The sequence below is a fragment of the Autumnicola lenta genome (genome assembly GCF_031846515.1).
GTDB classification, from domain to species: Bacteria; Bacteroidota; Bacteroidia; order Flavobacteriales; family Flavobacteriaceae; genus Autumnicola; species Autumnicola lenta.
The window spans coordinates 1-48451 of record NZ_JAVRHO010000025.1 but is presented as its reverse complement, the minus strand read 5'-3'; the positions used below and the strand labels follow the sequence as shown (position 1 = coordinate 48451).

Here is a 48451-nt window from a genome sequence, read left to right as displayed (position 1 = left end):
TACCAGGTGCTGCCACCTGGTATTTTTATTAATTTCAAAAGATTTAAATCTTTAGATTATTCCAGTTCTCCCGTGAAATCTTCACTTACATCGCGACCGGCAAGACCGTCTGCAACTCCTTTGTAAGCATGTTTTCTCTCGTAATTGGCATTCCATACGTTAGGTGACTCCTCCGGCAACCAAAACTCATGCTCATTTTCATTATCTGAGATATTCCAAAGCGTTACACCGTAGCGTTGAGCAGCAGGAACGTGCTCCCTAAAGGAGTCAAAAATAAACTGATACATAGCTGCCTGATCTGCTAATTGAGCAGCGGTTGGAGAAGCTGTTCCAAGTCTCACATCAAGCTCAGAGATTTTGACCAGTTTTCCGGTAGCTGCCATTTTTTGAAACATTTCTACAATATTTTCTCTGCTTGTAGATAAAGAAACATGCATTTGAGTGCCAATACCGTCTACAGTAGCCCCTTCATTTTCTATATATTCAACATAATCAATTAGTCCATCCAATTTTGCCATACTGGCTTCCAGATTGTAATCATTGATAAAAAGTACATCTGATGGTTCAGCATGTTCCCGAGCCAGATTAAAGGCGGTCACAGCGTAATCCTTACCAAGGTATTTTTGCCAGTAGAAATCATCGCTTGCCAAATCTGTTACATTCCCGTCACGAAGGGTACCACCTTCCCTCATAGGTTCGTTTACAACATCCCAGGCTGTTACTTCATCTGTATAGTGAGTAACCATACCCACGATCCAGTCTTCCATAGCAGCACCTATAACTTCAGCTTTCTCTTCATCTGACATTTCAATAATAACCGGTCCGGTACCTGTGGCTACTTCACCAGAGGTCAGCACTACATCATCAATGTAAAAAGTAGTTGCAGATTCTCCAAAATCGAAGATAAATTTACCCCGATCAGCAGCTGTAGCGGTCATGGTTCTTGTAACCTGAGACCAGGTTGTCCCAACCTCAATGGCACCTGAATAATCGGCTGAGTAGTCTGGGCTTTGCAATTCTACTTGTATGGTAGAAGGTGCATCAGCTTTAATGAAAAAAGACATAGTATATTCTGTTCCCTCCTCCAGAGGCTCGTCAAAAGTGTAGACCTGTTGTGCTTCGTACGATTGCGCTTCAGTAGGATTAGTTAAGACCATTGCATAACCTGTATCACCATAGCCCTCTCCTTCTGCAGAAACCGCTCTTGTTGATTCATTTCCATAACCTGTCCATGGATCAAGGTTACCTTCTTCAAAATCACTATTGGTAATGAGGTTGACGGTTTCAGCCTCTCCGTCAAGATCTACAACGCTAATGTTATTTACATCAATATAATAGGTAACGCCGGGTACATATCCCAGGTCAAAAGATAAATTAAAACTTGTACCGGTAAAGTCACTAACTGTAAATTTCACCTGCTGCCATTGTGAAGTAGTTTCAAAAGCTTCTGTGAAATCTCCTCCAGTACCATACCAATCCTGATAAGGATAATTATTCTCCAAGCCACCAAAAGAAATACGCCCCTGTCCAGGTTGATCTGACCTTATATAAAAGGAAACCTCATACTCATGACCTTCTACAACAGGAATTTGGGGTGTTGTCAGTTGCAAATCATAGGGTTGTGCTGAACCAGAACCTGCCACCAACTCAATAGCTTGTGAATCTTCCGTTAAGCCTTCATCCTCAACAACCGTAATACCGTCACCGGGATTGTTCTTTGCCCAGCCAGCGAATGATCCATCCTCTAATCCAGAGATATCCAATGCACTGGCTCCACTAGATCCAGGGATAACAGTAGGTGCTATTAAACTATTTAAATAACTTGCGTTTTGATTTGCATGCCATACCAGCGTATGACCATACACATCCACTTCTGCCTGGTTGGTTTGCGCAATAAAATCATCTATAGGACCGAAATTTATTTCTCCTTCTGAATTTACCATGGCACCATGCTTCATGGCATAGCCTACCGTAACTTCATCAAAATTTTCGTCTACAATAGATCGATAAGTTTCATTGTTCATATAAAGATCCAGGACAATACCGGCTCCAAGAACATAATCTGCATAGGCTTTAAGGGGTTCATACCTACTGATCTTTTCTTCCAGTTCCAGAGGAAGCTCTGCCGTGGTTACCCTCTCATCTTCAGGTCTCTCTTCCCATTCCATAATTTCTTCTTCACAAGATGCGAAAAGCATAGAAGAAAGAAAGAGGATAGTTAAAATTTTTATCTGTTTCATCTTTTTTTATTTTTAATTAGTTATTCAGGAAAATCAGTAACAACAGGAGTTTCTAAAGAAACAATCCTCCAATTATCTGTATAGACCTGAACGGAGGTTTCCGAAGACGGAAATTCAACATCATCATTATATTCAGGAAGATCACTTAGATTAAAATCAGAATTTTCAAAGAACATCCCAAAGTTTTTGAACGTGGCAGATTCGCGGTACTGCAGAAGATCTTCAAAGGTATAATCTCCACCATCGTTGAATAAATAAAAGTCTGTAAAAGGAACAGTAACCGTAGTCCATCCTTCTGTCTCGAAAGGAACTGCTTCTCCATCAACGATCCATGGAATATAATTATAAACTCCACCGCTCCATTCTCCACCATTGAAGTTGTTGATCAACAGAATTTTTAAATATCCACTGCCTTCCCATGGTTCAGGAACATAAATATCAAATTGAAAAGCCACTTCCTCTAATGGTGTGTTAGCCGGGATGAAGGGGGTAAATTGCGAACGCCAGCTTTCGTTACCTGAAGTAAAGACTTCAGCCACACGATTTCTTCCGGCAGCAAAGGATGCAATGGTATCGTTACGAAGAGGTACATAATTTCCCTGAGAAACGACCCCGGTGCCAATAGGCTCTGATGTTAATTGCCCCTGACGAATAGTGTTACCGAATTCGCCAAGTTCCCCCATTCCGTCAAAATTCAGAACGACACCTCTTTCCACATTGAAAAAAGCCGGTGAATAAGCCGCTCCGTTTGCAGATTCTATATACAAGGAGCCCCCGTCTTCAGAAACACCTTCAGGTACGGTAACCGTGAAAAATTCACCATCTTCTTCATCAAAGGTAATTCCTTCCGTCACCTCTACACCTCCCGGAAATATCACTTTGCTCACTTCAATTAAACCTGAACCGTAAACCGTAATTTCTTCTCCCGGATTTGGTAAGGTATGGGAAACCCTATTAATGGTTGGCGCTGAGGACCGAATTTCAAATTCTATAGTCGTTTCAGAATTATCTTTTACTAGACGAATAGTGTTTCGCACATCTTCTTCAGCCTCTATTGTGGGAGTATCTCCCGAAACGCGAACCAACATCGAGGAATCAGAAACAAAAACGGGATTAAAGGAAGACTGAAAACCATTGATATAGATTCTTCTAACTCCTGTAAAGCCGGATCCTTCCAGGCGCAAAAGCTGTCCCAGACGGGCAAAAGTAACTTCTCTATCTGGTACATCAGAATCGACATCTTGCAGATACACTGTGTCAACAGTTACGGCACCTCCTCCGCCGGCATCATCATCATTTGAGCAAGCCGTAAACAGGAAGCCGAAAATAAATATCCCTAACAGAGAGATATAGCCCCGGTATTTTTTACTTATAATATTTTCCTTCATCTTATATAATTTTTATTCATTATCAATTTAATCATTGGAACAATTCATCAGTTATTCGTTCTTCAGTGAATTCGTAAGGTACAGGCTCCTCCCTTAATAGTGGATTTTGAACTACTTCAGACTCAGGATATGGTAAAAGGAATATACCCGCATCTACATCTCCAACAGCTCGGGTGCTTATATCACGAGTTTCATCGATAGAAGCCGTATTGGTTTCAGCATCATAGGTAAAAGGAGTTATAGTAGCCCTTTCCTGATTATCAACGTAGTTTATAACTTCCTGCTGCTCGTAATACGACCATCTTACCAAATCATACCAAAACTGGCCTTCCATAGCCAACTCCACCCTTCTTTCATGTAAAATATCTTCAAAAGTAAGGCTTGTTTTAGATGACAAACCGGCTCTTTCACGAAGTTCATTTACATACATTAGCGCTGTTGGATCACTGGTTGAAGCATTATTGCCCAAAACTGCTTCGGCATAATTTAAATAAACCTCACCCAACCTTAACATATATGTATTTAAACCGGAATTTTGTCTCGTAATATCCGGATTATCCCTATTAGAACCTACTACCCCTTTTTTTACATTTACATAAGTATTTTCGTGGTCTACCAGGTAGCCACCGTTAGCCTGGTTTATTTCAGGATAAAAATCGCCATCGGCCATCCACGTGGCTTCACGGCGCACATCGTTTGTTTCATACTCCTGCAATACATCATAAGAAGCCCGGGTGAAGTAACCATATGCAGCATCGTCACCTGTGATTTCCGATCCCAGGGCAAAATATGACTGATGTGTATTGTTAACTCCATATTCCCCATTGGGCACCCATTGTAAAGCAAACATAGACTCAGCGTTATTTTTATTTTCTATCATAAATAATTCGGCATAGTCATTTAACAACGAATATGGACCTTCATTTATAGCAGTGGCTGCAGCCATTTTAGCTAAATCAAGAAGTTCCTGATTTCTTGTACCACTATTCGGATTATCACTTAGTCCGGAATAAGACAAATAAAGGCGGGACAACATTCCATAGGCGGTATATTTAGTTACGCGACCAGCCTGTCCGGCTTGTTCTGGTAAATATCTTGCTGCATATTCTAGATCACGTATGGCAAACTCAAAAACATCAGTGCGAGGACTTTTATTTATAATTGGGTTATTTATTATTTCTGACTGACTGGTGGTAATAATCGCATCTCCCCACAATGAGGCAATGTACCAATACGCCACACCTCTCATAAAACGTGCTTCAGCTATATAACGCATTTTTGTTTCTTCTTCGACACTACTCTCCCTAATTGCAGCAATAGTGTTGTTGGATTGCTGAACTACAATATAGAATGACCTCCATGCCTCTACTAAAGGACCAGTTAACCCCGTTTCGGTTAAATCGCTAAAGGGATAAATATAATCGGAAAATGGTGCGTAAAGGTTATAAGAACGCCCATCCCCTAATCCAAAATAGAATTTGTCATTAAAAGAAAACCATACCCTGTTATAAAGCGGTGCTGTGGCGGCTTGAAAGTCTGCTTCAGATTGGAAAAAGTTTTCCCTTGCAATCTGATCGTTTGGCTCTATATCTAAGTCATCGCTACAGCCGTAAGCACTGAAGAACAACGTTGCTATAAGAAGCTTGTAAAAAATTTTATTTGTACTCATAGTATATTTTTTTTTAAAAATTCACATTAAGCCCTACTGTATATACACGTGGGGAAGGATAACGACCATTGTCTATACCCGTTAAAAGGGCATCCTGATTAATTGATCCTACTTCCGGGTCAAACCCGGAATAATTTGTAAAAGTATACACGTTCTGTAGGTTCGTGTATATTTTAAAGTTGCTAAGTCCAAAACGCTCAACAAAATCACGTGGCAGATTATATCCAAAGGAAATATTCTGAATACGCAAATAAGAGCCATCCTCCAGGAACCTGTCACTATACCTAAAATTTGAGGTGGAGGCTGCTGAAGAAGCTGCAATCCTTGGCATATACTGGTCCCCGTCTACTATTTGAACATTGCGATAATCATTTGGTCCATCGGGATCGATAAGTCCTAACTCGGCATAACCAAGAGCTGACTGTAATAAATTAGTGTTTTCACGAGGATTTTCTAAAAACCGCCTTTGGTAATTCACCACTTCATTTCCATAAACACCTGATAATTGTATGTTTAGATCAAATCCTTTATATGTAAAAGAGTTTCCAATACCGTAACTAAAGTCAGGATGTGGATTACCAATATAATCACGATCCTGTTCATTAATAACGCCATCTTCATTTACATCTTTAAAGATATAATCTCCAATCCAAACCCCATTTTCGCCAATTTCCATGTCTTCAGGTAAAGCCGTAGGCACCACTTCACCATCCTCATCTCTGTAATAAAAATCTGTGGCATCTTCAAAACGACCAATTACTTTGTAGCCATAAAACTGACCAATAGGCTGACCGACTGCAGTTCTTGTGACGATAGTTACATCTGATCCCTGCTGCAGGGTTCTGTTTAAGATACCAGTCTCGGTGGCCAGTGCCTGAACTTCATTTCTGTTTAAGGTAAATACAAGGTTGGTCCTCCAGGAAAAATCACCTGCATCTACGTTAACTGTGTTCAGGGTTAATTCTATTCCTTTGTTCTCAAGGGATCCTATGTTTACATAAGGAGCAGATGTAGCGCCTATACCGGAAGTTCCGGAATAATCTGGATAAGGAGCCAAAAGTAATAAATCATCTGTCCTCTTGTGGTAAACATCTGCAATAAATTCAATACGGTTGTTGAACATATTAAGATCCAGACCAATGTTGCCTGAATAAGTGGTCTCCCATTGCAGATCTGGGTTAGCAGTGTTTGAAGCTAACAGCCCTGCTCCAAAAGGAGTTGCTGATGCTCCATAAATAGATGTAAAAGCATAGTTAGGAACACTTTGGTTACCCACGGCTCCATAACCCAGGCGCAATTTTAAATTGTTTATGTATTCATTGTCCTCAAGAAATTCTTCATTGGAAATTCTCCACGCCAATGCAGCAGAAGGGAACCATCCCCATCGATTTTCTGTGGCAAATTGAGAAGAACCATCATAACGCAAGGTGGCAGTCAACAAATAGCGTTCATCAAATGAATAGAAAGCCCGGGCAAAATAAGAACTTATAGCACTCGTATAACTAGCATTGGAATTTCTCGCAGTTGTGGCATCGCCTGCATTTAAATCTGTTGCTCCATTTGTTAAATATCCGGACCGATAACCGTACAGGTTTTCCCAAAATGTTTCCTGATATTCCTGACCAAGTATTGCATTTACACTATGATTGCCAAATGCACGATCATAGGTCAATACATTCCGAAAGTTAAAATACTTGTTGTAGCTTTTTGTTCTCGTACCTTCTCTCACCTCATTTACAATTGCTCCAAAAGTGTAAGACGGGTTAAATGTATATCCATTGGACACTCCATAATCAATAGAATATTCCGATCTAAGTTTTAAACCTTCTATTATATCAAGTTCAGCAAAAGTATTTGCTCTAATTCCTGCACTTTCGCTACGGTTTTCTCTAATACTTGCCAAACCTACGGGATTGTTCTGCACAAATTCGTCTGTAACGGGACCATCAAAAGTACCTTCAGCATTACGTACTGCAACATTTGGTGTTTGCTTAAGTGCTGTGAGAATTAATGACTGATCTGAAAATGTTGTATTTTGGTTTATAGTATTAAAGGCAAAATTTATTCCAACTTTTAAAAAATCCTTTACCTGCGAATCAAAAACACCTCTTAAGTTAAGTCGATCAAAAGAAGAACCCAGTGCTATTCCTTCCTGGTCCAGGTAACCTATAGTCATTGCATAAGTGGTTTTTTCATTACCACCAGTTACAGAAAGGTTATGGCTCTGCATCATTGCCCTGGTAAACATTTCATCCTGCCAGTCAGTTCCTTCACCTAACAAATCTGGGCGTATAAAAGTATCGTCCTGCTGCACAATCCCTAAATCTGCTCTTGTGTTTCTATGTATGGCATATTCCTGAAGATTTAGTAAATCTAATTGTCTTGGTAGCTCCTGAAAACCAATATAACTGTTAAGGTTAATAGTCGCTTCACCATCCTTACCTCGTTTAGTCGTAATGAGAATAACACCATTTGCCGCCCTGGAACCATAAATAGCAGTTGCAGAAGCATCTTTTAAGATGTCTATGGATACGATATCAGAAGGGTTAATGGATGCAAAGGCATTCTGTCCGGTTTGTCCCGTGTTACTGTCAACAATAACACCGTCAATTACAAAAATTGGTTCATTTGAACCTGTAATCGAACTTATACCACGAATACGGATGGAGGAACTGGCTCCAGGTGCTCCACTATTTTGCTGTATCTGTACCCCCGCAGCACGACCCTGTAGGACCTGATCTATTGTTGTAGGAATAGATTCTTCAATTGCATCTTCCGAAACAGAAACAACTGCTCCAGTAACATCACTTCGTTTCATGGTGCCATAACCAACAACAACAACTTCATCTAAGGAAGATACATCTGTTTCTAAAGTTGTATTAATCTGGCGTTGGCCATTGACCGGCACCTCTTTAGTTTGAAAACCTACAAAACTAAAAACAAGCACCCCATCTGAGGGAACATTATTGATGGCATAATTACCATCAAAATCTGTAACAACTCCATTGCTGGTCCCCTTTACCATAACGGTTACTCCCGGTACCGGTCCGTTTTCATCGGTAACAGTTCCTGTCACTGTATTTTGCGCAAACGCTGTAAAACTAATCAGGCTCATTACAACGAAGAGATGAAAACTTCGAATTCCTGAGCTTAATACACTAATTAAATGATTTGTCATTGTCGAATTTATTTTATTAAGGAATTTAGATGATTGTGAGAAAAATTAAATTATACTGATGATTTTTTGCTGTAGGTGATCCTATTTTAAGCAAAAGTTATTCTGACTTACGAAATCGATTGATTGATGAATTATATTTAAAACTCTTAAAATTTTAATAACAAATATATCTGACCTCGTCCAATTGCAGTAACAATTTTGTTGCAACTCTCCATAAATTTTGAAGCATTGCCTGTAATTACTACGATGTCAAGCATCTTTTTAGTGACAATCTTTACCATCTTGTTCAAATTCTGCAGATTTCTAATCTCCCGGAATTTCTTATTCCAATTAAGGGAATACACAAAAGCTCTTATCAGGAAGTCATTACTATCAGACAAAAGTATTTTATAAACTTGCTTCCCATATATAAATAGCACGCCAGAAAATTTTAATTTCAATGAAATTTTTACATAGCCTTTAGAGAATGTGATGGTAAACTTGAGAATTAAAATTTTTTTGGATTTTCGGGGCTGTGGTGTTTACCCCATTCATTAAATAGATAAAGAGGGCGACTGTTCTTTAGTTAATTTCAAGAACCATAGTAGACATTTCCTTATGCAAGCTACACCTTAGATAAATTCGCGGGAAAAATTCAACAACAGTAGGCAACTCAAACATGGAAGCTCACTGGAGGCCTAGTTAAAATCTTCTAGGAATTAAGTTGCTTATGTACCAAACAAACATTTTAATCAATTCATATCCAAAAAATTATCATGTACATCAATTGTCAGTAAGGTTATTCCATTCATGCCTATACTATTATGTTAAAGTTGTAAAAAAACATTATTTATTAACACAACCGATTGCGCCACAAAAATAATTCTGTATATTTATCCACTTTTAAAATTAATTACGAGCTTTTTTTGCACTTATACAATTTCCATCACTAAAAAATATTAAATACTAAATTATGAACGAAAAATTACTGATTATTGACAATCACCTCTGGAAGAAATTTCTCTTCTTCTTATTTTTGATCATTGGTTTTGGTGCTTATGCACAGACTACCACAGTAACAGGAACAGTATCTGATGACGTAGGCCCTATACCTGGGGTAACTGTACTGGTGCAGGGCACGAATAACGGAACAACCACAGATTTTGATGGAAATTACAGTCTTACTAATGTGCCTGCAGATGCCACTCTTCAGTTTAGCTTTATAGGTTTTGCTCCACAGGAAGTACCGGTAAACGGCCGCACCGAAATCGATATAACTCTGGAGGAAGATACTGAATCTCTTGAAGAGATTGTTGTTGTAGGATATGGTACGCAAACTAGAGAATCGGTAACAGGTTCAGTCGTTTCCGTTAAAGGAGAGGAATTAAATGAAGTGAAGACCGCAAACTTTCAGGAAGCCCTAATAGGTCGTGCAGCTGGTGTGAATATCTCAACAACCAGTACCAGGCCTGGTGCCGCTCCTCAGGTTCGTATTCGTGGTGTACGTTCGCTTTCGGGAAACAATGATCCTTTAGTTGTGCTTAATGGTATTCCTTTTGCCGGTGGTTTAAGTGATATTAATTCTAATGATATCGAAAGTCTCGATATACTGAAGGATGCTTCTGCAACAGCAATCTATGGTTCCAGAGGTGCAAATGGCGTCATTCTGATTACAACAAAATCAGGAAGAGAAGGACAGGAAGCAACGTTTTCTTATAATACCTACTATGCAATAAAAGAGGTCTTTGCTAAATATCCTATGATGAATGCAGCTCAACTAATCCAATTGCGTGCTGACGTTGCGGCCAATAATGATGGGGTTCCAATTTTCGGACTAGCAGGTGACGAAGATCTTGGAAATAATACTGACTGGCAAGACCTTTTATACGGGACAGGACTTCAAACTACGCACGATATGAGTGTCCAGGGTGGTTCTGAAAAAGGTTCATATAATATAGGGCTGGGATATTTCAAAGAAACGTCGGTTGTGCCCGAAGACAGTTTTCAGAGATATTCATTAAGAGCTCAGGTTGATCAGGAAGTTGGTTCCTTATTCAGTTTTGGCTTAAACTCGGTAATGAACTTCAATAATACAAGTAGTATTGTTGGTGTATATGATGTATTGGCTGCATCCCCGTTATTAAGTCCATATGACGAAAATGGCAATTTTCTGTCATCAGTCCGACGTCAGACTCAAGCTGACGATATTTGGATCCCTACAAGGAATGAGATAAACCGTATTGGGGAAGGCCGAAAAAATCAACAACTGGATTATGGTTCCTATAACAACATATATGCTCAGGTTAAAATACCCTGGGTTGAGGGGTTAAAATTCCGCATTAATACCGGTCTCAATTTCCGCACTAGCAGGGATGGGAATTTTACAGGTCGCGGGGTTTTCAGCTTTAATGAAACTAACCCTTCATCAGCAAGCTATAACACTTCTAATACAAGAGATTATGTTATTGAAAACCAATTACTCTTTGACAGGACTTTTGCTGATAAACACCAGGTAAACTTTGTAGGATTATTTTCAGCTCAACATACTGAATATGATGACTCAAATTTATCTGTTCGAAATATCCCGAATGAACAATCCTTGTGGTACAATTTAGACACAGCTCTTTCTGAAGATATTTTAGGTTATGGAACGAATTACTCAGCTAGCGGGCTATTATCTTACATGGGTAGGGTTATGTATCAATATGATGACCGTTATCTCTTTACTGCTACAGTGCGTTCTGATGGTTCCTCTCGTTTAGCACCCGGTTATGAATGGGTTACCTATCCTGCAGTTTCCGTTGGATGGAATATAGCCAATGAAAGCTTTATGGAAAACGTTGATCCTATTGGACTCCTGAAATTACGTGCTGGTTACGGGGAAACTTCTAACCAGGCGATAGCCCCTTATTCAACTCAAGGAAGGTTATCTACACGAAATTATAACTTTGGTAGTACTTTTGCTCAGGGTTATTTTGTGTCCCAGTTACCTAACCCCTCCTTAGGTTGGGAGTTTTCAGAGACTTATAACTTTGGTCTGGACTTCAGGTTATTCAACAACCGTATATCCGGTGCTGTAGAATATTACATCACAAATACCAGTGATATACTATATGGTCTGGGACTTCCGGCTACATCTGGTGTAGGCAACGTAACGAGTAATATTGGTGAAACCCAAAATAAGGGTATGGAATTTACCCTTGATGGTACTATTATAAATAATCCCGATGGTTTTACATGGGACGCAGGTATAAACCTTTATTATAACAGGAATGAAATTGTTTCTTTAGCTACCGGAGAGGATAGAAACGAAGGACAGCTTTGGTTTGTTGGTTCCCCTATTAACGTAATCTATGATCAGGAATATGTTGGACTCTGGAATGAATCTGATCCACTTTTTCAATATCTGGACATCCTCGAACCGGGGGGCAATGTTGGAATGGTAAAGGTAAGATATACGGGAGAATTCAATGAAGATGGATCACCAGTTAGGGCGATTAATGCTGATGATAGAATTATACAGGATCCCACACCAGATTTTCAGGGTGGTTTTAATACCCGTTTAGCTTATAAAAATTTCGATTTAAACATCATTGGAACATTCCAACGTGGAGGTCTTGTTTATAGCACATTGTATGGAAGTGCAGGGTACTTGAATTTACTAACCGGACGACGCGGCAATGTTGATGTGGATTATTGGACACCTACAAACACAGATGCCAGGTTCCCGGCGCCAGGGGGAATTCAAAGTGGGGATAATCCCAAATACGGAAGTACTTTAGGTTTATTTGACGCCTCCTACGTGAAAATTCGTGCCATGACTTTAGGTTATAATTTCGACCGGGATTTAACCAGCAACATTGGAATGCAAAATATTAGACTTTACGCCTCTGCGCAGAATCCATTTGTATTCTTTTCACCTTTTCATGATGAATCTGGTTTAGATCCAGAAATTACAAATTCAGCAGTTGATGGGAATGGAAACCGCCAGAACGTTGCAGTAAATACAGGGAATATTTCTTCAGGTATACAAACAATAGGAGCAAATGTTCCCTCAACACGGAATTTTCTGTTAGGATTAAACATTTCATTTTAAAAAATAAAAAAATATGAGAACGATTAAATCTAAATTTGGACTATTTGGACTACTGTCAATGGTATTGCTAGTAGGATTTCAATCTTGTTCAGAAGACATACTAGAGGAGAAACCAAGGAGTGTTTTTACTCCGGGATTCTTTCAGACTGAACTTGGGGTTCAGGGCGGTATAACCTTTTTATACGAAAATATGAGGTACTTATACGGCCATGAATATTATTTTAGTCTTTTAGAAACAGGAACCGACGAATATACCTACGCTCAAAGTGCTGATAACAACTTTATAGTTCCAGATTTATCAGGTGCTGGTGCTGCTATACAATCAGATACCTATGTAACCGGTATTTCCTGGAACACTGTTTTTCCTGCTATTAATACAGCCAGTGGAATTATAGAAAATGCCGAGGCTGTCGACCTTGATGAATCTCTAATTGCAGAAGCCAGATTTTTCCGTGCGTTTAATTATTTTACGTTAGTTCAGCAATACGGTGGTGTGCCATTAGATCTAGGTTCAGGAGAATTAGAATTTAATAACAATGCAGTTAGAACTTCAGTACGTAATACTGTACCTGAAGTATACACCAGAGCTATATTTCCAGATTTAATTACAGCCGTTAACAATCTACCTGTAAATCCTCGATTAACCGGAACCGTTACCAAAAACGTTGCCCGGCTAGAATTAGCGAAAGCCTACTTAACGTACGGGTGGTGGTTAGAGAATCCAAACAACATCCCGACTTATCCAGAAACTTCCAGAACAGATCCTGACGGACATGATGCGCAATGGTATTTCCAGGAGGCTTATGACCTGGCGGTTGAAGGAATTGAAAATCCAGGCCCTTATGCTTTACAGGAATATTATTATGATATACACCTCGGTTCTAATGATCGTAATAGTGAGTGGATGTTATATGCAGATCGTACTGAAGAAAGCCAGATATACAATGGAGCAGACTTAGGATGGTCTGGTGGGGGTGGTAGTGCCAATATCGCAGTCTGGATGGCAACACCTAATTATACAACTATTAGTGTTGACGGGGTGGCAGCAGTGCAACGTGAAGCAGCTCAAAGCTATGGTAGACCCTGGACGCGAATGGCACCTACAGTTGAAGTATTAACGGAAACCTTTGATAATAAGGATATGGATTCCCGTTATGACGGTACTTTTGTAAGCACTTATAGAGGAAATTGGGATAAAGGCGGCTCACCCGAAGCTACTTTAACGGCTGCTAATGATTTGGAAATAGCTCCCGGTGATGCTGTTGTTTCATTTTTAGATGAACATAACCCAAACGTAGACTACGTGAACGGAGCTAATATTGGTGGCGGAGTAATCCCTGGCAGAGCTGATTATGTTATAAACCCAGATGAAATCAACAGAAGGTTTTATCCTGGCCTATGGAAACATGGAACCTATCGTACCGATAATCAAGGTGGTTTGGGACAACCGAACGGTGCACTCACGCGACCTTTCCCTATAGCTAAATATTCGGAATTTTACTTTGTAGCTGCCGAAGCCGCAGTTAAAGGTGCATCCGGAAGTTATTCTGCTTACGATTTAATCAATGTTATTCGTGCTCGTGCCGGAAATTGGCGCTTTGATAATGGCGAACAGGAAGTAAGAAATGCAGACTTTAGTGATGAATTGGTAGCTGCAACTCCAATGGATATTGATATTGACTACATTCTAATGGAACGGTCACGAGAGTACTACGGAGAGCTAAAAAGATGGTTGGACCTGGTGCGTACTCAAAAATGGGCTGAATTTGCAGGAACTTACACTATTGCCGGCAATGCTGCTACAGATCACGATCCTGAGACGTTTACCAGAACTATTGAAGATTATCATTACTTAAGACCAATACCTCAAGGTCAGTTAGACGATCTTGACATGTCTGAAGCTGAAAAGGATGCTTATCAAAATCCGGGATATTAATAATTGACATTTAATTTGCAATTTGACTTTCTGAACAGGTCAAAGAAATTGATTATACGTAAAAAGGTTGTCTTGAAATATTAGACGACCTTTTTACGTAAATAAAAATTGTAACTATAATAATACTACCATTTAAAGGAATTTGAAATATACCTTAGCCTAATAAATTCTAATGAAAATACTTGGCATCTCTGCATATTACCATGATTCGGCTGCTGCCATTATCTCGAATGGTAAAGTTCTGTATGCCGCGCAGGAAGAACGTTTTACCAGGATAAAGAATGACGCCTCTTTTCCTGAAGAAGCTATTAAATTTTGTCTTAATGAATCTGGTTTTGATTTAGGTGATATCGATGCAATAGCATTTTATGATAAGCCTTTCTTAAAATTTGAAAGATTACTGGAAACCTATTACGCCTTTGCGCCCAAAGGTTTTAAATCATTTGTAAAAGCTATGCCTGTTTGGTTAAAGGAAAAACTGTTTATCAAGCAGATCATAAGAAAAAGATTAAGACAGATAAATAAAGATAGTAAAGTTTCTAAAATTGATATAGTTTTTCCAGAACATCATTTATCCCATATTGCCAGTGCATTTTATACATCACCATTTAAAAAAAGTGCATTTATAACAGTTGATGGTGTTGGTGAATGGACTACAACCTCTTATGGAATCGCTTGTGGTGAAAAAGGAATAGAAGTACTGGGAGAATTGCAATTTCCAGATTCCATAGGTTTATTTTATTCATCATTCACTTATTTCCTGGGATTTGAAGTGAATAAAGGTGAATACAAAATGATGGGACTCGCGCCTTATAGTAATGCAAAGTCTGAAAGGGTGATTCAGTTTATTGATACTATTAAAGAAAAATTAATTGATATTAAAGACGATGGTTCTATTAAATTAAATAAAGATTATTTTGAATACCCCGTTGGATTACGGATGGTAAATCCAAAAAAATGGGAGAAATTGTTTGAATTTAGAAAAAGAAAGCCCCAGGAACCTTTAACCCAAGTTCATGCAGACCTGGCTTTTGCTGTTCAAAAAGTTTTAGAACAAGTGCTGGTTAAAATGATCATACACGTCAAACAACAAACAAATGCCGATTATTTATGTTTGGCCGGTGGTGTTGCTCTTAATTGTGTAGCCAATTCTGTTTTATATCATCAGAAAATCTTTAAAGATATTTATATTCAACCAGCTGCAGGTGATGCCGGAGGCGCAATAGGAGCTGCATTATCAACTAATTACCTTAAGGCAGATTTGACATTTACTGGTTTTAACGAACCCTTTAATAATTATTTAGGCCCAAATTTTTCAAATCTCGAAATTGAAAGAGTTTTGAGGAAAAATAAATGCAACTTTCAATATTTTGAATCCTCAGAACACTTATATAAAGAAATTGCAAATTATATTGCTGAAAAAAAAGTAGTTGGATGGTTTCAGGGAAGAACAGAATTTGGTCCAAGAGCATTGGGTAACAGAAGTATTTTAGCAGATGCAACAGATAGTAACATGCAGTCTAAACTGAATTTAAAAATTAAATTTAGAGAAAGCTTTAGACCCTTTGCCCCAGCAGTATGCGAGGAAGATTATGACACATATTTTGAACAAGGAAAACAGTCTTACTATATGTTATTTACTAATGAGCTTAAAAGATCATTAGTGAAAAAATTACCGAATAATTTTGATGAACTTAGCCTTGAAGAAAAACGTAACTTAGTTAAGTCCAAATTACCTGCAATTACCCATACAGATTTTTCTGCCAGGGTCCAGGTTGTGAAAAAAAGCATGAATCCAAGGTTTTGGAACTTATTACAGGCCTATAAAAAGATTACTGGAAACGGTGTCCTAATTAATACAAGCTTCAATGTCAAGGATGAACCAATAGTTAACACTCCTGAAAATGCTTATTTTTGCTTTATGCACACTGGGATGGATATGTTAGTGCTAGAGAATTATTTAATTGTAAAATAGATGGAGTTTATAAAAGAATTTTTCCTTTTTTTAAAGGAACGAAAAAAGTGGTGGTTGGTGCCTATGATATTAATTTTTGCGATTTTAGGAGGCCTTATATTTATTACAAACGGATCCGCTTTAGCACCGTTTATTTATAGCCTATTTTAATGAAGAAAGAAAAAGCCTATGAAACCATAATTGTTCTGGCATTAGTTGGACTAATTTGTTTTTTAGTCTATGGGAATATCTGGTTAATTTACTTATCTGTGGCATTTTTGGCAATTCCTTTAATTTCAATTAAGGCCGCTTTAATAATCGCACAAATCTGGTTTGGATTTTCTGATTATCTAGGTTTTGTAATGAATTATTTTATCATGTTCATTTGCTTTTATATTTTCTTGGTTCCTTTATCGTCTCTGCAAAGAATATTCGGAAAAAATCAAATTCTGCAAAAAGAGAAGGAAGATTCCTATTTTCATAAAAGGAATCACTTATTTACCAGTAAAGACATTGATAAACCCTGGTAGATAATTTTTTATTTTAATTGCTCTGCCTTTTTAGAATAAAATTCAGCATAATCCATCATATCCATTTTCATACAAATCTCAGCGGCCATTTCGTAAACTTTTGGTTGTTCTGGATATTCAGAAATTAAAGATTGTGCCACACGCAGCGCATTTTTAAAATCGCCCTCATTATTATAGGTATGATAGGCCTGCCTCATTACATCCTCCCATTTCTCCATACCAGAGTAAAGATTGATGGCTTTTCGCTCTTCATAAGTAGGATTCTGAATTGAATGATAACCTCTTACCGGATTTTTTCCAGACATTTCTAAAACATAGGGCCATGATCGCTTTAGGTCTTCTACAATAAACTTTCCTCTAATAGAATCTATTTGAGTTATAGGTATGTCCTGAAATGCATCATCATAAGGAATAAAATTGTCCCACCGGCCTATGAATTGTAGTTCTTCCATTTTGTTATAAATCGCATCAGCTATTAAAAAGTTCCCTTTTATATTAGGATGAACATGCTCTGTCATCAATTCATTATCAATAAATCCGCTCTGCGATTTATCCCGAAACAGTTTCTTTGCATCAACCAGAAACACACCTTCTTTTTCTGACAATTCAGTAATTATATTATTAATTTTTTCGGGTGCCCGGAATCTTAGCAAGTCTAATTCTTTAGCAATTTGCAGATATTTCTTTGCGGAATCCTTTTGCTTATCAATATAATATTGCCCCAATTTGTAGGCAGCTTCAGCATTCTGTTCCCCGATTCTATAAATATTCCCTTTATCGTTTCCTAAAGCCCGCTCAAATTTTTCTTCCTCCATATCATCACTTATGAATGGTGGAATATCTTTTTCATTAGAAACTAGTGTTGATAATAAAACAGGAATATTATTATCCTGATATTTTGATATGATTATATTTAAATTACTTCGGAATTGATCTACACCTGCATGATAAATTTCTGAATCAAACGGGATTTGCTGTTCCCTGGCCATCACTTCCATTAATGTTGTTTCTCCAACCTTATAACCAGCATCAATTTTTGAGGCGAAAATTTTGGAATATGTATTTTCCAATAACTGAAAAAAACGTAAGTTTTTCAACTTTAAATAACTTCTTACTAGAGAAGGATGATTTCCGGTAAAAACAGACGACCCTGCACCTAAAGCACCATAGTATTCATTATGTCCCGCATAAATTATAACAAGATCTGGATTCTGTGCAATTATTTTATCGGTCAAATCCCATAACGTATATGAATTAACAGCGGTAATTCCGGTGTTGATCACTTCGATATTTTTTTCAGGGAACGTCCGGGAAAGCCTGTGTTTAAGTATTCGCGGAAATGAACCATTCTTATAAAATGGAAAACCCACTACGGTGGAGGCACCCTGAACAAATATTCTATACGTATCTTCTGTTTTACTCTTTAAAAAAAGGTCTGATTGATTATCGGAATTAAATCCTGTATTCTTAAAATACTTTTTAGAAATATCAGAATTCATCACATAATATTCGGTGTTATTTTCGGAGGTAACTTTATGGAAAAGCTGGTAGTTTTCACCATATCCAAAAAGTCTGAGCATTACCTCCACCACCAGAATTAGAAGAAACGGGAAGCTAATAGCAATAAGTTTAAATACTGTTTTTTTATCCAAAAGCAATATGTTATTTTAGAAGATCGCTTGCGTCCTATTTTCAAACTAAATTCTTATACTTAAGATTTATATTTTGGCTGCAGAATACAATGGTGGCGTCTTGAGCGAATAAAATTAGGTTTACAATATATTCCAGGTCTTACAATGAAGCATAAATTCAGTTTTTATTTATTTCTACTATTCCTGACATTTTTAGTTTCCTGTAAAGATAAAGGTGAAGTTACAAAGAAACCAACTGTAGGTGACAATCTTTTCACATTGCTATCTAATGATCAAACCAATATTCATTTTGAAAACTCCGTAGAGGAAACTTCTGATTTTAATGTTCTCAACTATTACTACGCCTATAACGGTGGTGGTGTTGCCATAGGAGACGTAAATAATGACGGATTACAGGACATCTATTTTACCTCTAACCAGAAATCCAATAAGCTATATATTAATAAGGGAGATTTTAAATTTCAAGATAATACAGAGGCTGCCCATGTAGAAGATTCTGAAGGATGGACCACAGGTGTAAATATGATAGATATCAATAATGACGGATGGATGGATCTTTATGTTTGTAAATCGGCATCATTAACCAACAATTCACTCCGTACCAATAAACTTTTCATTAATCAGAGGGATGGAACTTTTAAAGAAGAAGCACAAAAATGGGGGCTGGATAACGACGGTTTTTCAATACAATCTTACTTTTTTGATTATGATAAGGATGGCGATTTAGACATGTATCTAATTAATCACCGAGTCGATTTTCTTAATTCTGTTAATCTCGCAGCAATTCTGGAAGACGAAGATTTTTTTTCACAAACCTCAGATCATCTCTTTAGAAATGACGGCAATAAATTTACCGATGTTACCATCGATAGCGGAATAATGAATAAAGAATTTAGTTTGAGTGCCGCAATAGGTGACTATAACAACGATGGTTGGCCAGATGTATATGTTGCCAACGATTTTATTACTCCAGATAAATTATACATTAATAACAAAAACGGCACTTTTATTAATCAAATAGATACACGTGTAAAACACACTTCATACAGTAGTATGGGCTCTGATATTGCCGATATTAATAATGATTTATTACCAGATTTATTGGTTCTAGATATGTCTGCAGAAGACCATAGCAGAGGGAAGCAGAATATGCCGAGCATGAACACCAGTGGTTTTTGGTGGATAGTTAATTCAGGATACCATTATCAATATATGTCCAACATTCTTAATCTAAATAACGGGAATGGATATTTTAGTGACATAGCTCAATTTGCAGGACTTTCAAAAACCGATTGGAGTTGGGGACCACTGATTGCAGATTTTGATGGTGATGGTTTTAAAGATGTATTTGTTACGAACGGAATTAAACGAGAAATAGCAAATCAGGATTTTGGAAATTTTTTGGACACACAACAAGATTCTATTAAAGATATGTCCATTGAACAAATCTTGAACAGAATGCCTTCGGAAAAGCTTCAAAATTATGCTTTTAAAAATAATGGTAATCTGTCGTTTAGTAAGGAAATTAAAAATTGGGGATTCACTAAAGCCGTAAATTCAAACGGCGCAGCATATGCAGACCTGGACAATGACGGTGATTTGGATATTATCATCAATAATCTTGAAGATAAGGCTGGTATTTATCGAAACAATTCCACGAGCAATTTTCTAAATATAAATCTAATTGGCGGTAAAAATAATGTCACCGCAATTGGAAGTAAGGTCAAGTTGTTTACTGATAGTTCCATGCAATACCAGGAATTGTTTCTTTCGAGAGGATATCAATCTTCTGTTTCTCCCATTTTAAACTTTGGTATTGGTGAAGAAACCAATATTAAACGGGTAGAAATTATATGGAATAACGGAAGCATCTCAATAAAGGAGAATGTAGAGGCAAATCAAACACTTACGTTTCATCAAAAAGAATCTAAGTCCGACGTAAATCACTCAAAATACAAATTTTCTAATAATTTCACCAGGGTAAGTCCAGAGCATTTGGGCTTAAACTATAGACACCATGAGAATGAATATAATGATTTTTCCCGCCAGGTGCTTTTGCCTCAAAAACAATCTCAAAAAGGTCCAGCCTTTGCAGAAGCTGATGTAAATAAAGATGGCTTAGCCGATCTATACCTCGGAGGTGCATTAGATCAGCCTGCGGAACTATATATCCAGAATCCGGATGGCAGATTTCAGAAAAAAAAGATAGCCATTTTTGAAAAAGATAAAAAATATGAAGATAATGGAGCACATTTTTTTGACGCCAACAATGATGGCAATCTGGACCTTTACGTCACCAGCGGCGGCTACGAATTAAAAGAAAATGATCCTTTACTACAGGACAGGCTTTATTTAAATGATGGTTGTGGCAACTTTTCTAAATCTTACAATTTGCCTACCATGTTAACCAGTACTAAAGCCGTTACTTCTTTAGACTATGATCACGATGGGGATTTAGATTTGTTTGTGGCCGGACACCTAATTCCAGGTAAGTATCCCTTACCACCCAAGTCCTATGTGTTGCAAAACACCAATGGCGTATTTACTGTTGTCACTAAAGAGGTTGCGCCAAATTTTTCAGAAATAGGAATAGTAAACGACTTAATTTTTAGTGATTACGATAACGATAGTGATTTAGATTTAATGGTTGCCGGAGAGTGGATGCCAATTATCGTTTTTGAGAATGTAGATAAACAATTTTTATTAGCAAATGTACGATCCCTGGAAAATACTGGGGGCTGGTGGAATACAATTGCCGAAATTGATTTTGATAACGACGGTGATATGGACTATTTCGCAGGTAATATTGGAGGAAACAACAAATATCATCCTACAGAAGAAAAGCCACTATATATCTACGGAAAAGACTTAGAGGATGATGAGAAGTACGATATGTTTTTGAGCAAACTTTACAAAGGGAATTTAGTACCTGTTCGTGGTAAAGAATGTTCTTCAAGCCAAAATCCTTTTGTGAGTCAGAAAATTCAAACCTATCAGCAATTTGCTAATTCAACATTGGAAGATGTTTATGGAAAAAGAATGCTGGAAAGTTCCTATAAAAAACAGTCTACCGAATTCAAATCTATTTATCTTGAAAATAAAGGAGGTGGGAATTTTGAATTAAGACATCTGCCGAATTACGCACAATTGGGACCAACCATGTCTTTTGCATTTACAGATGTTAATCATGATGGAATAATGGATGTTATTGGCATAGGTGCGATACATGAAGCTGAAGTAGAAACAGTGCGCTACGATTCAAATATTGGATATGTATTGTTAGGTGATTCTAAAGGGGGTTTCAGACCCTATAGAGATATCAATTTCTATAATGACTTAAACGCTAAAAATATGAAGTTGGTTCTAATTAATGAACAGCCTCACATAGTTATTGCAAATAATGACAGACCCCTAACCATCTTTAAAATAAAGTAGGTTTATAATGATATAGTCTCTTTAAAAGGTCATAGGAGGACCATCTTGAATCCTTCTAGTGCCTTTTAATAATTTATCCTATTAGATAAAGTAAGCATAACAAAAAATACGCAATCGATTGTGTCGTAACATTTATTGCGTATATTTATCATATGTTAAGTTCTGAGCAGTAATTGGTTTCAATTTTCTTTTATTTTTTCAGAACTACACCAATATATATGTTTATTTGTGAACAATTAGAGGCACCTAATCCCTTTACAGTTATTGTAAAATAATAATGGCAACTACTATTTTTGAAGATTTCTATGCTTTTATTAAATATGATGACCCATTGATATTAAAATCTAAAGAGATGATAATAGCCCAAAATATGTTTCTGTAAATGAAGAATTTTTTATAGATGAAGAAATAAATCACAACAGTCTATTTTCCACTTAGATAAAAAGATCTGTTTAATTTTCTTATTTGAATAATACTAATTAATGAACTAAAACCATGTTAAAACCTTCAAAATTTGTAAGTTTATTTCTGACAATTATTATAATTGTTTTTGCAACAGGTTGCGAACAAGACGACTCTGTTACTCCCGAAGTAGTTATTAATAGTATGGAACCAGATGAGATTTTTCCTGGTGACCAGGTAAATGTACAAGGGAGTAACTTTAATGAAGTTCTATTTGTTTTTCTTGAAAAGGATCAGATTCCCTTTCAATTAGAGGGGGATGTAATAACTTTCACGATCCCTTCATCTACAAATATTGGGCAAAAAACTATGACTCTGGTTATGCCTGATGGTTACATAGTAACCTCAGATTTAAACGTCATTGCAAGACCATTCCCAATTATTAAATCGTTATCAACTAACGCTGCACAGGAAGGAGAAGAAGTAACAATAACCGGAACATCTCTGGATAATCTTCAGTCCGTAACCATTGGAGAGGTTGAAGCACCTGTTGTTTCGTCAACACCAAGTGAATTAGTCATAACTGTCCCCTCGGGTCTTCAGCAAAATATACCGGCTTCAATTATGGTCGTTACAAATGGTGGAGAGGTAGCATCACCAGGAACATTTTATGTCGGTGAAAATCTACTTCCGAACGGAAATTTAGAATCAGGTGACGGAGATGAGTTTACAAATTGGTCAAAATTTAATGGTGGTGATGAAATGACTGCTACCACAAATGATAGTGAAGCCTATTTTGGCAGATCTTTACGTGCAGTAGGAGCTGGTGGTGATGCCTGGAGAACTCAGTTCGCAAGCGATCTTGTAAATACTGAAATTGGTGTCGAATATACTCTGTCTATGTGGATAAAGGCACAACCGGGAACTCCCGGAGTTGGTGGAAACATAAGATTTTCCACAAATCCTAATGCGCTCTACAGTGGTAATTATGACATAACTTCTGAATGGCAGCAAATTGAGTGGGTGTTTACAGCAAATGCTGGACAAACAAGGGCTGTATTGGACTTAGGTGTTGTTGCAGATGCTGTCTATTATGTTGATAATATCACATTAATTGCTACTGGATTAGGCGGACCCCAACCTACTGAGCTTTTGCTTAACGGCGGATTTGAAGAAGGAGATGGAGATGAATTTGCAAACTGGTCAAAATTGAATGGAGCTGACTTACTAACCGCCACAACCAATGCTGATGAAGTCCATAGTGGTAGTAGAGCATTAAGAGCAGTTGGTGCTGGAAGTGATCCCTGGAGAACGCAATTAGCAAGTGATCTTGTTCCCACAGAAGATGGTGTGGAATATACGATAACTTTATGGGTGAAAGCTGCACCGGGTGCAGGTAATGGTGGTACTATAAGAATGTCCACAACTGGTAATGGAGATGCACAATATCAAGAAGATGTTACCGTGACAACCGAATGGCAAAAAGTTGAATGGCAACTAACGGCAAATAGCACAGAAACTGGTGTTGTTCTAGACTTAGGAGCTACTGAAGACGCTGTTTATTTTGTAGATGATGTAAGTTTTTTAACTCCCCCGGAATAAAACGTTATATTGAATGTGTTTAGGAAGAGGCTGTCATTTATGATGGCCCTTTTGTCTTCGAAAATATTTTTAGCCTATGAAATTAACAAAAATAGACAATCCGATATTTTTGAAAGCAAAAGCTTCTCAATATAGCCCATTGAACCCATGATGCTGCTGAGTTAACACGGATAAATGAAATGGATATTTGAAATTTTGACCTTTCGAAATATTTACAATGCCGAATTGGAAAATATACCCGATCCTTTCTTTCTGGGAATTTTAAAGAATTCTCCCTTCTACCCAAAGAAATATAAAGGACATGAATAAGATAACGACCAGTGGCAAAAATTATTATTTTGTGCCAAAACAAGGATAAAAGTTAAGATTCTTAAAAAGAAGCAGGAGCTAATGTTGGTGTTTAGGTATTTTTTTTAATGAAACCTCATGAAGATTGAGCTTCTGAATTTTTCCTCCTTCGACTATTTTAATATTCTGATTGACCGCAATGTTTTCAAAAACAGAAATAGGCATAGTAGAATGAGGCCAATGAATTTCAATTTTCTTTATAACAGCGGCTTTTCCCAATCCAATTTCGGCCATTAAACTATTGCCCCCAAAACTCGCTCCGGAGTCAACCGTGTTGTAAATCTTTCTTTCCTGGTTATCTTCTTCAACTGTGATGACAATCTTGGCCCCAATAGCAGAGCGATTACTCTTTTTACCTTCTAAAACAATATTGATCCAGTTGTTCTTATTCCCAATAGGATTTTCAAATAGTAAATTTCTAAAGACGTCACCTTCAACCGCTCCCCCCATAACAGCATAAATATCCTGGTCTCCATCCATGTCTAAATCTCCAAAACCGATGGCATGTCCTTTTTGAATGTGTCCAAAACCACCGCTATAGGTAATATCTTCGAAGCTTTCCCCATTCAAATTATGATACATTTTATTGGGTACAATAGAGAAAAAATCAGGATCTCCCGTTGCTAAATAAAAATCTAAAAAACCATCATTATCAAGATCACCAAAATTACAGCCCATTGTAGCGATTGGCTCTGTTAAATTCATTTCTAAAGACACCTCTTCAAAAGTATTATCTCCTTTATTTTGATACAATAGAGGCCTGTATTCTGTAGATCCAGATTTAATGTTTCTAAGTATCATTTCAGAAGGCAAAATTTCCGAAGAAGAATAACCCGAAACAAAAATATCTTCAAAACCATCATTATTGTAATCAAAAAACCAGGTAGGGAAACTTAATTTCGGATTAGAAACCCCCGCATTACCAGCTATTTTAAAAGAAGGTCTTCCGGTTTCTTCAGTAGTATTAATGTACAAAGTATTTGGCCCATCATAATTAGACAAATATAAATCGGGATATAAGTCATTATTAATATCCCCGCTTGCCACTCCTTTGAAGTATCCGGGAACAGTTATTCCCGCGTCTTTGGCTATATTTTTAAAAGTACCATCCCCATTATTTAAAAATAATTCGCAATAACTTTGCTTAGCCTCTGTCCATTCATTGGCTACAAATAAATCGAGCCAGCCGTCCAGATTAATATCCACCCAAACAGCAGTTTGCGTAGGATTCAGTGAATAAATACCGGCGGCTTTAGTAACATCGGTAAATGTCCCATCTCCATTATTTCGCATCAAGGAATTAGGAATTTCACCAAATACAGACAACCAGGCACCTCTTAAAATTATAAAATCCAAATGCCCGTCATTATTAAAATCTGCATGTCTCAAATTCAGTCCTCCTGTAACACCTTCTAGTCCTGAATCGCTCGTTCGGTCAGTAAAACCACCCATTCCATCATTTTCGAAATACCTGATCTGGTCGTTAAAACCCCAAGAGGATGCAATAATGTCTAAGTATCCGTCTCCGCTGAAGTCATCTACACAAGTCCCGCCAGATTTCATATTTACGTCAACTCCTAAAGACATGGCAACATCTGTAAAACGTGGAAATTCTGCGGTATCGGAAAAATAGGATTCAGGAATTCTGAACTCTTCTGGTACATTTTCCGGGTACTGACCTAAGGTCATGCTTGCAATATTCAGTAAGTACTGGGATTCTAAATCATTAGGATTTAAAGCAAGTAGTTCCTTAAGTAAAACTATTGACTGCTGAGCACCATCCTTTACTACATGCTGCGCTTTTCTAGTTAAGGGAATAATACATGATTCTTCGTTATGATTTGCTATACAATTATCCTGTTCTGCTTTTCGCATATAAGCAATGGCAAGTTGCTTTTTAATAAAGTATAATAGTTCAGCTTTTGAGCGTACATTTGTATCTTCTATGATCTCCAATACATGATCTAACACAGCAATTGATTCTTCGGTTTTTCCAGCATTTAGTAATTCTAAACCATAAGTCAACAGCAAATTTAATTTTTCATTCCCCCTGGCTAATTGTACTTTTCTTTCTAAAATAGTTACTTTCTTATTATTTAATATATAAGGAACAGTTTCTATATTAATAGCTGCTACTCTTTGCTTAATATCCTGAATCATATACTCAGTTGAATTTTCTTCTGAGGTATTTCGAATTTGGCCGTCAATAATATTCGAATCCTCGTTTCTTTCAGAGTCCACGCAACTAGAAAGCATTAGGGAAACCAAAATTGAAAATTGAAAAATTCTGATATTATAACAACTCAGCATTTTGAAATATTATTGGAAATTTAAATCATTTTATAAAGGAGTCAAGGACGTACTCCAGAATTCCTGGCTAGCCATTTAAATTATAAAAATATGCTACAAAAGTAGTAAAAATCACACCTTCATAAAAGCTGAATTTGCCTAATACACATATTACCATACAATTAGCTTGATAAATAGTGCTAAGTCAAGACAGGCTTTACAATTCCGAGCTCTTCCGGCACCGAAAACCACACATTCATTTAAATCCGAAAAAAAAGAACTCAATATCGAGGGGTTTTAGTTGATCACCATTTACAAGATAATATTGAAAACATAGAATTTTAATGAAAAACGGCTTTCTAAGATTGCATTCTTATGTAAAGAACACGGGTGAAGGAACTAAGCAAAAACTAAAATAGTTATTAATAAAAAAAAGGTTTGGATTAAGCTTGTGAAAACCGGGCTATCTTATTTTAACTAAAAAACTTCAAATAGCTTCAACAGTACCCACTTTTTTCGTCTCCCTAAGATATACTCAACTGCGAAAACGCGTGGAAATGCGAACAGTACTCCTTAGCAACATCTGGTTTTGTTATGATCAGAGTTTTTGGCTCATACATTTTGGCTTCTACGAACTGTTGAAGATATTAAGAAATTGATAGACGAAAAATCCGCTATGGCGGGTTGATTGTTCTTACCAGAGGAGCAGCGGTACTAAGGAACTATGGAGCTTCACCTCTTAGGCCAGTCACAAGTCCTCTATGAGCAACTTTAGTATTGAAATCCTCGTCATATAGCAGAGCCCAATCTGAACCTCCCTCATATAACCAGCTATCCTGATCTCGAAAGCCCCAAATTGTAATTCCGTATTGCTGATCTGCAGGTACCAATTGGGTATAATTATAGGCAGCACGTTGGTACTGCTCTTCCTGCGCTTGTGCACGTTCTTCGGTAAGTTGAGAGATCTGATCATCATAATTTACTTTTACGTCCAATTCTGAAACATGGACCAATAGACCTGTAGCGGCAACATCCTGAATAGCTGTCGAAAGGTCATCAACCGGCCAGTTGTGATTTAAATGCATTTGCATTCCTATACCGTCAATTGGTACATTGTTACTTTTAAAATTGTTTACCATGTTTAGGATCGCATTTCTTTTTGAAGGTTCTCCTGCAATATTATAATCGTTGTAAAATAATCTGACATCGGGATCGGCGTCGCGCGCCCAGGTAAAAAGTTTGGCAGTGTAATCATCACCCATTCTTTGACGGAAAAGAGAATTTCTCAGAGATGATCCATCCCAGACTTCATTCACCACATCCCAACTTGCCACCACAGGAACTTCCTCTCCGTTGAAGCTCATCTTTTCCTGGGCAAAATGAGAAACCGTTGCTTTAACATAATCCTCAATAAGATTTTCAAATTCCTCATCTGTACCCTCAAAATTTTGCAGCCAGGAGGGAATGGACTGGTGCCACACCAGCGTATGACCATGTACCCTAAAACCATTTTCCTTTGCATAGGCTACGATAGCATCTCCATCACTAAAATCATAATCACCGGGACCTCTGAAAATGTTTGCCATCTTCATATCATTTTCTGCTGTGATACTATTGAATTCCTGACTTAGAACCTCTTTAAATTTCTGATTTGTTGCAGACGTAGAGGCTAATCTGTTTGCAGAGACTATGTTCCCTATCGGAAAATCTGCTATATCTTTAAGATTCTCAGTAGCACTATATAAAAAAGGATCATTTGTATTTCCACCATCCACAGGATCTTTCGGATCTGTAGGTCCCCCTACTTTAGGACCGTTTGTCACATCATCATCTGTACTACACGAAACTACAAGAAAGCAAAAGAGTAGTTTGATTAAATTATTTTTCATAGCATATGTTTTTTAAAAATAAGATCGGTTCATCCCGAAAAAAATCGGGATGAACCGCTTAAATTTTTTAAAATGAATTAGCAATAATCTGTTCAAACAATTCCTGTTTTCCGCTTCGTTGTTGAGGCTCTCCTACTTCTCTTGCAATTTTACTCAAATCCTCAAGAGATAGTTCACCTTTTTCAAATTTTGCTCCGTTACCGCTGTCGAACGAAGAATAGCGATCTTCTCGAAGCTTCTTATACTGTGAATTTTGCAAAATATTGTCAGCACAAATAAGACCTCTGGCAAAAATATCCATTCCCGCAACGTGAGCTATAAATTTATCTTCAAGATCGGTTGAATTACGCCTTACTTTAGCATCAAAATTAATTCCTCCGCCCTGGATCCCTCCACCTTCAAGGATGATAAGCATAGCCTGAGTGATTTCATAAAGATCTATAGGAAACTGATCTGTATCCCAACCATTCTGGTAATCCCCCCGGTTGGCATCTATACTTCCCAACATACCGGCATCAACTGCAACCTGAAGTTCATGTTCAAATGTGTGCCCAGCAAGAGTTCCGTGATTTACTTCAAGATTTAATTTAAAGTCATTTTCCAAACCATGCTGATTGATAAAATGAAGAGAAGTAGCTGCATCAAAATCATATTGATGCTTTGTTGGCTCCATTGGTTTCGGCTCAATAAAGAAAGAACCCTTGAATCCCTGGCTTCTGGCATAATCTTTACAGGTGTTGAGAAAACGTCCCAGATGTTCCTGCTCTCTTTTCATATCTGTATTTAAAAGGCTCATATAGCCTTCACGACCACCCCAGAAAACATAATTTTCTCCTCCAAGAGCTATAGTTGCGTCCAGGGCAATTTTCGCTTGTGCACCGGCATAGGCAAGCACGTCGAAATTAGGATTAGTGGCTGCACCATTCATGTAACGAGGATTGCTAAACAGGTTTGAAGTTCCCCATAAAAGCTTTATCCCGGATTCCTGCTGCTTCTGTTTTGCATACTCCACCATAGTCTGCAGTCTTTTCTCAAACTCGGCAAGAGTAGGAGCTTCATCCACCACATCTACATCATGAAAGCAGTAATAAGGCGTTCCCAGCTTTGTCATAAATTCAAAAGCCGCATCCATTTTATCTTTTGCACGGGTTATAGGATCGTCACTCTTATCCCACTCAAATGTTTCTGTACCAGGACCAAAAGGATCACTCCCTGTATTATTAAATGTGTGCCAGTACGCTGTAGCAAACCTCATATGCTCTTTAAGCGTTTTTCCTGCCACAACTTTATTCTCATCATACCATTTAAAAGCTAAAGGATTATCACTGTCCCTGCCCTCATACTTGATTTGATCAATGTCCTTAAAAAATTCACTTTTTGATTTCATAATTTATTCCTTTTCTATTTTAATATTTTCCTTCCATTGTGCATAAATTTCCTGGTACCGGGATGAAAGTTCGTTATTAGGTTCCATTCGCTCCACGATCTCCAGATCTCCAAAAGTTTCCTCCAGGTTGCTAAAATATCCATAACCATAAGCCGCACCCCGTGCTGCCCCTTCTGCCCCCGAGGTATTATAAAGCTCCAGCTTTGCCTGCGTGGTATTACAGAATATCTCCCTAAATACAGGACTAAGAAAAAGGTTTCCTTTTCCTGCCCTAACTACTTCCCCAGAAGTTCCCAGGGACTTCATTACATCAAAACCATAGTTCATGGCAAACACAATACCTTCGCACGCAGAACGTATAAGATGTGAAGGCTGATGTATATTAAAGTTGAGGTTCTCAATTCCGGAGTTTACCTTTTTATTATTGAATATTCTTTCCGCCCCATTTCCAAATGGATAAAATCTCAGGTTTTCACTCCCCGGCGGAACTTTTCCAGCTGCTTCGTTAAGCAGGTCATAATCAACAAGTTCTTCTTTTCCTAAAGATATCGTCTTCCGAAGCCATTGATAAAGAATTCCTGATCCATTGATGATTCCTAAAATCCCATTCCGCTTTTGATCTTCAGTACTATTTACGTGTAAAAAGGTATTTACCCTATTCTGTTCATCATAAATATCCTTATCTGTTACAGCATAAATTACTGCAGAAGTACCTGCTGTGGTAGCTATTTCACCCGGATTTAAAACATTCAGGGATAGGGCATTATTAGGTTGATCACCTGCCCGATAAGTGATCATGGCCTCCGGGTTAAGACCCAGTTCTTCAGCTACTTTTGAATTCACCTTTGCCTGGCGACCGAAATTTGGGACAATCTCCGGAATGTACTCCTCAGATAATCCCATTTTCTCTAATACCTCCGTAGCCAATTTGCCTTTAGGAAAATCCCACAAAGCTGCCTCAGACAAGCCTGAAGTAGTCGTTTGGGGGATGCCAGAGAGTTTTGCAGCTATAAAGTCCCCCGGCAGCATCATATACTTTGCCTTTGCATAAACTTCAGGCTCATTTTGCTTGACCCATTTCAGTTTTGAAGCAGTAAAGTTACCCGGGCTACCTAAGATTTGCCTTTGGCAATTTTCTTTACCTATGGCCGCAAATGCTTCGTTACCTACCTCTACAGCCCTACTATCACACCAAATAATTGAAGGTCTTACCGGCTCCAAATTCTCATCTGTTAGAACCAGACCGTGCATCTGATAGGCTATACCAATTCCATTAACCTTTTTCAGGTTGATATGGTATTTATTCTTTAGTTCGTGAAGACCATCCTTAACATAACCCCACCAAACTTCCGGGTTTTGTTCAGCCCAATCAAACTTGGGTGCCATAATTTCCATCTCAAACTCCGGTACCGTAGCCGCCGCAATTATCTTACCCTTTTCTGCATCCAGAATCGATACTTTAATCGAAGAGCTACCTAGATCTATTCCTAAAAAATACATATTATATTGTCTTAATTTCTCTTTTTTCGAATCCACAGATTTTCCATGTCTTCCAATGTTCTTCCTTTTGTTTCAGGCACGTACTTCCAGATAAACAATAAGGAAAGAAAAGCCATTACACCATATATCCAGTAGGAGAAACCATGATTAAAAGCTTCAACAAGTGAGGCGTTGTTGTTCATCATTGGGAACGTCCAGGACACCAACAGATTGGCTAACCACTGTACAGCAACAGCTACAGCCATCACACCCCTTATCTTGTTCGGGAAAATTTCTGATAGCAAGACCCAGGTAACAGGACCCCAGGACATCGCAAAAGCCGCGATATATAATAGCATAAGAAGTAATGCCGGCAAACCTTCAACCTGTAAGTAAAGAGCAAAACCAAGTCCTATCATACTAACAGCCATCACCGCACTACCTATCATCATCAATTTTTTCCTTCCGAAGTTATCCACTGTCATTATAGCAAGTACTGTAAAGAGCATATTTATAGCCCCTACTATTATTGTTTGCAGCATGGAAGCATCGGTTTCCATTCCCATTCCTTCAAAGATCTGAGGAGCGTAATAAAGCACTACGTTAATACCCACAAATTGCTGAAAAACCGAAAGCACGATTCCAATAATAACCACAGTCCAGCCATAAGAAAGCCAGTGAGATTTGGTACGACTAAAAGAAGCTTTAATCTCTGCCAGAATTTGTGAGGCTTTGTCGGGGCCGTTCAGTTTTGTAAGAACTTTCATCGCATCTTCTTCATTACCTTTCATCGTTTGGAAACGAGGTGTTTTGGGAACCATAAACAGGAACAATAAGAATAAAAGTGCCGGTATTGCTTCAGATAAGAACATATATCTCCATCCCGTTTCGTTGATCCACGCCTCTGTTTGACCACTCACTATAAAGTAATTTACGAAATATACTACAAGCATACCAGTCACAATAGCGAACTGGTTAAATGAAACTAACTTCCCCCTGATGTTTGCAGGAGCCATTTCAGCTATATAAATAGGCGCAAGCATACTGGCAAGTCCCACACCTATTCCTCCAATAATACGGTAGATAATAAAAGAAGTCAGAAAGTTTCCGGGGAAAATGTTCATGGCTTCAGGATAAGAAGATCCACAGGCAGAAAGAAGGAAAAGAAGTGCTGCTAAAATAAGACCATTTCGACGGCCTACAGAATTTGCCGCATTATCACCCAGGGAGGCACCAATAATACAACCCACGAGAGCACTACTTACCATAAAACCTAAAATGGAATTCCGTAAATTTTCTGTTAGAACACCTGGCAAGGTTAAAAACTGAAAATAATAAATAGCACCACCTAAAAGAAGAATTCCACCAATAATGATATACGCAGTACTACGCTTAAAAAATTTTAAAATAAATGAAGCGAACAGAAAGCCAATCGCGAGTATACATATACTAATGATGACCTTAAACTGGAAAATACTATTTTCTGCAATGGTAAGGTCATTTTCCAGGGAGGTAATAAAAGAATTTTCCAACGCCCCTACTGCACCTGAAATTACTGCAGTATCATAACCAAAAAGTAATCCGCCAAGGCTGGCTACGATAGTTATGAGGTAAACACTTTTCTGACTAATTTTTTCTGTCGCCATTCCTTTGTATGATTATTTAAAATTAAACTTATAGTTTATATGACCACAAGTATAAATATTAATTTCTACTTTAGCAATTAATTAGGGGTTTTTATTAAAATTTCTTAATATGCAAACTTGTTTTTCCAATTATTCTGAAAATACATATTCGAAAAATACGATATAGTTACATAACAACTAGTAACCTTATGAAAAAAATCTTAATAAATGAAGAATCTGGTGAGTTAACTGAGACACCAGTAATGAGTTCTATAACAATAGATTGTGTTGTATTTGGTTTTGAAAGTGGAAGTTTAGAAATCCTGCTGGTCAAGCACGGGAGAGGAATAAGAAAAGGCGAATGGGGACTTCCCGGAGGATGGATTAAAGAAGATGAAGGAATAGATGCCGCGGCCCACCGGCTCCTGCTCGAGCTTACGGGGCTTGATAAAATCTATCTTGAACAACTAAAAGCTTTTGGTGATCCTGAACGTTTCCCTGTAGGTCGCGTCATCACCATTGGTTACAACGCCCTCATAAAACGGGAGGATTACGATGTAAAAGCGGGTTCCACAGCTTCAGAAGCAAAATGGTTTAAGATTCAGGAAATACCAGATTTAATATATGATCATAATGAAATCCTGGATTATAGCCTAACACGATTAAGACGACGGGTACGCCAGGCTCCTATAGGGTTTAATTTGTTGCCAGAAAAGTTCACGCTATTGCAACTTATGCAGTTATACGAGGAAATTCTGAATATAGAAATGGATAAACCAAACTTCCGTAGAAAAATCCTGAGAATGAAGCTTTTGGTGGATCTTAATGAAAAACAAAAAGATGTTTCCCACAGGGCCGCAAAACTTTACCAATTCGATAACACGATTTATAGAAAATTGACAGAAAAAGGCTTCAGCTTTGAGTTTTAAATCCTCGAAAATATACCTTTTAACCTTCTTCTTATATCCTAATTACCTTCAGTTTACCCCAAAAAGGAACATAAATTTTCCATGCAACTTTTGCGCAACATATTAAATTCTTCTCCTTTTTAAGAAAAATAAGCGTTATTTTTACTATTATTTAAGACAGTGGAGACGTAGTACGCCAGACTTTTGCTATATTTGAAATTCCTGCGCAATACAAAATCTTTGTTGTTTGCCTTTAAGAGTACAGTAATGAAGAAAAAGAAAGAAGTTACGATTTACGATTTGGCAAAAGAACTGAAGGTTTCGCCATCAACTATTTCCAGAGCTCTTAATAACCACAAGAGTATTAGTCAAAAGACCACCAGAGAAATACAGAAGACAGCAAAAGATTTGGGTTACAGACCAAATAGTCTGGCGGCTAGTTTAAGAAACAACAAAAGTAAGACTATTGGCATTATGATCTCAAGGATCAACCGCCCATTTGTCTCTTCTCTCATTAGCGGAGTGGAAAATACAGCTAGAAAAGCAGGATACAATGTCATTATAAGTCAATCTAATGACAAATATGAGAACGAAGTCTCAAATGCCAAAGCACTATACGATAGCAGGGTAAGTGGACTTATTGTATCACTAGGGATGGAGACGAAAAATGTGCATCATCTAAAGCAATTTACAGATCAAAACGTACCTATAGTTTTTGTAGACCGTGTTCCGGACGAGTTTAATTCCTATAGGGTGATAATTGACAATTATACGGCCGGATATAAAGCAACACAGCATCTTATAGACCAGGGATGTAAAAGAATTGCGCATTTTGCTGGAGCCCAGCATCTAAACGTTTATAATCTCCGGAAGAAAGGATATCTGGATGCCCTTAGGAAAAATAATCTTGAGGTAACCGAAGAATTAATATTGGATCTGAAAACCATGAGTTTTGAAGAAGGCAGTGACGCAACAAAAACACTTCTCAACTTACCTCAACCTCCGGACGGGCTTTTTTCTTCTAATGATACCGCTGCAGTCAGCGCAATCTTAACTGCCAAAGAGAAAGGAATTAAAATACCCGAAGAACTTGCTATAATAGGATTTAACGATGATCCCATGGCATCTGTAGTAGAACCTGCTCTGTCTACAGTTTCCCATCCTGCAGTAAAAATGGGGGAAATTTCTGCCCAAAGAATTCTGGAACATTCTTCAAAAAAAATGGATTCAGATGTTTCTGAAATTACGATGTTGGACACCGAGATTATCATGAGGAGTTCGAGTATTAAAGTTAATACTCCCCATCTTCTGGAAGCCACATAAGTTCCGCTTTTACATAAAAAGAGGCTCAATTTTGGCAAATATCAGGTTTCACTTAGAGATATATCTTGTCTTGCAGTTCTGCCTGTTAAAGTAGGTTAATTACGTTTACCTTCGGAAATCTTGTATCTTTTTTCAAAGATAGCGTGTTTCCTAATTCAACCTAAAATTAGCCTCCTTAACTTTTGCCAATCCAAGTTCCACATTTCTTTCGTGCGGAGTAGATCCTCCAATGTAAGCTTTAAATTCTCCTTTTTCTAAAACTCGTTCTCCTTCTTTGTTTACAAGCTCCATCATTTCGGGAGTAATTTCAAACTTGATTTCTTCGGAAGCACCGGGCTCGAGAGAAACCCTTTTTACTCCATAAAGCTGATATTTGGGTGCATCTACTGAAGTTTCCAGGTCTGATACGTAAAGCTGTACTACTTCTTCAGCATTTTTTTCTCCTGCATTGGTCACAGTTGCAGTTGCGGTAAGGGAACTCCCCCTTTTCACTTTATCCTTTGAAAGCTGAACATCTGAATATTCGAACTGTGTATAGCTTAATCCATAGCCAAAAGGGTACATTGGAGCTTCATCCATGTATTTGTAAGTCCTTCCATTCATGCTGTAATCTTCATAAGGAGGAAGATCATTAAGTGATTTTGGAAAAGTAATTGGCAACCTTCCTGAAGGTGAAACATCGCCAAAAATTATATCGGCAACCGCAGTTCCTCCTTCTTCCCCTGGATACCAAACTAGAAGCACGGCATCTGCAAGTTCGTGCACCTCTTCAAGGTTCATGGGACTTCCTCCGGTAATAACTGCAATTACAGGATTATCCCCGGCAGCTTCATTTAACTTTCTTAAGTAATCGATCTGGTTCTGCGGAAGATTATAATCCAACCTGTCCCCAAAGGTTTCTGAAGCAATAGACTCACCTTCTTCTCCCTCAAGTATTCCGGAAATTCCTAAAACAGCTATGGTAGCATCACTATTCCCTGCGTTTGGAGATGCCCAGTCCTGGGGATTTGCATTTGGTCGGTCCAGCAAAGTTCCCTGCCTGTACTGCATTTGGCTCTGGGGTTCAATAGCTCCTGCAAGGCCCTCCAGAATGGTTACCAAACTCGGATTTATTCCGTGATAATTTCCCAGCAGTACTTCTATACTTGTAGCGTTGGGACCGGTTACGAAATATTTCGAAAGATCATTTTTAAGTGGCAAGGCACCATTGTTCTTCAGCATTACAATAGACTTCTGTGCGGTTTTCCGGGCTAGTTGCCGGTGCTCTTCGGTATTCAGATTCTCTACAGATAGCGCAGAATAAGGATTATCTTCTACAGGATCAAAAAGACCGAGTTTAAATTTAGTCTTCAGCAAGACTTTTAACTGCTCATCAATTTCTGCTTCGGTTATTAAACCTTGTTTTACCGCTTCGGGCAACGCAGGATAAGTACTTCCGCAGTTTAGATTAACGCCACTCTTAATTCCTAAAGCTGCAGCTTCTTCGGCAGTTTCTACCACGTTATGGCCTTCATAAAAATCTACCAATGCCCAGCAGTCACTAACTATATGACCATCAAAATTCCATTTGTCACGCAGCACATCCTGCAGCAAATATTTATTGGCACAACATGGTTCTCCATTTGTACTATTGTAAGCACACATTATAGTTTCAACATCTGCATCTACCAGCGCTTTAAAAGCAGGTAAATAGGTTTCCCACATATCTTTTTGCGTAGCTTCGGCATTAAATTCATGTCGTAGTTTTTCCGGTCCGCTATGTACTGCGTAGTGTTTTGCGGCAGCAGCGGTCTTAAGATATTTTGGATGATCACCCTGCAACCCTTTTACAAAAGCAGTCCCCAAAATTGAAGTTAGGTATGGATCTTCGCCATAGGTTTCCTGCCCCCTTCCCCAACGGGGATCACGAAAAATGTTGATGTTCGGCGTCCAGAAGGTTAGTCCGCTATACTGGCGTCGATAGCCGTTTTTAACCGCAGTATTGTGGGTTGCCCTTGCTTCATCTGAAATTGCTGAAGCTACTTCAAGAATAAGATCTTCATCAAATGTCGCCCCCATCCCGATTGCCTGCGGAAAAACTGTTGCAATTCCCGACCTTCCAATACCATGAAGTGCTTCGTTCCACCAGTTATACTTGGGAATTCCAAGCCTCTCTATTTCAGGACTGTCGTGCATCATCTGCATAGCCTTTTCTTCCAATGTCAACCGATTGATTAAATCATCCACTCTTTCATCAATATCTAATGCAGTATTTCTGAAAGCATAGGATTCAGAGTTGCTGTTTTCCTGAGCTTGTATAGAACAAAAGCTTATTAGAACAAGCAGAATAAATACGGGGCTTATATTAATGGTTTTCATGAATATTTTCAGGTATTTGGAATTATGACTTACAAATAAATATCAGGGAGATATAAAGATTACTTTAACAAATAAAGCATAAAATATAATTAAACGCAACCGATTGCGTCAAAAATTTTGTTTACATCCTTTTTTTACCTAATTTTCCATCGCAATCCAATTATTTTAAGGTTAATAAATTTTTGAACCCACCTCCATGAAGCAAATAAAATTTTTTTTACTGCTCTTCATTTGTTATTTCCCACTGGCTATAAATGCCCAAACTGGCTACGATTTATGGCTCCAGTATGAAGAAATTTCGGATGCCAGTCTAAGTCAATCTTATCTAAATTCGCTTACAGGAATAAAGGTTATGGGAAATTCCCCAACCCTGGAAGCCTCCCGTAATGAAATTTCTAATGCGTATGATTCTTTTTTTAATCAGGAACTGAAAAATGCCAATTCTGGTGATGGACTGCTTATTTTGGCAAATATCGATCAACTCCCTGCAAACATGCGCAGTGATGTAAAGTCAGATATCGAAAATATCAATTCTGAAGGTTATATTATAAGGAGTTTAGAGCAAAATGGAAATAAAGTCACCTTAATCACAGCAAAAACAGATATTGGAGTGCTCTACGGAAGTTTTCGTCTTATTAAGGAGATGCAATTACATAATGACATCTCAAATTTGGCAATTATCGACTCCCCAAAAATTCAGAAGCGGGTTTTAAATCACTGGGACAACCTGGATCGTACTGTAGAGCGAGGATATGCCGGTTTTTCCATCTGGGACTGGCACTTATTACCAGAATTGATCAAGCCGGAATATGTAGATTATGCCCGTGCAAATGCTTCCATTGGAATTAATGGAACTGTTTTAACCAATGTAAATGCCAATTCGCTGATTCTTACAGAACAATACATTGAAAAAGTTAAAGCTCTTGCCGAAGTTTTTCGCCCTTATGGAATTCAGGTGTATTTAACTGCCCGTTTTTCTGCCCCACTGGAAAGCGGAGATTTGGATACTGCAGATCCTTTAAATACTGAAGTAAAACAATGGTGGAAAGATAAAGCTGATGAAATTTATGCTGAAATTCCTGATTTTGGAGGTTTTCTCGTAAAAGCAAATTCTGAAGGTCAGCCGGGACCTAATAATTATGACCGGACGCACGTTGACGGAGCAAATATGCTGGCAGAAGCGGTTGCCCCGCACAACGGAATTGTGATGTGGCGTGCCTTTGTTTATTCTGAAGACGATCCTGAAGACAGGGCAAAACAGGCGTATTCTGAATTTGTTCCTTTTGACGGACAGTTTAAGGATAATGTTTTGGTTCAGGTTAAAAATGGACCAATAGACTTCCAGCCAAGAGAACCTTTTCACCCTATGTTTGGTACAATGCCCAATACTCCATTGATGATGGAATTTCAGATTACGCAGGAATATCTTGGATTCGCTTCACACCTGGTATATCTTCCGAAGTTATTTGAAGAAACCCTGGAGGAAGATACTTATGTGAATGGTGAAAATTCAACAGTAGCTAAAGTTATTGATGGCAGCCTTTCCAATAACAAACTTACCGGCATCGCAGGAGTGGCAAATATAGGTAGCGCAAAGAACTGGACAGGACATCCTTTCGGACAATCCAGTTGGTACGGCTTTGGACGACTTGCATGGGACCCTTACATGAGTTCTGAAGAAATAGCTGAAGAATGGTTGAAAAGAACCTTTTCCAATGAAGAAGCATTTGTAGATCCGGTTACAGACTTAATGATAAAATCCCGTGAAGCTGTAGTAAAATATATGACTCCGCTTGGCTTGCACCATATTATGGACACAGGCCATCACTATGGGCCGGGACCATGGGTTAGCAGTCTTTCCAGACCCGAATGGAATCCTGTGTACTACCATAAAGCAGATGAAGAAGGGATTGGTTTTGACCGTACTCAATCTGGAAGCGACGCACTTTCACAGTACGCAGATCCTATTGCAGAAAAATATAGCTCCCCAAAAACCACTCCCGAGAAATACCTGCTTTGGTTCCATCACCTGCCATGGGATTACGAAATGGACAACGGGGAAACGCTTTGGCACAACCTGGCTACCACTTATCAGGAAGGTGTGGAAGACGTAGAAGAAATGGTGGATACATGGAACAATATGGAAGAATATGTAGATAAAGAACGTTTTGAAAAAGTTGCTATGCTTTTACAGATTCAGCTTAAAGAATCAAAATGGTGGAGGGATGCATGTCTTTCTTATTTTCAGCAGTTTTCAGGTATGGAAATCCCCGAATCTGTGCCACAACCAGAACATGATCTTGAATATTACAAATCCCTCGAATTTCCTTTTGCCCCGGGCATAAGGCCTTCCTGGGAATAAATCAATTTACAGACCCAAATTGGGCATTTAACTAAAATAGCTATGGTAATGGCAACCCAATGTCTTGCCATGGTTCAACAATTTAATTTAATGAAAAACAACCTGACTGCAATTGTAACCGGCGCCAATGCCGGACTTGGATATGCTACCGCAAAAAAGTTTTGTGATAATGGCGTTACTACTTATGTAAACGGAAGAAACGAGGAAAAAACCCTGAAGGCCTGTGAAGAACTTGGCCCTAACGCAAAACCTTTTATCCTCGACCTTAATAATCTTAAAGAAATTCCCGAGGCTGTGGCGAAAATTGCCAAAGAAGCAGGGGCTATCGATATTTTGGTGAACAACGCCGGGATTAATATGAAAAAGGAATTCATGGAAGTGACCGATGAGGAATTCCAATCTATTCTTCATACAAACGTTACCAGCGTCTTTGTGATGAGCCGCGAAGTTTCTAAATTCATGAAAGAGAAGAACTCCGGAAGCATTATCAACATTAGTTCTATGGCGGCACAGTATGGAATTCCAAAAGTTATTGCGTATTCTGCAAGTAAAACGGCGATAGAAGGGATGACACGGGCCATGGCCGTAGATCTCGCCCAGCATGGAATAAGGGTAAACTGTGTTGCTCCGGGATTTATTAAAACCAATATGAGCGGCAAGGCCCTGGACAGCGATCCCGAAAGAAAGAACAAGGTACTTTCCAGGACACCAATGGGCAGGCTTGGGGAACCTTCAGATATTGGAGATGCCGTTTTTTACTATGCCACTACCCAGTCAAAATTTACAACAGGAACCATACTGCCTATAGACGGTGGTAATTCAATAGGATTTTAAGATGTATAACATGACGCAGACCATGCGGTGGTACGGGCCGCAGGATATTATTTCTTTAAAAGAACTGAAGCAGGCAGGTGTTACAGGAATTGTGACCGCCCTGCACCAGGTACCCGTGGGCGATGTATGGCAGGTGAAAGATATTAACGAGCGAATCAAAACCATAGAAGATGCCGGTCTGGAATGGAAAGTTATAGAAAGCCTTCCGGTTCATGAAGATATTAAGAGACAAACAGGAAATTATAAACAGCTTATAGAAAACTACAAGCAGAGCATTAAAAATGTTGCTGAATGTGGCCTGAAAGTAATCACATATAATTTTATGCCAATTCTGGACTGGCTTAGGACCGACCACGATTTTGAAAATGAAGATGGTTCTAAGGTGCTGAGATATCATCCTGCGAAATTTGCCTTTTTCGACCTCTTTCTTCTGAAAAGGGAAAATGCTGAAAAAGATTATTCTGAAGAAGAAATAGAAGAAGCCCGCAAGACTGGTGAAAATCTTTCTTCAGAAGAAAAAGAACGCTTATTTAAAAATGTATTGCTGGGACTCCCGGGTAGTTCTGAAAGTTTTACTCCCGAAGTAATCAAAGAACAGCTAAAAGCTTACTATCATATAGATGACGACAAACTAAGGCAGAATCTTGTCCATTTTTTATCTCAAGTTTCCCCGGTGGCACAGGAAGCAGGGGTACAATTGGCGATACATCCAGACGATCCGCCGTTTTCTGTTCTGGGACTTCCAAGAGTAGTGAGCACCCAGGCCGATATTGAGCATATTTTGAAGGAGGTTGATATTAAAGCCAACGGCCTTTGCTACTGCACCGGCTCCCTCGGCGGAAGACCGGAAAATGATCTTGTTGAAATATTTGAAAAATCTAAAGACAGGATACATTTTCTACATTTAAGAAATGTAAAGCACGAGAGCAACGGAATTTTTCGGGAATCAGATCACCTGGATGGTGCCGTTCCAATGGCAGAAATTGTTGGCCGCATCCTTTCTTATATGAATGAGAAAAAAATCAGTTTGCCAATGCGGCCAGATCACGGCTACCTGCATTCTGCCGAAGATCACAGGAACTACTACCCCGGTTATTCCCTAATCGGAAGATTAAAAGGACTTGCCGAATTAAGAGGACTCGAAAAAGGACTGGAAAAAAGTATAACCTCAGCATAATTTAAAAAATCAATCACCAGATGAAGACCATTTATAAAAAAATAAACCTTTTACTTGTTTGCTCCATCCTTTTTGCAGGATGCAAATCGGGTTCTGAAGAAAATAACGAAGTTGCAGCTACAACTACCCAAGAACAGGAACAGGAGAAAGGTCTTAAAGATTATTATTCAGAATATTTTCCTGTAGGAGTCGCAGTTGCCCCAAATTCATTTGAAGGAAAATCCAAAGAATTAATCCTGCAACATTACAACAGCATGACACCTGAAAATGTAATGAAAATGGGAGAAATTCATCCAGAACAAGACCGCTATTCCTGGGAAGCTGCAGATAAAATTGCCAATTTCGCCCGCGAAAATGATATGAAGATGCGGGGGCATGCCTTAGTATGGCATCAACAAACCGGGGATTGGATTTTTAAAGCAGAAGACGGCGGGCAGGTGAGCAAAGAAGAACTTCTGCAGCGAATGAAGAATCATATCGACACCGTAGTTTCCCGCTACAAAGGGACGATCTATGCGTGGGATGTTGTAAATGAAGCCATTGCAGATAACCCTGAAGAATTCTTAAGAGCATCTGAATGGTATGAAATTCTGGGAGAAGATTTTATCATTAAAGCTTTTGAATACGCACACCAGGCAGATCCTGAAGCAAAGCTTTTTTACAACGATTATAACGCCATAATTCCCGAAAAAAGAGATAGAATTTACAAACTACTAAAAATGCTTGTAGACCGGGACGTACCAATAGACGGTGTGGGAATCCAGGGGCACTGGTCTATTTTTGATCCTTCAGAAGAAGAGCTTAGAAAAGCCATGGATATGTATTCGTCTTTAGGTTTGGAAGTGCAGATCACAGAGTTGGACGTTTCGCTTTACCCCTGGGAAAAGGAGCGCCGCGAGATGCGTGAAGATGAATCTGACGAATTTACTCCCGAACTTCAGCAAAAACAGATTGAAAAGTATAAAATGTTTTTTGAAGTATTCCGCGATTATAAAGAAGTTATGACCGGCTTAACCTTTTGGAATATTGCTGATGCCTACAGCTGGCTGGATTACTATCCGGTGCCGGGCCGCAAGAATTATCCGTTGCTTTTTGATGAAGATTACGAGCCAAAAGAGGTCTATTATGAAGTCATAGAATTTGAAGAAAACGAAGATTAATATGAAAATTAAGAGCAGCATCAAAAATTACAATTATCGGCAATATATTTTGCTGGCGATCCTTTTACCGGTTTTTAGTTTTGCACAGGATTCTTATGTGACAAATTCTGAAACAGAAGGATCTTTTGAGCTGGCTTCAGCTTCAGAATTGCCAAATATTTATATTGATCCTGAAGATTTTAAAGGAGTACATTATGTTGCTGAAGATTTTACGCAGGATATTGAAAGTGTAACCGGAAGGCTTCCGGATTTGAATACTTCCGTAGAAATTAATTCAGAAACGGCAGTTATTATAGGGACGCTGGGAAAAAGCCGCTTGATCGATCGGTTGGCAGGAAGCGGGAAATTAGACGTTTCAGGATTAACCGGAAAATGGGAAACTTTTACCATTCAGGTAGTCGAAAATCCCATGCCGAATGTAAAAAAAGCCCTGGTAATCGCCGGAAGCGACAAAAGGGGGACAATTTTCGGGATGTATGACGTTTCCGAAGAAATTGGCGTTTCTCCCTGGTACTGGTGGGCCGATGTTCCGGCTAAAAAAGCCGAAAATTTGTACATAAAATCCGGAAAATATTCTGACGGCTCCCCAAAAGTAAAATACCGCGGAATTTTTATTAACGATGAAGCTCCCGCCCTTGCAGGTTGGGCTACAGAGAATTTTGGCGGCTTTAACAGCGAATTTTACGAGCATGTTTTTGAGCTTATCCTTCGGCTAAAAGGAAATTATTTATGGCCGGCAATGTGGGGAAGGGCGTTTTATGATGATGACCCAAAAAACCCAATTATCGCCAATGAGTATGGCGTGGTAATAGGGACTTCGCACCACGAACCGCTCATGCGGGCGCACGTTGAGTGGCGCCGCTATGGTGAGGGAGATTGGAATTATAATACCAATCCCAAAAATCTTCAGCAATTCTGGAGAGAAGGAATGGAACGCATGGGCGATAACGAGAGCGTGGTTACCATTGGGATGCGTGGCGATGGCGACGAACCTATGAGCGAAGGCACGGCTATTAGTCTGCTGGAAAGCGTGGTAGAAGACCAACGCCGTATTATTGCTGAAGTAACCGGAAAACCTACAGAAGAGACTCCGCAGGTTTGGGCGCTTTACAAGGAAGTCCAGGATTATTACGACCAGGGAATGCGCGTGCCAGATGATGTTACGCTGCTGCTGGCCGATGACAACTGGGGGAATATAAGGAAATTGCCAAATCCCGAAGAAGAAGAACGAGCTGGCGGCTACGGAATTTATTATCATTTTGACTACGTTGGCGGCCCGCGGAATTATAAATGGATCAACACAACCCAGATTTCCAGGGTTTGGGAACAAATGAACCTCGCATATAAATTTGGAGCTGAAGAGTTGTGGATTGTAAATGTAGGTGATATAAAACCCATGGAATTTCCTACCAGTTTCTTCCTGGATTACGCCTGGAACCCCGAAAAAATTACTGCGGAAGACCTTCCCGAATATACCAGGAAATGGGCAGAAAAGCAGTTTGGGAAAGAATATGCTGAAGAAACAGCTGATATTCTTGAAAAATACACAAAGTACAACAGCCGCAGAAAGCCGGAACTTTTAAGCGCAGAAACCTATAGCATCACCAGTTATAACGAAGCCGAAAGGGTTTTGGAAGATTTCTCTAAAATCGAAGAACAGGCCGAACAAATTTATGATGAACTTCCGCAGCAATACCGTGATGCATTTTATCAGCTTGTCTTGTTTCCGGTAAAAGCTTCAGCAAACCTCAACAGGCTCTATGTGGCTACCGCAAAAAACAGGTTGTACGCCAAGCAAGGCCGCGCCATTGCTAATCATTATGCCGATGAAGTTGAGCAGTATTACGCAAAAGATGCTGAACTCACTGAATATTATCACAACGAGCTGGCCGATGGAAAATGGAACCATATGATGTCGCAAAACCATATTGGCTACACCTACTGGCAACAACCGGAAGAACAAAGTATGCCGGAAGTAAAAAAGATAGAAGTACCGGAAGAAGCGGCTATGGGCATTGCTGTGGAAGGATCTACAAATTCGTGGCCCACGCAGGCCGCAAAAGGCCAGGAAGCGGTGCTTCCCATGTTTGACCCTTATAGCGACCAAAGCTTTTATATAGACATTTTTAATAAAGGACAGGAGGATTTTAAATACAAAATCAAGAACAAAGAAGACTGGATAAAACTTTCTTCAGAAAAAGGTAAAGTAGCTGACCAGGAACGAGTTTTTGTGAGTATAGATTGGGACAAAGCTCCGGAAGGCGAGCATGAAGTCCCGCTAACTATAAAAGGCCCGGGAAGAACAAAAGTACAGGTTCTTGCTGCTATTAGAAATCCTTCAGAAGAAATTTCAGGTTTTGTGGAAAGCAATGGTTATGTTGCTATCCCGGCAACAAAATATTCAGAAAAAACCAGTGGTGACAATGAATGGCAGTTAATTCCGAATTTAGGAAAAACAGGTTCTGCCATGTCTTCAGGAAAAATAAAACCCGGAGGAGAATTTAGCAAAAACAATCCGTCGCTTAATTATGATTTCTTTGCATTTAGTTCAGGAGAAGTTGAAGTGGAATTTACCTTATCTCCCAGCTTAGATTTTCTAAACAGGGGCGGATTACGTTTTGCGGTTTCCATTGATGGCAAGGAGCCAAAGATCCTGAATTTACAGGAAGACACTGGCGATAACTGGGATACTTCGGTAGCGAATAACGCCACTGTGGTAAAGACAAATTTCAACCTGGAAAGCGACGGTGCTCACACACTAAAGGTTTGGGCGGTAGACCCGGGAATTGTGCTTCAGAAAATCCTTATTAAAACGGAAGAAATTGAAGACTCTTATTTTGGCCCGCCAATGAGCGCCAAAGCGGAATAAATGCAAAAACCACGAGTAGCTTAAAAGTTCCCGTGGTCTATATAATTTGATAATGCAGGCTTGCTATTGCAGGCCTGTATTATTTTTGTCTAAAGGTCTATACCTTCGGCAATTTCCACCCATTGTGATATTCGGCTTGTACAAGCTTATTGGCTGCTTCACTTCCTTTAAACGATCTTTCCTGCTCATTCCAGTAAATTTTCTCGCCTGTTTTGTACGCGATATTTCCCATGTGGGCCGTTACTGCGGCCGCATGCCCGGCTTTTATTCCGCAGTTAAGTTTAGAAGCATCGTTGGTTTTAATACTTTCTATGAAATTCTTGGTGTGATTGTCCAGGGCACTTCCCTGCGCATCCTGCTGTTCCACCCTGTCCAGCTTGGTTACCCATTCGTCGTCTTTGTTCTCGCCTTCGGGAATTACTTCCCAGCCGCCGCGGTTTACCACCAGGGTTCCATTATTTCCTATAAAAGCAATTCCCTCATTCCTGCCGTAATTACCACCATCTATTCCTGTAGCGTGCTCCCACAAAAGATTAAAATCTTCAAATTCGTAAACAGTTTGCAGCGTATCGGGAGTTTCTGAAGCATCATTTGGATAGGCAAATTTACCTCCGGAAGCCAGTATAGATTTTGGAGCTTTTGCCTGCATGGCATAAAGCGCAATATCAATTTCATGCACGCCCCAGTCCGTCATTAAACCACCTGCATAATCCCAGAACCACCGGAAATCGAAATGAAAACGATTTTCATTAAAAGGACGGTCTGGCGCAGGGCCCAGCCACATATCGTAATCTACTCCCGGTGGCGGCGGAGTATTAGGTTTTACAGGAACAGGATTCATCCAGCCCTGGTAAGCCCAGCATTTTACCAGCCTGATATTTCCCAGCTGGCCGGACTGTACATATTTTATTGCATCGTCATAATGTTTACCACTCCTTTGCCACTGCCCTACCTGTATCAATTTATCATGCCGGTTGGCTGCACCTAACATCACGTCGCACTCCTGTATGCTGTTGGCCAAAGGCTTTTCCACATAAACATGTTTCCCGGCCTGCAAAGCATGCACCGTGTTAAGGCAGTGCCAATGATCTGGCGTACCAACAATCACAACATCAATATCTTTATCTTCAAGAAGTTTGCGGTAATCTTTATATTGTTTCGGACTTTTTCCTCCTATTTCCTTCACTCCTGCAGACCTTTCGTCCAAAACCCTTTGATCGATATCTGCAAGTGCAACGCAATTCACTCCGGGAATTTTATAATGGCTCTGCATATCTGCCCATCCCATTCCTTTACAGCCAATAAGTCCAAAATTAAGCTGATCGCTGGGAGCAACTTTTAAAATATCTGCTGAAAAAGGCATTGCAGAAAACGGTAAACTTAATCCTGCAGCCGCTAAGGACGACCTTTTAATAAAGCTCCTTCTTGTGTTTTTGTCGTTCATATTTTCTATTCTTGTTGAATTTTTAATCTAAATCCCTTACCCATATATTTCTGAAGCTTACAGGATTTCCGTGATCCTGAAAACGAATAGGAAGTTTATCTGCATGGGCGGTATAATGCGGAATCCCGGTGTAAACGGTTGGTCCTTTTATTTCAAAATGATCCTGGACCAGCACTCCATTATGCAGCACAGTTACTGTGGCCGGTTTTATCAACATTCCGTCTTTATTAAAACGCGGTGACCTGAAGATAATATCATAAACATTCCATTCTTCCGGGGATTTTGTGGCGTTTACCAATGGCGGCGATTGTTTATAAACGCTGCCGGCCTGCCCGTTGGTGTAAGTTTTGCTTTCGTAAGAATCCAGGATCTGCACTTCGTAGTTGTTCATAAGAAATACCCCGCTGTTGCCACGTCCCTGGCCTTCTCCTTTAATTTCCTGAGGTGCCCGCCATTCCAAATGTAACTGAACATCGCCAAACTCCTCCCGGGTTTTAATTGGGCCTGAACCCGGATTAACGGTTAAAATTCCATCTGAAATATTCCAGTTTGCGGTGCTCCCATCTTCGGCATTTTGCCATGCATCCAGGTTTGTACCATCAAAAAGGACAATAGCGTCTGATGGGGCTTCGCCCGGTTGTGAACCTGCCTGGATTTTCTTAGGAACAGGCTCATAAAATTCGGTAGCCTCAGGAGGAAGATCATTGTCGTTTTGCGAATTTGCCATAGTTGGAATTATTAAAAGTGCTAAAAAAGCTAACCCAATCCCGTTGGTGGATTTTTTCATTTTCCTGTTGTTGTTTTTAAGAAGATTATCAATAATGTTAAAACTATGTTTATAATCCTTATTATTCAAAATTTCTAAAGCTTTTTTTCAGAAGTAAATAAAAAATTATTCGATTGTACTTAATTGTTTAGGATAAAAAATAAGGAATGGA

Annotated in this window: 27 protein-coding genes; 14 read left to right on the top strand and 13 right to left on the bottom strand. The window is 38.8% G+C overall.

The features are described from left to right. Positions 1-56 precede the first annotated feature (56 nt). From RM545_RS14925 to RM545_RS14910, 4 genes are read right to left on the bottom strand one after another with little or no spacing between them, the layout of a single operon-like run. On the bottom strand, positions 57-2240 hold the full coding sequence (locus tag RM545_RS14925; RefSeq protein ID WP_311496089.1) for an endo-1,4-beta-xylanase: 2184 nt from the start codon (positions 2238-2240) through the stop codon (positions 57-59). A 20-nt stretch (positions 2241-2260) separates the two neighbouring features. Further along, on the bottom strand, positions 2261-3628 hold the full coding sequence (locus RM545_RS14920; RefSeq protein WP_311496088.1) for a glycan-binding surface protein: 1368 nt from the start codon (positions 3626-3628) through the stop codon (positions 2261-2263). Between the two features lie 31 nt (positions 3629-3659). Next, positions 3660-5297, bottom strand: coding sequence for a RagB/SusD family nutrient uptake outer membrane protein (locus tag RM545_RS14915; protein ID WP_311496087.1), 1638 nt, complete (start codon positions 5295-5297; stop codon positions 3660-3662). 13 nt (positions 5298-5310) lie between these two features. Then, entirely contained in the window at positions 5311-8475 is a 3165-nt protein-coding gene (locus RM545_RS14910) for a SusC/RagA family TonB-linked outer membrane protein (protein ID WP_311496086.1), read from the bottom strand. Positions 8476-9427: 952 nt separating this feature from the next. Here RM545_RS14910 and RM545_RS14905 point away from each other — a divergent pair. The 5 genes from RM545_RS14905 (at position 9428) to RM545_RS14885 (ending at position 16970) form a co-directional block, all read left to right on the top strand. Then, positions 9428-12550, top strand: coding sequence for a SusC/RagA family TonB-linked outer membrane protein (locus RM545_RS14905; RefSeq protein WP_311496085.1), 3123 nt, complete (start codon positions 9428-9430; stop codon positions 12548-12550). A 13-nt stretch (positions 12551-12563) separates the two neighbouring features. Continuing rightward, positions 12564-14486, top strand: a complete 1923-nt coding sequence (locus RM545_RS14900; RefSeq protein WP_311496084.1) for a RagB/SusD family nutrient uptake outer membrane protein — start codon at positions 12564-12566, stop codon at positions 14484-14486. A gap of 172 nt (positions 14487-14658) precedes the next feature. Further along, complete coding sequence (locus tag RM545_RS14895; RefSeq protein WP_311496083.1) at positions 14659-16461, top strand: carbamoyltransferase family protein; 1803 nt, start codon at positions 14659-14661, stop codon at positions 16459-16461. Beyond that, entirely contained in the window at positions 16462-16611 is a 150-nt protein-coding gene (locus RM545_RS14890; RefSeq protein WP_311496082.1) for a DUF5989 family protein, read from the top strand. It begins immediately after the preceding gene. After that, entirely contained in the window at positions 16611-16970 is a 360-nt protein-coding gene (locus tag RM545_RS14885) for a hypothetical protein (protein ID WP_311496081.1), read from the top strand. The genes RM545_RS14890 and RM545_RS14885 overlap by 1 nt, the downstream gene beginning before the upstream one ends. Before the next feature lie 8 nt (positions 16971-16978). Here the strand turns inward: RM545_RS14885 and RM545_RS14880 are convergent, their stop codons facing one another. Beyond that, positions 16979-18622 (bottom strand): SGNH/GDSL hydrolase family protein, encoded by a 1644-nt coding sequence (locus RM545_RS14880; protein ID WP_311496080.1) that lies wholly within the window; start codon positions 18620-18622, stop codon positions 16979-16981. A gap of 144 nt (positions 18623-18766) precedes the next feature. On the opposite strand from RM545_RS14880, the gene RM545_RS14875 reads away from it, so the two are divergent. Together RM545_RS14875 and RM545_RS14870 are read left to right on the top strand one after the other, a co-directional pair. After that, the gene (locus RM545_RS14875) at positions 18767-22057 is read left to right on the top strand and encodes a VCBS repeat-containing protein (protein ID WP_311496079.1); all 3291 of its coding nucleotides are present in this window, start codon (positions 18767-18769) and stop codon (positions 22055-22057) included. 495 nt (positions 22058-22552) lie between these two features. Next, positions 22553-24061 (top strand): carbohydrate binding domain-containing protein, encoded by a 1509-nt coding sequence (locus RM545_RS14870; protein ID WP_311496078.1) that lies wholly within the window; start codon positions 22553-22555, stop codon positions 24059-24061. A gap of 387 nt (positions 24062-24448) precedes the next feature. On the opposite strand, the gene RM545_RS14865 is transcribed toward RM545_RS14870, so the two are convergent. The 5 genes from RM545_RS14865 to xylE form a co-directional block, all read right to left on the bottom strand. Next, the gene (locus RM545_RS14865) at positions 24449-26569 is read right to left on the bottom strand and encodes a CRTAC1 family protein (protein WP_311496077.1); all 2121 of its coding nucleotides are present in this window, start codon (positions 26567-26569) and stop codon (positions 24449-24451) included. Between the two features lie 851 nt (positions 26570-27420). After that, positions 27421-28587, bottom strand: coding sequence for an endo-1,4-beta-xylanase (locus tag RM545_RS14860; RefSeq protein WP_311496076.1), 1167 nt, complete (start codon positions 28585-28587; stop codon positions 27421-27423). A 67-nt stretch (positions 28588-28654) separates the two neighbouring features. Continuing rightward, the gene (gene xylA / locus RM545_RS14855; protein ID WP_311496075.1) at positions 28655-29974 is read right to left on the bottom strand and encodes a xylose isomerase; all 1320 of its coding nucleotides are present in this window, start codon (positions 29972-29974) and stop codon (positions 28655-28657) included. A gap of 3 nt (positions 29975-29977) precedes the next feature. Continuing rightward, entirely contained in the window at positions 29978-31474 is a 1497-nt protein-coding gene (locus RM545_RS14850) for a xylulokinase (protein ID WP_311496074.1), read from the bottom strand. A gap of 11 nt (positions 31475-31485) precedes the next feature. Further along, positions 31486-33099 (bottom strand): D-xylose transporter XylE, encoded by a 1614-nt coding sequence (xylE, locus tag RM545_RS14845; RefSeq protein ID WP_311496073.1) that lies wholly within the window; start codon positions 33097-33099, stop codon positions 31486-31488. Between the two features lie 188 nt (positions 33100-33287). On the opposite strand from xylE, the gene RM545_RS14840 reads away from it, so the two are divergent. Continuing rightward, complete coding sequence (locus tag RM545_RS14840; protein WP_311496072.1) at positions 33288-34007, top strand: NUDIX hydrolase; 720 nt, start codon at positions 33288-33290, stop codon at positions 34005-34007. 246 nt (positions 34008-34253) lie between these two features. Next, positions 34254-35309 (top strand): LacI family DNA-binding transcriptional regulator, encoded by a 1056-nt coding sequence (locus RM545_RS14835; protein WP_311496071.1) that lies wholly within the window; start codon positions 34254-34256, stop codon positions 35307-35309. 150 nt (positions 35310-35459) lie between these two features. On the opposite strand, the gene RM545_RS14830 is transcribed toward RM545_RS14835, so the two are convergent. After that, positions 35460-37667 carry a glycoside hydrolase family 3 N-terminal domain-containing protein gene (locus tag RM545_RS14830; RefSeq protein WP_311496070.1) on the bottom strand — a complete coding sequence of 736 codons (2208 nt, stop codon included), beginning with the start codon at positions 37665-37667 and terminating at the stop codon, positions 35460-35462. 196 nt (positions 37668-37863) lie between these two features. Here RM545_RS14830 and RM545_RS14825 point away from each other — a divergent pair, with 196 nt between their 5' ends. From RM545_RS14825 to RM545_RS14805, 5 genes are read left to right on the top strand one after another with little or no spacing between them, the layout of a single operon-like run. Then, the gene (locus tag RM545_RS14825) at positions 37864-40029 is read left to right on the top strand and encodes an alpha-glucuronidase family glycosyl hydrolase (protein ID WP_311496069.1); all 2166 of its coding nucleotides are present in this window, start codon (positions 37864-37866) and stop codon (positions 40027-40029) included. Positions 40030-40077: 48 nt separating this feature from the next. Then, positions 40078-40863, top strand: coding sequence for an SDR family NAD(P)-dependent oxidoreductase (locus RM545_RS14820; RefSeq protein ID WP_311496068.1), 786 nt, complete (start codon positions 40078-40080; stop codon positions 40861-40863). A 10-nt stretch (positions 40864-40873) separates the two neighbouring features. Then, positions 40874-42040 (top strand): mannonate dehydratase, encoded by a 1167-nt coding sequence (gene uxuA, locus RM545_RS14815; RefSeq protein WP_311496067.1) that lies wholly within the window; start codon positions 40874-40876, stop codon positions 42038-42040. Between the two features lie 20 nt (positions 42041-42060). After that, a complete protein-coding gene (locus RM545_RS14810; protein WP_311496066.1) occupies positions 42061-43200 on the top strand; it encodes an endo-1,4-beta-xylanase in 1140 nt (379 codons plus the stop codon). A gap of 1 nt (position 43201) precedes the next feature. Next, positions 43202-46069 (top strand): glycosyl hydrolase 115 family protein, encoded by a 2868-nt coding sequence (locus RM545_RS14805; RefSeq protein WP_311496065.1) that lies wholly within the window; start codon positions 43202-43204, stop codon positions 46067-46069. 97 nt (positions 46070-46166) lie between these two features. On the opposite strand, the gene RM545_RS14800 is transcribed toward RM545_RS14805, so the two are convergent. Both RM545_RS14800 and RM545_RS14795 read right to left on the bottom strand, forming a co-directional pair. Beyond that, positions 46167-47513: a Gfo/Idh/MocA family protein gene (locus RM545_RS14800; protein WP_311496064.1), complete on the bottom strand. Its 1347-nt coding sequence runs from the start codon at positions 47511-47513 to the stop codon at positions 46167-46169. Positions 47514-47535: 22 nt separating this feature from the next. After that, on the bottom strand, positions 47536-48300 hold the full coding sequence (locus tag RM545_RS14795; RefSeq protein ID WP_311496063.1) for a 3-keto-disaccharide hydrolase: 765 nt from the start codon (positions 48298-48300) through the stop codon (positions 47536-47538). Positions 48301-48451 lie beyond the last annotated feature (151 nt).

Coding starts and splice junctions, on each gene's coding strand:
- RM545_RS14925 (WP_311496089.1), bottom strand. CDS start 2,240: ATGAAACAGATAAAAATTTTAACTATCCTCTTTCTTTCTTCTATGCTT.
- RM545_RS14920 (WP_311496088.1), bottom strand. CDS start 3,628: ATGAAGGAAAATATTATAAGTAAAAAATACCGGGGCTATATCTCTCTG.
- RM545_RS14915 (WP_311496087.1), bottom strand. CDS start 5,297: ATGAGTACAAATAAAATTTTTTACAAGCTTCTTATAGCAACGTTGTTC.
- RM545_RS14910 (WP_311496086.1), bottom strand. CDS start 8,475: ATGACAAATCATTTAATTAGTGTATTAAGCTCAGGAATTCGAAGTTTT.
- RM545_RS14905 (WP_311496085.1), top strand. CDS start 9,428: ATGAACGAAAAATTACTGATTATTGACAATCACCTCTGGAAGAAATTT.
- RM545_RS14900 (WP_311496084.1), top strand. CDS start 12,564: ATGAGAACGATTAAATCTAAATTTGGACTATTTGGACTACTGTCAATG.
- RM545_RS14895 (WP_311496083.1), top strand. CDS start 14,659: ATGAAAATACTTGGCATCTCTGCATATTACCATGATTCGGCTGCTGCC.
- RM545_RS14890 (WP_311496082.1), top strand. CDS start 16,462: ATGGAGTTTATAAAAGAATTTTTCCTTTTTTTAAAGGAACGAAAAAAG.
- RM545_RS14885 (WP_311496081.1), top strand. CDS start 16,611: ATGAAGAAAGAAAAAGCCTATGAAACCATAATTGTTCTGGCATTAGTT.
- RM545_RS14875 (WP_311496079.1), top strand. CDS start 18,767: ATGAAGCATAAATTCAGTTTTTATTTATTTCTACTATTCCTGACATTT.
- RM545_RS14870 (WP_311496078.1), top strand. CDS start 22,553: ATGTTAAAACCTTCAAAATTTGTAAGTTTATTTCTGACAATTATTATA.
- RM545_RS14865 (WP_311496077.1), bottom strand. CDS start 26,569: ATGATTCAGGATATTAAGCAAAGAGTAGCAGCTATTAATATAGAAACT.
- RM545_RS14860 (WP_311496076.1), bottom strand. CDS start 28,587: ATGAAAAATAATTTAATCAAACTACTCTTTTGCTTTCTTGTAGTTTCG.
- xylA (WP_311496075.1), bottom strand. CDS start 29,974: ATGAAATCAAAAAGTGAATTTTTTAAGGACATTGATCAAATCAAGTAT.
- RM545_RS14850 (WP_311496074.1), bottom strand. CDS start 31,474: ATGTATTTTTTAGGAATAGATCTAGGTAGCTCTTCGATTAAAGTATCG.
- xylE (WP_311496073.1), bottom strand. CDS start 33,099: ATGGCGACAGAAAAAATTAGTCAGAAAAGTGTTTACCTCATAACTATC.
- RM545_RS14840 (WP_311496072.1), top strand. CDS start 33,288: ATGAAAAAAATCTTAATAAATGAAGAATCTGGTGAGTTAACTGAGACA.
- RM545_RS14835 (WP_311496071.1), top strand. CDS start 34,254: ATGAAGAAAAAGAAAGAAGTTACGATTTACGATTTGGCAAAAGAACTG.
- RM545_RS14830 (WP_311496070.1), bottom strand. CDS start 37,667: ATGAAAACCATTAATATAAGCCCCGTATTTATTCTGCTTGTTCTAATA.
- RM545_RS14825 (WP_311496069.1), top strand. CDS start 37,864: ATGAAGCAAATAAAATTTTTTTTACTGCTCTTCATTTGTTATTTCCCA.
- RM545_RS14820 (WP_311496068.1), top strand. CDS start 40,078: ATGGCAACCCAATGTCTTGCCATGGTTCAACAATTTAATTTAATGAAA.
- uxuA (WP_311496067.1), top strand. CDS start 40,874: ATGACGCAGACCATGCGGTGGTACGGGCCGCAGGATATTATTTCTTTA.
- RM545_RS14810 (WP_311496066.1), top strand. CDS start 42,061: ATGAAGACCATTTATAAAAAAATAAACCTTTTACTTGTTTGCTCCATC.
- RM545_RS14805 (WP_311496065.1), top strand. CDS start 43,202: ATGAAAATTAAGAGCAGCATCAAAAATTACAATTATCGGCAATATATT.
- RM545_RS14800 (WP_311496064.1), bottom strand. CDS start 47,513: ATGAACGACAAAAACACAAGAAGGAGCTTTATTAAAAGGTCGTCCTTA.
- RM545_RS14795 (WP_311496063.1), bottom strand. CDS start 48,300: ATGAAAAAATCCACCAACGGGATTGGGTTAGCTTTTTTAGCACTTTTA.